The following is a 55132-nucleotide window of genomic DNA, read 5'->3' on the forward strand; positions in this document are numbered from 1 at the left end:
TCGTCGTTGACCCACAGGCCCACCGCCGCGAAGGCGGTTGTTTGACACAGGCCGATCATCAGCAGCCGCGCCAACCAGCGCACCGGCCGTGGCCCCCGTACCGCATTCCACCCCGCCAAGGTCGCGATGACCGCCCCGACCGCCACGGCGATCGCGGTGTAGAACAGGCAGTCGCCGGTCAGGCTCATCACAGCATTGGAGGCTACCGGAAAGATTCTCAAGGCAATAGTTGCATTCTGCACCTCTTCGGCTCGCCGCAGCGCGATTCTCCTTCTACATACGCACTAGACAACTATTGCATTATGCACTTTTCTGGCGCATGCTTGGGCATACGCCCAAGGCGACTGCCCAGGATTGGAGGTGGGGTGTGGCCACCGCGGCCGAGCAAGGTCACGAGACCCGCGCGCGCCTGATGACCGCGGTGGTCGAACTCCTCGCCGAGCACGGCTGGGGCGCGGTGACCACACGATTGGTGGCCGACCGCGCGGGTGTCGCCCCGGGACTGGTGCACTACCACTTCCCCTCGGTGACAGACCTTTTGATCGACGCCTCGGTGCAGGCGGCGCGACGCGAGTACGAATCGGCGATGGCCGGTGTCCTGGCCTCGCCCGGGCCGGACGCGATGCGCGCCATGCTGGCCGCGATCGCCACCTACACCACCGCGGATCCGATGACGGTCGCGATGACCGAGATGATGCTCGCCGCCACCCGCCACGAGCGGCTTCGCGTCGAACTCGGGCGATTGGCCGCCGACGCCCGGGCCGCGATGGCTCGGTGGTTTCGCGGCACCGGCTCGGTGCCGGATCCCGAGGCCACGGCCACGGTGGTGGCGGCATTGCTGGACGGGCTGATTCTGCACCGGCTGATCGACCCGAGCCTGGGGGCGGTGGATGTGACGGGGCCGCTGCTGCGCGTAGCGGGGCTGAACGAAACTCGAACGAGCGAGGGGAAATCCGATGAGCAAGCAGGTACAGGCGGACCCGGCGACTGATACCCGGCGACGGGGCGGGATCACCCTGCACGGGGTGAACAAGACCTACGGCAACGGCGAAGCCGCCGTGCACGCGCTGACCGAGGTCGAGCTCGATATCCAGCCCGGTGAGTTGGTGGCCGTCCTCGGAGCCAGCGGCTCGGGGAAGACCTCACTGCTCAATGTGATCGGCGGCATCGAGGCCGCGGACAGCGGCTCGATCACGGTTGCGGGACAGGATATCTCGGGGCGCGCTCCCGCAACGCTCGGCGAATTCCGGCGGGACCACATCGGTTTCGTCTTCCAGTTCTTCAATCTGATCCCCACCCTGACCGCCCGGGAGAACGTCGAAGTCATCGTCGAACTGACCGGGCGGGGGGACCGCCGCCGGGCGGCGGAGGCACTGTCGTCGGTCGGACTCGCCGACCGTGCCGATCACTTTCCCGCCCAGCTGTCGGGCGGTCAGCAGCAACGGGTTTCGATCGCGCGAGCCCTGGCCACCGATCCGGACCTGCTGCTGGCCGACGAGCCGACCGGTGCGCTCGACGTGGCGACCGGGCGCGGCGTGCTCGAACTGCTGCAGCGGACCAGCCGCGCCGGGCGCGGGGTCGTCATGGTCACCCACAACGAGGTCGCCGCGGGCATCGCCGATCGGGTGGTGCGGATGCGGGACGGCCGGGTGGTCGCCGATGAGGTGAACACGAATCCGGTTGCCGCCTCGACCATTCGGTGGTGAGGGCGATGGCCGCGCATCGGGTGCTCACCCGCAAGATCGTGCGTGATCTGCGGCGGCGATCGGCGCAGGTGGCCGCCATCGCGGTGGCGGTACTGCTCGGGGTGCTGCTGTTCGTCGCCAGCTACGACTCCTTCCGCAATCTCGAAAGCTCCTACCAGCGCACCTATTCGCGACTGCATTTCGCCGATTTCACCGCGTCGGGAGGCGAGGGCACGCGGGTGGCGGCCGCGGTGCGCGATGCGCCCGGGGTGGCGCGGGTCTCCGTGCGCACGCAGGCCGATGTGCCCATGTCGATCGGGGGCACGAAGCTGCTGGGCCGCGTCATCGGGACGCCCGGGCCCGACGGGGTGAACGAGATCAGCGTGGCGGCGGGCCGACTCCCGGACCCTGCCCACCCCGATCAGGTGATGGTCGAACATCACGCCGCTCAGACCTTCGACCTGCGTCCGGGCAGCGAGCTCCGGGTCTTCGACGGCACGACCTGGCACGTGCTCAGCGCCTCAGGTATCGCGTGGTCACCGGAGTACCTGTGGCCCGCCCGTAGCCGTCAGGAGGTGCTGGGCGACCCGCACGGCTTCGCGGTCGTCTTCGCGCCACAGGATCAGCTCGCCCGGCTGACCGGGTCCGCAGGGACCGACCAGACGCTGGTCGAAATGAACTCCACGGCAACGCGATCCGAGCGTGATCAGGTCGAGCGGCTGCTGCGTGAGGCGGGCGCGATCGATGTGGGAACGCGGGCCGAGCAGCCGTCCAATGCGGCGCTGCACGAGGATCTCAGCGGCTTTTCCGAACTCGCTGTCGCGTTTCCGGCCTTGTTCCTGGTCGCGGCGGCCGTCGCGGAATACGTTCTGATCACCAGGCTCGTGCTGGCCGAACGTCCGATCATCGGGACCATGCTGGCGATGGGGGCACGCCGTCGCACGGTGGTCGGGCACTACGTGCGGTATGGGGTGGGAATCGTGGTGGCGGGCACGGTATTCGGGGTGCTCGCGGGCTTCGTCGCCACCTCGGCGGTGACCGCGGCCTACACCAGGGCGGTCGGCATTCCCGATACGGTTGTCGATCATCGATGGTCGACCGCCGTGATCGCCGTGGTCCTCGGGTTGCTCACCGGGGCGGTCGCGGGCCTTGTCCCCGCGCTGGCGGCGGCACGAATCGCGCCTGCGGCGGCCATGCGTGGCGACGGAACCAGACCATCACCGACCGGTCGGTTTGCCCGGGTCACCGCGCGCTGGCATCGGCTGCCGGTCGTCGCGCGAATGACGTTGCGGTCGTTGGCCCGTGGTCGGCGGCGGACCCTCGCCACCATGACCGGAACCCTGCTGGCCTTGGTGCTGATCCTCGCGTCGGTCGGGATGCTCACCAGCATGCGCTCGGCGTTGAACATCCAGTTCGGTCGGGTCGAGCGCGAGGATGCCACCGTCATCACCTCGATGTCGTCGAATGAGATTGCCGCGCAATTGCGTTCGTTCCCGGGGGTTACCGATGTCGAGCCCGTCGCGCTGACGCCGGTGACGCTGGCCGCCGGTGGGCGCTCCTATTCGACCACGCTGACCGGACTGGTACCGGACACCACGATGCACGGATTCCGGAGCCCCGACGGAACCGACACACGGCTGCCCGACACCGGCATCCTGGTCGGCGCGGCGGCGGCGAAGAAACTCCATGTCTCCGTGGGCGACACCCTCACGGTCACACCGGCGCTCGGGGCTGCCAAATCCGAACGACTCCAGGGCCTGCTCGATGAGCCGTTGGGCACCTACGCCTACGCCTCCCAAGCGACCGACCTCGGCGGCACCGGACTACACGGCTGCCTGCTGCGTTTCACCAGCACGGCCGATCGAGACACGGTGCGCGCCAAGGTAACCGACCTGCCCGGCGTGCTCGCCTACAGCGATACCCGCGCCATCCAGCATCAGGTGAACCAATTCCTCGGCCTGTTCTGGGTATTCATCGCCGCCATGCTCATCTTCGGCACCCTGCTCGCCTTCACCGTCATCTACGTGACCATGACGGTCAACCTCGCCGAACGCACCACCGAACTGGCCACCCTCCGCGCCGCGGGCGTCCCCGTCCGCAGACTGACCGCCTCCCTCGCCGCCGAAAACCTCACCGCGACACTGCTGGCCGTCCCATTCGGCCTGACCGCCGGATACCTCGCCGCCTGGACCCTCCTCCGCACCTTCACCAGCGACATGTTCACCTTCGGGTTGTCGCTCGGCATCGCCGCGCCCATCCTCGCGGTGCTGGCGGTATCGGCCGCCGCGGCCGCCTCCCAACTCCCGACGGCCCGCCTGGTGCGACGCATCGATATCGCGCACGTCGTGCGTGAACGCGCCCAATGACATCCACACCGCTCTCGAAGGAGAACACCCCATGGCTGCTACCAGCTTCGCTTCGCGAATCGGCGCTCGAGCACTGCGAACCCGATGGGTCGTCCGAGCCCCAATCACCCTCTACCGCAACGGACTCGGCTTCCTGTTCGGCACGCGACTGCTCATGCTCGAGCACACCGGCCGCCGCACCGGCCAACCCCGCTTTGTCGTCTTGGAGGTAGTCGACCACCCCGCACCCGACCAATACATCGTGGTATCAGGATTCGGCACCGACGCTCAGTGGTACCGAAACATCACCGCCCACCCCGCCGTCCGAATTTCAGTAGGCCTCCACCGCGGCGTACCCGCGACCGCGACACCAATGACCGACAACGAATCCGCCCAAGCCCTCGACCACTACATCAACCACCACCCCAGAGCCTGGAACAACCTCCGCACCACAATCGAAGCCGCCACCAACAACCCCGTCACCACTCTCCCCATGGTCCGCCTCACCCTGAACCAATCGAGTGCCGAATAGTGGAGATGACGGCTGTGTCACTCCGGGCGCAGCCGCTGATGGGCATGCGGTCTCCATGCGCCTCGGATGTCGCACTCGATCCGGTTGACGATGGCCTCGAGCCGATAGCTGGCGTCGATGCGGACCTCTTCGACGAACGATAAAGGCTGCCATCCGTGGTACCACTGCGCCATCTGCTCGGGTGTGAACTCCCGTGATTGAGGTCGGCTGGCATGTCGACGAAGCGTCTCCTCGAAGGACAAATCGAATGCATAGTGCAGCGCTCGTGCCGCAGAGTTGGTGAGCCGCTCGAGCATGTGGCCGTAGCGGTCAGCGTCGAGGATGCCTTCCACGATGACGATCAGTCCGCGATCCAGGCCCCAGACAGCGATGTGCTCGATCAGTTCGACGTTTGCCGCCGCCGGGGTATCGAGCTCGCGCAACATGTGCCGCCTGACGGTATCTTGCGGAACCACAAGGCAATTCGCCCGGGGAAACCGCCGCTGCACGGAGCGAGCGACGGTGGACTTGCCCGAGCCGGAGTTCCCGCGAAGCACCACGAGCACGCTCACCACAGGGTTTGCCGCTTCAGCACGATCTCAAGTTTGCGGATGAATCGTGGAAGGTGGGGGTCGGTGGCGGGGAGCCCATCGGGATCGAGGTCATACCACCGGCCGTCATCGAATTCGCTGGGGTCGAGCCGATATTCGCGGTCGCGGTCGCCGCGGAAGGCTGTGACATCGTCAGGTTCACCAATTTGGACATCGTCAAAGGTGATTCCGACGTCGACGTAGCGCGCGTGCTCGACGTTGTATTCACATCCGCCTTTGGGGTTGTCATCGTCGGCAGGACCGAACGGGTTGTAACCGGCGATGGTGCGGCGAACATACTACCCCAAAATCGCAGTCACCGTATGGCGTGGACGCCGCCCTGTCTTGACGATTTTTTGCCGATTCGTCCACTGGCCCCAAGGACCGCACCTCCAAGGGGTGGTGACGATCCTCCAGTGCGACACTGTCTTTGCCGCCAGGGAACAATGATCACCAGAGGTCGGGCCTCCTGGACGGATCGGGAGAAGGGACGGAGCCGGGTTGGCTTTGCAGACGGGGCCGGTGTTCGCCGGATTCACGATCGAACGACTGCTCGGCGCAGGCGGCATGGGCGTCGTCTACCTTGCCCGACATCCTCGACTGGAACGCCTTGTCGCGCTGAAGGTGCTCGGTGAAGGTGTCGCTGCGGACCCCAAGGCTCGTGCCGCGTTCGATCGCGAGGCCGCATTGGCGGCACGGCTCGAACACCCCAATATCGTTGCCCTCCATGACCGCAGCGGACCCGCCGATCCTATCCCGTGGCTGTGCATGCAGTACGTGGCCGGTGGCGACGCCAGCACGCTGTTGCGGAATACTCGAGACGGGCTACCGGTCGAGCAGGCCTTGCGCCTGATCACCGACGCTGCGCACGGACTGGATTACGCGCACGGGCAAGGCATTCTGCACCGTGATGTCAAACCGGCGAACCTACTCGTCGAAACTGACGTGGCCCGCGGCGAGCGAGCCTTACTCACCGATTTCGGCATCGCCCGCACTCTCGACGACACCCTCACCCTCTCGGCGATCGCGGCAACATTCGCTTACGCCGCGCCCGAACGATTTCAGAACAAGCGTAGCGATCATCGCTCCGACATCTATTCTCTCGGTTGTACCTTCTATCATTTGCTCACTGGCCAAACGCCCTTCCCGCGTAGCGATCAGGCCGCGGTCATCGCCGCACACCTCACTGCTCCTCCACCCTCACCCAGCGTCATGCGGCTCGACTTACCGGCAGCACTGGACGATGTGATCGCTACCGCGTTGGCCAAAAGCCCCGAGGACCGCTACCGCAACTGCGCCGAGTTCGCCGCTGCCGCAGCACGTGTGCTGGCCTCTACCGAAACGACTGTGCTATCGGCCTCTCCTGCGACAGGAGCGACAACCAACCCGGCGCGGGGATTCGGCCGCCGCCGATTGCTGATCGGCGCGACGAGCGTCCCGATGGCCGCTGCCGTAGTGGGTGCGGCCTTCGCCTTCGAATCGCACAGCAACAATCGCGCACCGGACGCGGTGGCCACCACAACTACGAACGCCGCGAGCGAGGCCGGAATTCTCAGCGGGCATTCCCGGGAGGTTACGTCAGTAGCCTTCCACCCCAGCGGCACCCTGCTGGCCAGCGGCGGTCTGGACGGATCGACTCTTTGGTGGGATGTCGGCGCCCGGCAAGCAGTCACGCCGATCCCTGGTCCCTCGACGGATCCGAATAGAATCCGGTCCGTGGCGTTCAGCCGCGACGGCAACCTACTCGCGGTCGGGAGCGAAACCTACTCGATCCAATTATGGAACGCCCACACCCACCAATCCGACGGTGAGCCCCTGGTCGTCGACGCGGGCCCGACCCGATCGACGTTCCAAATCCGATCGGTAGCCTTCAGCCCCGACGGTACTCTGCTGGCCAGCGCGGGACTCGACAAGAACGTTCGGCTGTGGAATGTAGCGGCCCGACAACCCGATGGCCAACCACTGACCGGCCATACCGACATGATCGAGACGCTGGCGTTCAGCCCCGACGGTGCTCTGCTGGCCAGCGCGGGCTACGACAACACCATTCGACTATGGAACCTACGCACCCGGCAAGCGGATGGTCCGCCCCTCACCGACGGCGTCGTCAAAGACCTTCTCCGACGGTCCACTTGGGAACCCTTGAACTCGATAGCCTTCAGCCCCGATGGTTCTCGCCTTGCCGCGACCAATGCGGACAATGGGATCTGGCTGTGGAACCTGCGCACCCGGCAGATCGATGGGGACCCCCTCAAAGGGCATGCCGATGTGATCGAGACAGTGGCGTTCAACCCGGACGGAACACTGCTGGCCAGCGCGGGCCACGACAACACCATTCGCGTATGGAACCTGCGCACCCGGCAGCTCCAAGGCTCACCCCTGCGCGGCCATACAAGTGCCGTGATGTCTGTGGCGTTCAGCCCCGACGGTACCTTGCTGGCATCCGGCAGCTGGGACAAAACGATCCGACTGTGGAAACTGAACCGTCCATAGTGAGCTTTGCTCATCAGGTCACATAGTCGCGCCAAAATGGCACGGTCGCTACGGGTTTCCGCACCTCCGCGGTTCGATCGCCATCCTCGAGGGCGGCGAATTCCCTGCTCACCCAATCGTCGAGATCAGAGCCGTAGTAGATGATGTCCCCCAGATGCCACACCGACATCACCGGATGACCGAAGCTGCCAGGTCCTTCCGGCAGGAACCGGTGCGCGTACACCGGAACGAGCGAGGGCACATTCCGGAGCCAGCGCCGTGCCGCAGCAACGGCGGCCACCGCATCGGTCGGCTTCTCACCCCACCCGGACAGCCACAGCCCGCCAAGCTCAACTCGACGAAGAACATCGTCGATCGGCCAATCGAGATGCCTCCGAAGTTCATCGGGATCTCCGTCACGCCAATCCGGCCAGGGCTTTCCCCATGTCTCGCACTCGACGTGCTCGTCCAGGTCACGTACCGGCAGCCCGGCCGCCAGAAAGGCTCGATGATCATCGGCGAACTCGAACCCATACTGTCGTTCGATCAGTTCGAACTCATCCTCGGACAACCCCGGCTCGATCTCGCAACATCCCAACTGCGCCAAACGATCCGCCGCCGCCCGGCCCAACCGCTCCCCTGGGCTCTCGATCACCACACCACGGTAGCTCTTCGCTCGAGCCACAAGCTATATCACCGGGCGGAATGCGATGATGGCATCGTGAGTGATGTAGCTGCCCGGGATCAGGAAGTCTTGCAGACGCTCCAGAAACGGGATGGTTCGCCATCCACCGTGGTTCTCGACGATGGCTCGAGCCTCACCGTCTACAACATCGCATGGGGTTACGACATTGGTGACGCGTCAGCACATATCACCACCAACATCAGTCCCGAGATCGAAAACTCTTCCATAGACTTCTTCTACACGGCGCAGGTCATTTCGGTTATCGACAGGGAGACCGGCGGCATGCTTTTCGACGTCCCGGCGTAATCGACCTGCGGCAGTTGGCCTCCGGCAGCAGCCACCGAACTGACCATCGCTCACCCCCGATGATCGGGCGAAATCGGACGGCGATCGTGGCCCGGTGCCGGTAATCTGTCGTCCACAACGTCTCGAGGAGGCTGAGGGGCGAGAGTTGCGGGGGTGGTCGAATGGTGCGGGCTGGCGAGATATTCGCTGGTTACCGCGTGCTTCGTGAGCTCGGATCCGGCGGTATGGGATCGGTGTATCTGGCTCAGCATCCGCGGCTGTCCCGTCAGGTCGCGCTGAAGGTACTGCTCGACGGCCACACCGCGGACACTGAGTTTCGCGCTCGCTTTCTCCGCGAAGCCGAATTGGCTTCGCGGATCAGCCATCCCAATGTGGTCGCGGTCTACGACCGCGGCGTCTTCGAGGGCAGCCTGTGGATCGCGATGCAGTACGTCGCCGGTGTCGATGCCGAGGAACTGGCCCGCCGTGGACCGCGAGAGCTGCCGGTCGAGCGGGCCGTGCACATTGTCGAAGAGGCCGCGCGGGGATTGGATGCCGCGCACGCGGCAGGACTCCTCCATCGTGATGTGAAACCGGCCAACATCCTGGTGGCATCGAAACCCGATGCGCCCGAGCGTGTGCTGGTGACCGATTTCGGAATCGCGCACGCCGGTGGCGAATTGGCGAAACTGACCGGCGCGGGCGAGGTGCTCGCCACCTTGGCGTATGCGCCGCCGGAGCAGATCAGTGCCGAAACCCTCGATCGCCGCGCCGACGTCTACGCCCTGGGCGGCACGCTATTTCACCTGCTCACCGGGTCCAAGCCCTTTCCCCGTGCCACACCCGCCGCGATCATGTACGCGCATTTGACCGAGCCGCCGCCCAGGCCGAGCCTCGCCAACCCCGCCGTGCCGCCGCAACTGGACGCCGTCATCGCCCGTGCCATGGCGAAGGATCCCGATGCCAGGTATGCCACCTGTGGCGACCTTGCCGCCGCGGCCGCCGCCGCACTCCGTGGCGAACCCCTGCCGGAACCGGAGCGGGTCGACCCGCATCCGCGCCCACGCCGCTGGGTCCGGCCCGCCATCGCCATGGCCGCAATCGTTTTCGTGCTTGCGGTCGCTCTCGGGATCGGCTCGAGGTCCGTCGGCTCGCGGGTCATCGCGGGGCATGGGGTGCCCATCTCGACGACCGCCCCGCAGCCCTCGACCACCAACGACTCGGGACCATGGGGCAGCTACGGATACATTGTCGCGGCGTTCGTGGATCTGTTGCCGCAGACACCGACCGGCACCGGGTATCGCGGACTCCGATGTACCAAGACCCCAACGAGCACGACAACCACACCTACGCCCGCACGATCGAACCGAGATTTGTTGACCTGCCACGGCGATGGGAACCCGCTGTCGGATCTACTACTGAATTGCGATTCGGCCCATTTTCCGTTTCCCGTTCTCCCGATTCCGATGACCAAAACCGGTGAGCAGACCTGGACCCGAGGCGCGCAGACCGGCCGGGTGAGTTGGGGTGACGGCCCGGACGATCAAGGGCGGACAAACGGTGTGCTGCAGGTCGTCTTCGACGACCCGGCCCGATCGTTCTGCAGCCTCGTAGCCTTCAGTAGCACCGGGTCGGGGCAAACTCTGTACGAAAAGTGGTGGCTGAATGCGCCAATTTAAAGGCATGGCAGCATTTTCGGTGGCGATCGCGCTGATCTGCGGTCTGATTTCGGGCTGCGGAAAAACAGGCACGGCTGTGCCCGAGGTTCCGGACCTCCAACGTCTCGACGTCGGCGACTTCGGTGCCGAACCACTGGCCGAGCCCGCGGACGATGACGAATCTTATAGTCGGATAATCGAATCCGCGCGGATGGGTGAAGGCGTCGTCAACCCGTCCGACCTGGACAAGTCCTTCTCACGTGCCGCATCCGCGGTGCTACCGACGCCGAACGATACGACCGGCATCCTCGCGGACGTGGCTCGTCCGGTGCTGGCGAGCCGCGGCATGATCGCTGGATACAGCATCGGCGGGTACGATCGCCTCGGTTCGGACCATCAACCGATCATCGGCAAGACCAACTCGCTGCGATTGACGGTGCTGCGCTTTCCGGACGACACCTCAGCCCGCGACGCCGCCGCGGAAATCGACACCGCCGACTTCGCGGTCAACCCCGACAATCAACCGGTCGCGATCCCGAATTACGACGGTGCACACAGCCATTGGCGGCCTCAGCTACCGACACTCGGGGTGACCGCGGCCCATGGCTCATTCGTGGTCGCCTTGTTCATCACCCGCCCGACCACCGATCTGACGGTGCTGACCGCGACCGCGACAGCAGCCCTCGACGCCGAATTGCCGTTCCTGGACAAGTTCACGCCCACCCCGGCGGACAAGCTGCGGGCTCTCGCCCTCGATCAAGACGGCATGCTGCGCCGGAGTTTGCCCTCCCAGCGCGGAAAGTGGCCATACCCCGCTGTCACTCCGATGGATTGGGGAACGGTCGCCGGGTACGGCCGCGGTCATCTCGTCACAGGTGTCGTATTCGGCCCGAGCGGCGCGGATCACAAGACGCGAAATACCGCGCTGGACCCCGTCGCGACCGGTCGGCCCGCCGTCGAACGCCTGGCCGTGGTGGACGGCCGATGGCTGTCGCGTTGGCAGGACGCCACCCGCGCACGGCGGTATTTCGATTTGCAGGCCGCGGAGAACGCCAAGGACGAGGAGATCGTCCCCGGCCCGACCGGTGTCCCCGATGCGAAGTGCTTCCGGGATCGGGTCGGCGAGGATGTCTTCTGCCAGGTGATGGATGGGCGGTATGTCGCGGAACTCGGCGGACACGACGCCAAAACCGTTCTGCAGCAGGCAGCCGCACAGTATGCGCTGCTGGTGAAGACCCGATAGGGGTGGTGCGGGTGCGAACCTTGGCCCCGGGGGAAGTTGTCGCAGGATATCGGATCGAACGCGTCCTCGGCGTGGGCCGGATGGGTACCGTGTATCTCGCGCGGCACCCGAGATTGCCACGGCGAGATGCGCTGAAGATTTTGACGCCCGCGTTCGGTGCCGACGAGGCACTCGAGGCGCGGTTCCGCCGCGAGGCCGAATTGGCCGGTCGCCTGGACCATCCCAATATCGTCGCGATCTACGACCATGGTTCCGACGGTGAGAAGCTATGGATCGCCATGCAATTCGTCGACGGCCAGGACGCCGCGGAGCTGCTGGGCACCGGCCACGACAAGTTGACGCCGGAGCGGGCGGTGACCATCGTGGCGGGAGCTGCCCACGGTCTCGATGAGGCACATCGCGTCGGATTGGTGCATCGAGATGTGAAGCCCGCCAACATTCTTATCGAGTACCGTCCCGACGGAACGGATCGCGCTCTGGTCGCCGACTTCGGAATCGCCCGTCCAACAGCCGATTCGGCGGAGATAACTGCCGCCGACTCGGTCCGCGCGACCTTGGCGTATGCCGCACCCGAGCAGATCCGCGGTGACGCACTGGATCACCGTGCCGACGTTTACGCCTTGGGCTGCACGCTCTACCACTTGCTGACCGGCACCGTGCCCTTCCCGCGCGAGTCGCCCGCGGCGGTCATGCACGCACAACTCACAGCGCCGCCACCACGCCCGAGCCGCACCGATCCCGCGATACCGGGTGCGCTGGACGCGGTGGTCGCGCGGGCAATGGCCAAGGATCCGAACCAGCGCTACCAGAGCTGCGGCGAACTGGCGAAGGCCGCGACTGCCGCTCTGCGCACACCCGCATCGGCGGCACGCACATTTCGCGGTCGGCGCGGCCAGATCGTCATCGCGGCGGGTGCATTGCTGTCAGCCGTTGCCGCGGTCGCCGCCCTCATCGGCCAACCCGGGAGCGAGTCCGGACCCACGCATGGGTCGATGACACCGTCGGTGACGCCCACCACGCGATCCGCCTGGGGCAACTACGGTTTCATTGTCGACACGTTCCCCGAACTGTTGCCGAGCACACCGTCGACGGTCGGGTATCAAGGGCTCCGCTGCAAGGCGGCCGATGGGAACGGAAATGTCGTATCCACCGATGCCACGGTTCCCCAGCCCGAGCTGTTTTGCATCGGCGACGGCAACCCGGTCTTGGCGCTTGTCGTGCAGTGCAACGCCGACCGATCGCCGTTCGCTGGCCTGGAACGCAAGGACGGAGACGACGGTGAGGAGGCATGGACTCGTCCGTCCGGGACCGGCCGCTCGACGTGGGGACTCGCACCGGCGGTGGCGGACGGAACACGGCTGGGCACCATGGAAATACGTTTCGACGGCACGCGGAGCTCGTGCACCGTGAAGCTCACCGGTGCATCGTCCGGATCGGAACTGCGTGATCGATGGTGGCCCGCGGCGCCGCTCTGAGCACCCCCGTAGTTCGCACATCGTGGTTTCCGGATTCGGCACCACCGCTCAGTGGTACCGAAACATCACCGCCCACCCCACCGTCCGAATCTCGACAGGCATCCGACGCAGCGTCCCCGCAATCGCAACCCAGATGAACGACAACGAATCCGCCCTGGCCCTCGACCACTACATCCAGCGCCACCCCCGAGCATGGAACAACCTCCGCACCACAATCGAGACCGCCACCAACACCCCCGTCACCATCCTCCCCATGGTCCGCCTCACCCGGAACCGATCGAACGCGGACTAGTCCGCCAGTCGCCGAGTGGCACATCCTTCGTTACCGTGAGTCATCGGATGGACCGGATGACTTGGCTCTTGGTGAATTGCCACCGTTGCACGAGGCGGAAGCCGATTGCGTGGGGTACTCGATAGGCGCCGGTTCGGCCGAACGCGGGACCCGGTGGCAATGCAGCACCGCGGTCATTGGCGGGGAGTGTGAGGTCACGCGCCGTGATGGTCCACAGCACCCGGCACCGTGAGATCTGAACGGTGAGCTGTTCGGGTGGTGCGTCGTCGACGCGGGACAGTTGAGCGGCCGCAGCGGCGGAGGCTTGGAAGGCAACATCGGTCAGGCCGACGAAAGCCGTAGGGTAGGCAGCGGTGATATAGCTGGGTGAACCTGGTTGCAGGTCGGCGGTTTCGTCGAGGAGCAGGCAGTCGCCGGGTGCGGCGTGGGTGCGGATGAGGTCAGCGACCTGCCTGTAGTCCTGCGCCTTGGCGTAACTGCCGCGTTGGTGGATGTAGTTGGGCGTCGCGGCGAGGGCGAACACGGCCACCAGCACCGCGACGGTGGTACGCGAGCTGGTCACGGTCTGGATTGCGATGCCCAAACCCACTGCCGCGGCCGGTGCGGTGAAGCACAGGTAGCGTTCGGTGTAGATCGGTTGTGCGGCAACGGAATAAGTGAGCAGGATCCCGGTCGGTATCGCTATCCAGGCCAGAGACATCACCGCGATGGGAGACAGACCCCTGATCGAGGCGGGAGTGCTGTTCACGCTCTGCTGCGGTCGCCGTCGGCGCCGCAGAATGGCGGCGATGAGAACGATTGCGGCAATTGTCGCAAACCCTAGCGCGTGGTCGAAGTATTGAAGGATGAGAACCTGGACGACGGTGTGCCGACTCAACGGTGCGATCCAATCGACCTGCCGTGCTTGAGAAATGATGAACTGGGTTGACGGTATCAGCCCGACCGCTGCGGTCGCGGTGGACGCCGCCCACGCGGCGAGTACACGCCGAGGTTGCCGCATGGCGCTGAGCACGACCAGGTGCACGGTAACCATCAACACCAGGTAGATGTTGAGGAGCACCGACAAATACAGCAGCACGGCATACAACACCCAAATCGAAGCGAGGCGGTGGCGGGCCGCGACGAGCAACACGACGGTCAACCAGACTGCCGCTGCGGCGGTCAGGGCGTACGAGCGGGCTTCTACGCCAGCCCAGGTCGCCCGCGGCAAGATCGCGAACAGCAACCCGGCGCTCAACGCCGCGGTCCGAGACGATAGCAGCTTGGTCAGGACTACCACCCCTGCGGCAGCGAGACCGATAGCGATGCTGCTGGGCAGCCGCGCCCACGCCTCGGTACGTGGGAACAGCGCGAACCACTCGTGCATCCCCAGGTAGTACAAGCCGTGCACCGCATCGAAATTGACCAGCATCCGCACCAGGTCCGGCAGCGAGCGATCGGTCGCCGAGATCGTCGACGCCTCGTCATACCAGAATGAAGGCACCCCTGCGCCGATCACACTGATCACCATCGCGATCACGGCAACCATCAGCGGATCCAGCCACCGTGATCTGTATGTGTCACAGCCGAATCCGTCCCACAGCATCCTGCCTGCACGACTCGTGGCGGCGACGCATTGCCACGATCGAGACTCCCTCCTGTTGTTGGAAGTAGCCGCTATTTTGACCGGCACCCGCCAGTAAGTGACTGCGCGCCATAGCTTTTCGAGCGGTCCCTGATCGAAATGGTTCAGCCACAAGGAGGATGCAGCGCATTGCACGACGAGGATCAAGACGCACAACAGGATCGTCTGGGCCCATGCGCCAGGACGGGGTAGTCCGGGCGTCGTGCTGAGCGCCTCGGCGATGCGGCGGCTACCGACGAGGATCACGCTGGCAGCGATGTAGTTGGTCAACGCGGTTCGGCCGAGTGGGGCGAAGACCGCCCTCAAGGCACCACGAAGTCGTGTACTCCTGGCGGCAAGGATCAGGCAGGCATAGGTCGCGGCCATCACCAGTCCGACCGCCAGGGCAGCCTGCGGATGGCGATCTTGCACCCAAAGCCCGAGCGCGGTCAACGGGATCAACGCCGGTAAGGACCACAATGCGTACCGGGGCTCGGCGTCGAGTCGCTGCGGCAGGGTGGTCGAACCCACCGCGAACCCGAGCAGAAACAGACCTGGCACCAGCAGCATCTTGTTCTCGACCACCAATGCGCCCAGCAGGGCCGCCACACCGATGACCGCCGTGACCAGCGGTGCCCAGCGCTCGGGCAGTGCGGTGGCGGGCAGCAGGAAGATCAGTCCGAAGACGGCATAGGGCAGCAGCGCTTCGCCGGGCTGCAACAGGTGGTGCAGGATGCCGAAGATCAGCAGCATGAGCAGGCGTTGTGCGAGTGCGCGGCGCGGTGCGGCGGTTCGGGTTCGCACCGACCGCCACAGCAGCGCGAAGCTGATTCCGAACAGGAGGGAGAACAGCGGGAAGAAGCGATCGGTCACGATGTAGTCGAGCGCGGTCGCCACCGGGTCGATGCTGCCGTCGGGCTGTAGGCGTTTTAGGTGCAGCATGCCCGGGGCGTTCGCGAACAGGATGCCGCACAGCGCGAATCCGCGCAGGACGTCGAGGCTCTCGAGTCGTCGCATGCCCTCATCGTCGCGGCGGACAGATCCCATGGGATCGGCCGATCGGCTAGATCCACGAGCCGTTCGGCCAGTGTGATCTGCGCGGATGGGTGAATTGGCCGAAGAGCCGATCGGTCTGGCCGATCGGCCGATGCCCGGCCCCATCGTCCAGCGCGACCCTTTCGGCATGCAACTGTTCGAGCACGTGACCACGCGGCACGAGTTGATGCCGTGCCGCGTGACGGCTGTGGTGGTGGCGCGATGAGCGCCGCGGATCCGGCGGTGCCGCTGCTGATATCGGGTGGTACGGCGGCAGTGTCGGCGATGGCCCGGATCGTGCGGGAACCGCGCCGACCAGCCAAGCCTGTGAGATAAGGAGAAGGCATGTCCGACAACACCTCTGTGCTGCGGGTCGTCACCGCCGAGGAGTTCGCTGCGGCGTTGGCGCGTGACGATCGGCCGGTGCTTGTGGATTTCACCTCGGCCCATTGCGGACCGTGTCGTCGCCTGGATCCGGCGCTGGAACAATTCGCCGCAGCCGAGCGTGATCGGGTACAGGTCGTTCGCGTCGACATCTATGACAGTCGTGACCTGGCCGAACGGTACGGCATCGACACCACGCCGACACTCGTGTTGTTCCAGCGTGGGCAGCCGGTACTGGAATGGGCCGGGCCCCACACGCTCGACCCGCTGCGCGGCGCCCTCGACCGGATCAGCGCGGACTCTGCCGCACCGGCCCGAGCGCAACGCTCGCTCGCCCCGCGCCGCACGATCGAACTGCACGGCCCGATTCCCGGTGGTCATCTGCTCATCGATTGGGACGACGATGCCCCGCCCGCTCGTCTGGGGGCGGACCTGCCCGTCGGGGCACGCGCATCGCTGAGCATTCGATCCGGTGACCTGTCCGGGCTGGCCAGGCTGGCACCGGACGCGCTCGACGAACTGCTGCTGATCAACACACCCGTCGGTCCCGTCGATGTCGAGAACATCCGACGGCTGACCGGACTGACCCGACTGCGACTGCTCGGCACCGGCCTACGCGCCGACGGCATTGCCCGACTCGGCTCACTCACGGGGCTGCGGCAATTGGAAATCCGGGAACCGGGCGATCCCGACGGACTCGACCAAGATCGCGTGGCGGCAATCGAGACATTGCGTGCGGCCCTGCCCGATACCCGGATCAACGGCCTCTGGGGTCGTGCTGATCTTCGCGAACTGGCGATGGAAGGCGGCGAAGAGATACCAGAGCTGAGAGATGACAGCACTCTCGGCTAGTCCATGAGCCCGGCCTGCCACACCCGCGCGGCGATCTCGACCCGGTTGCGGGCGGCCAACCTGCGCTGCACGCTCGCGATGTGCGCTTTGACGGTGCCCAGCGAGACGAAAAGGGCATCCGCGATGGCGGCGTTGCTCTCGCCCGCGGCGACCAGCTTGGCCACTTCGAGTTCGCGGGGGCTCACCGTCGCGAAGGCAGCGGCGAGTTCCGGTGGCACCGGCCGGGTGGACCGGTCGCGGGTGCGCGCCAGCAACCGGGTGGTCAGCTCCGGGCTGATCAATGCGTCCCCGGCGACCGCGGCCCGGATCGCGGCCAGCAGCAGGTCCGGTGAGGAGTCCTTGAGGAGAAAGCCGAGCGCGCCGTTGGCCAGCGCGGTGTCGACATAGTCGTCGTCATCGAAACTGGTGACGATCACGACCCCGGCGTCGGCCGAGACTCGACGGCACACCTCCAGGCCGTCGATGCGCGGCATCCGGATATCGAGCAGCACCACATCCGGACGATGCACTCGCACAGCTTCGATAACCTCCACACCGTCACGGCACTGCGCGACCACCTCAATATCGGGTGCGGCGCTGAGGATCAGATCGAAGCCGTAGCGGACCATCTCCTGATCGTCGGCGAGGATCACGCGAATCGTCATGCGCGGTCGGCCCTTCCATGCGCGGGGAGACGGGCCGCAACCACCCAGTCGCTGCCATGGCGTCCGGCGGTGACGGTGCCGCCCACCGCGGCCGCGCGATCCCGCAACCCCGCCAGGCCGTGACCGCCGCCCCCGCCGAGCCCCGCCACGCCCGAGCCGTTGTCACGTACCTCGATCTCGAGCACCCCATCGACGAGCCGCAGCACCACCCCGACCCTGGTGGCGTCGGCACCGTGTCGGCGAATGTTGTTGAACGCCTCGGCCATTATCCGGTGCGCCACCACCATGACCATGTCCGCGACCCGGGGCGGACCGGCCGCCGGATCCAGCTCGGCGACCACGTTCGCGGTGACGGTGTCGCGAAAGCCGTCGATCAGATCCATCGGGTCGTAGGTGGTGCGCGGGGCCTGCTCCTGGTGCAGGGTCCCGACCATCGTGCGAATATCGGCGAGCGCTCGTCGTCCCGATTTTTCGATGCGGCGCAATACCTTTCGTGCGTGCTCGTCCACACCGGGCTGGGCGGCGGTGGCCACCACAACGATCCCGATCACCTCGTGGGCGATCACGTCGTGGAGTTCGTGCGCCATCGCCGCGCGCACGTCGGCCAGGGCAGTGGCGCGCCGTGCTTCCTGATCGTGACGCTGTGCCCGATGCAGCAGTCCCATCGCGATCGATACCGTCGTAGTCAACATCGTCACGCCGAACCAGAAGCTGTTGTCGCCGTGACCGCTGCGGGAGACGAATCGAAACGCCGCCCCGTAGACCAGCGCTACCAATGCCGCGACCACGACCAGGTCTGCCCGGTTCTCGATCCGCGCGGCAGCGACACCACACGCCACGATCGCGACCCACACCGCCGGTGCCGCGATCGGTTGCTCACTCGGCCAACACATCCCGGTGACAACGACGACCGCCAGCACGCCCAGCCCCGCCAGCACCTTCCGCTGCCCGACAATCGCCACCTCGGAAGACGCCAACCCCCAGCACGCCACCACACCCCCGGCGACGCCCACCGCCTCGACTGCCAAGCGGGCCAAAGGCACACCCACCTGCAGCTCGCCGACAGCTACCAACGCCGCAGGCAGAAACAGCACCACGAACAACAGTCGAGGCATATGAGCGACCCTAGACGCCGACACCCCAACCCCCTCAGATGCGAGACCACCATGTCTCCGCCCGGCGAACCACCCGTCCCGCCTCACCACACCGCTCGTCACTGCGCGCGAGGATATGCCGGACCGCCCGAATCGCATCGGAAGGGGCGTATTCGACTCGGTCGGCGGCGGGCTGCGTCGTAGTGGTCGGTTCGACTGGCGCGGTCGCGGTCCTGTCCGGTCGCTCCCCGTTGGATGAATCGCGCCGCGCGAGGCTGCCCTCCCGGGCGATCGCGTCGAGAGCGCAGCCTTCTGCGCGGCTGGTGTCAGTTGCGGAGTTGTCGGAAGAAGCCGCGGATGTCGTCGACGAACAGGTCGGGGACTTCGAAGGCGGGGAAATGGCCGCCTTCGGTGTGGTCGCGGAAGAAGGCGACGCTGTCGCCAGCGCCGAGGACCTTGCGGACGAAGGGGTCGCTGTAGAACAGGGATTGGCCCTGCGGCACCGGGGAAGGACCGCCCCAGCCGGTGTTCTCGGCGTGGGCGATCTCCCAATAGAAGTCGCCCGCCGCGGGACCGGTGCGGGTGAACCAGTACAGGCTCGCGGTGATCAAAACGTTGTCGCGGCTGATCGGGGTGGCCGGGTTGGCCCACTCCACGAACTTCTCCGCGATCCACGCCAGCTGCAGGATGGGGGAATCGGCCAGACCGGCCGCGAGGGCGTTGGGTTGGGTCGATTGCAGCACCCGGTAGCCCTTCTTCTGCGCCCAACTATGTTGCGCCGCTTCCAGAAGCTTGCGCTCGTCGGCGTCGAGCCCCGCCGGGACGGGCAGGTCTTCGCCGACCATGCCCAGCTGGAGCCGGTCACCATGGATGTGCGCGCCGATCACGCGCTCGGGCAGCAACGCGGCCACCCGGCCGGTGACACCGGCACCGATGTCGCCGCCCTCGACACCGAAGCGGTCGTAGCCCAGCCGGGTCATCAGTTCCCCGAACGCGAGCGCGGTCCGGTCGAGGTTCCAGCCGCGCGCCGAGAGCGGGCTCGAGAACGCGAAGCCGGGCAGCGAGGGGATCACCAGATGGAAGGCATCGGCCGGGTCGCCGCCGTGGGCGCGGGGATCAGTCAGCGGCCCGCTGGCGGCGAGGAATTCCACGAACGAGGTCGGATAGCTGTGGTTGAGCAGCAGCGGGGTCGCGTCGGGCTCGGGTGAGCGCAGGTGCAGGAAATGGATGGTTTGCCCGTCGATCTCGGTCACAAACTGCGGGTAGGCGTTCAGTTCGGTTTCGTGGGCGCGCCAGTCGAACCCGTCGGCCCAATAGTCGGCCAGCTCGTGCAGATAGTCGGGGGCGATGCCGTGGTCCCACTGATCCCCGGTGCCCGGCACCGGATGCGGCGAGCGGGTACGGGCCAAACGGTCACGCAGATCATCGAGCTCAACCTGCGGAATCTGAATCCGGAAGGGAATGATGTCAGCGTTCATGCAGATCACCCTAGGGACCGATTCGGTCAGAATCTGTCCTACTTCACCCGAACGCTTCCTGTGTCCCCCACCACACCTCACCGCCGCGTTTGACCCCGCCAGACAGGCGAACCCCAATCAACCCGCCGCCGAACTGAATCCCAGGCCGTCCACAGGCCGTCTGACGATGGCTGCCAACCACCCACAACAACCTGCACCCGCCTGAAACCCCAGGTCGGCAGCGTGTCACCCACCGGGACACGCCGTCGGACGTACCATCGGACAATGCGGTCCATTTGGAAGGGCTCCATCGCGTTCGGGCTGGTGAATGTTCCCGTGAAGGTGTACACCGCCACGGAGGACCATGACATCAAGTTTCACCAGGTGCATGCCGTGGATGGGGGGCGGATCCGGTATGAGCGGGTGTGCACGGTGGATGGGCAGCCGGTGCAGTATTCCGATATCGATCGGGCCTATGAGTCGCCGGATGGGGATCGGGTGATTTTGACCGACGAGGATTTCGCGAAGCTTCCGGCGGCGGAGAAGCACGAGATTCCGGTGTTGCAATTCGTGCCGTCGGAGCAGATCGATCCGATTCTTTTCGACAAGAGCTACTATCTGGAGCCCGATTCGACGACGCCGAAAGCCTATGTGCTGCTGGCGAAGACGCTCGAACGGGTGGATCGGGTGGCGCTCGTGCATTTCACGTTGCGGCAGAAGACTCGGCTGGGGGCGCTGCGGGTGCGCGACGGGGTGCTGGTGTTGCAGACGCTGCTGTGGCCCGATGAGGTGCGGTCGGTGGCGTTCGACAAACTCGACGATGTCGCCGAGCCCAAGAAGCAGGAATTGCAGATGGCGGAGACGCTGGTCGACACGCTGTCCGACGATTTCGATCCGAGCCTATACGTGGACGAGTATCAGATCGAGTTGAAGAAGCTGCTCGACGAGGCGATCGCCAGCGGCAGCAGCAAGGTCACCCGGGCGCCCGAAGCCGCCGCGCCGGAGATGGATGCCGAGGTCGTGGACCTGGTCGCCGCCTTGCAGCGCAGTCTGGAGGCGTCCGGGCCCAAGGCCAATTCGGCGCCCGCCGCGCCCGCGAAGGCGACCAAGGCCACCAAAGCGACCAAGGCCACCGCCGAGAAGAAGCCCGCCAAGAAGGCGGCCGCGAAGAAGGCTCCGGCCAGGCAGACCCGCAAGGGCGCGTGATACCACGCCACGTGTGTGGCCCACGCACCCGGCGGGTTCCCGGGCCGACAGCACTCACCTGGCAAACTGTGTGTCATGGAATCCGACATATCCATCCAACCCGATGTCGCCATCGTCCCCATGGGCCTCGGTCACCTGCGTCAGGTCATCGACCTCGGCTACCAGGTGTTCGACACCCACGCCAAGCCCTACACCTCCTGGTCGTTGACCTCGGTGGCCGAGCACCTCGACAGTGCCGGTAAGTCCTGCTGGGTGGCGGTGGACTCGGATCGGGTGGTCGGATTCGTGCTGGCCTCCATGGAATTCGAGCTGCGCGAGGACTGGGCGTACCTGGAGTGGATCGCGGTCTCGCCGGACATGCAGGGGCGCGGTGTCGCGGGCAAGCTCATGACCGCCTGCTGCGACCTGCTTTTCAAGCACGGTGCGCGTCGCATCGTCACCGATGTGGAGCTGCACAATTCCGCGTCCGCAGGAATGATGCGCAAGAACGGGTTCACCGAGGGCACCACGGTCACGCTGTTCGTGCGGACCAATCCCGCCGAAGCCACGTCCGGCGAGGAGGACGAACAGGTCACGCTCGGACCGGGTACCAAGCGCGATCTGATTCGACGCGGGCGCATAGCCGGTGACGGGCGGCACGGGAAGCTCGCCCGCTAGTTGTCGGTGCCCCGGTCTACCGTCGATGCCATGACTGCCGTCGACGAGACCATGAGCGCGATCAATGACGCCGTAACCCTTGGCCGCCAAGGGGATACGGCGCAGGCGCGGGAGCGGTTGATCGCGCTGTGGGACACCATCGGCGCGGGCGGCGATCCGCTACACCGGGTTTCGCTGGCGCACTTCCTCGCCGACCTGCACGAGCACGCGGCCGACGCGCTCACCTGGGACATCCGCGCCCTCGACGCCGCCGACTCGTTGACCGACGAACGCGCCCAGGCCCATCACGCGGGATTGAGCGTGCGCGACTTCTACCCGTCGCTGCACCTCAACCTCGCCGACAACTACCGCCGCCTGGGCGCTTTCGATACCGCCCGCCGCCACCTGGAGGCCGCGCGCGCCCGCCTCGACGCCCTCGATGAGGACGGTTATGGATTGGGCGTGCGCGCCGGTATCGCCAATGTCGAAGCGGCACTGGCGAACAACTCCACCGAGCGGCTATCCAGCCACCCGTGAGGCCGTAATCGCCGACGGCTCAGTCCTTCTCGGCGGGGTCGAGGCGGCGGCGAGCGAGCTGAGTGACGCCGTTGTAGCCGTAGCTCTCGCCATCGAGTTCGTAGAGGGCGACATACGCGGCCGCGGGGAGGGGCCCGAGGCGGTCGGCCAGCACGGCATACGCGTGCTCGATGAAGGCGGCCTTCTCCGCGGCGGTATTGGTACCGGCGGTAATGCTGACCTCGAGGTGGACGCCCGTCACGTCGACCGGGCGGGCGGCGGCCACGAACCAGCGGTCGGCCGGGGCCAGATTGACCTGGACGACGGTGACTTCGGGCTCCTTGAGCAGGTCCTTCTCCAGCAGGGCGGTGATCTCGGCCGCCAGATCGGACTGGGTGTCGGCGGGCAGGTCGGGGTTGGCGATGGTCAAGCGAGCGAAAGGCATTGTCGGAACTCCGAATCCGTGAAGTAATGGTTCAAATCATTACTACGCCGGTATCCTGTAACGTGTCAACCCATTACATGGAGGTGGCAGGGTGGCGAATACCGAGCACATCAGCCTCGATCTGGTCGCGACGGTCGGCGGGCGATTCACCGAGGCACCGATCGAACGACTACCCGACGCCCAGGCACTCCGCGCCTGGCTCGACATCCACGCATTGGCGATCGAAGCGTGCGGCGACGCCGATCTCGAGGCCGCGCGGACGCTGCGCGAAGCCTTGTACGACCTGGTCGAGGCCGCGGCCACGAATCGAGCACCGGACCCCGCCGCGCTCACCACGGTCAACGCCCATGCCGCGCACCCGAGCGTTCAGCCAACAATGGTCTGGGACAAACGCAACGGCTTCTCCCTCGATCGCGCACCGCTCTCCGCCGACCAGGCACTGAACCTGATCGCCCGCGACGCGATCGACCTACTCACCGGCCCCGAGCGAGATCGCCTGCACCAGTGCGAGGCCGACACCTGCGGCACGGTCTTCGTCGTGTCCGGCGGCGGCAAGCCCCGCCGCTGGTGCTCGTCGTCCTCGTGCGGCAATCGCGAACGCGTTCGGGCCCATCGCGCGACCAAGCGATGAGAGGCACCGTTCGTGCGACGCAGTGCCGGGCCGAAGCGGGATTGCCGGGCTAGACCGGGCGGTTTACGCTACCGGTTGATCATCGCCCACCGAAGGGAACGCCTCGATGCCGGATTCGCGACCGGAAGCAGTTGTGCCGCAATCGGGTTCCCGGGGGCGAAGCGATTTCCGAGGGCGAATCGTCGGTGCGGGTATCGCCGCGCTGGTGGCCGTCGCTAGCGGCTTGGCAGGTCCGGCTGCCGCGGATGCTACCGCCGAGCCGGTGGCGGCCCCCTGCTCTGCCGACCGACCCGTGCGCACGGTGCTGCCGTCACGAGCGCCGCTGGTCGACTGGTCGGAGAATCTCGGCATCGACGGGGCGGGGAATCTCTGGGTCTCACGTGTCTACCGGAACGCGGTGGAGAAGTACGACAGCGACGGCCAGTTGGTGGCCAGCGTTTCGGTGACGAGCCCGGGCGCGATCCGGCTCGGGCCCGACGGCCTGTTGTACGTGACCTTCGGCAATTCGCCGTTCACCGGCATGGCCCACCAGGGCGGCGTCGTGCGGTTCGATCCCTCGGCCCCCGCTCCGCAGCCGGAGGTGTTCGTCTCCGGGCTCGGCCAGGCGAACGGCGCGGCCTTCGACGGCGACGGCAATCTCTATGTGGCCGACACGTCCTCGAACTCCGTCGAGCGAATCCGCCCCGACGGCAGCCTCGACGCGGCGTGGACCGACAGCGCGCGAACGGCGTTGTCGGCCAATGGATCCGGTGCGGACGGCGTGGTCGTCGCGGGTCGGACCCTGTACGTGACGCTCTTGGAGAGCCCGACCGCACGCGTCGTCGCCCTCCCCATCGACGATCCCGCGCGGGCCAGCGTCGCGGTCGACCTCTCCCCCGCGACGCTCGCCCCACCGCTGCTACCCGACGATCTGGCCGTCGGCGCGGACGGCCTGCTCTATATCGCCACCGGCACAGGACAACTCGTCCGCGCAGATCCCGCCGCCCACACCAGCTGCATCCTGCTCTCCGGCGAGCCATTGACCTCGGTGACCGTGAGCCCGACCGTCAGCAGCGTACTCATCCTCGGCACCGAGTTCGGTGACGTGCTGAAGACACACGTGAACTACTAGTCTTGCGCCGCACGGGCTTTCCCTTCCCGAAAGAACTCCAGCAGGCTTTCGACCGTGGCCACCTCGGCCCGTGGTCGCATGGCACCGAACGGCGCGTTCCAGAACTCGCCACGCCGTCGCGTCCACGGTCCGACATAGGCGTACGGCTGTGGATTGTCCCAATCACCCGGCGAGACACCGTAGTTGACCTCGTCGACGGCGACCGATAAGTCGAAATGCTCCGGCCACAGCACCGGCTGTTCGGCCGCGAAGCGCCGTAATGCGGTGTCCCCCACCGCGAACCAGTCGTGCACCTTGGTGGCGGCATCGGCGTCGACGGTGAAGGGTTCGTCCGGGTCCATGCGGGTGCCGTCGGAGTAGAGGCCCTCGGGCGGGCCGTCGGCCTCGAATCCGGCGGTCAGGGCGAGGTCACTGTAGGTGCCGTGCAGGCGAATGCGCCCCTGCGGCCACACCAGATCGGTGCCCGTCACCGACACCGGCCATTTCACGCCGGTGAAGCCGCCCAGCACGATGCGCATGCGAATGCTGCCGAAGCGGCGGTACTGCGGACCGGCGATCAAAAGTTCGGCCGCCGCGTGCAGGGCGAACCGGGTGTCCTCGTAGGTGATGTCGTCCACCGGGAAATCATCCCCGGGCGGGCGGGCGTGTTGCTGGAAAACGGACTCCAGCAGACAAAACAGCGCCACACCGGAGAAATCCGGTGTGGCGCCGAGGCATTTCGCCGATCTTGCTCAGCTGGCGTTGTCGGTGCAGGCCGACAGGATGACCTTGGCCTGGCGCGGCGAGGAGGAGCCCGTGTCCGGGAAGGACGGGGCGCTCTTGCCGAGCACATTGATGGCCGAGGACTCCGCCTCCGCCTTCGACGGGGCCCACGCCCAGCCGAAGCGGGTGTCGGCGCCCTGCGCCACCGCACCGCAGGCATTGGCGAAGTGCACGACGACGGCACAGTCGCCACCGCCGCACTTCTCGACGGCGGCGCCGTCGGCACCGTCCCAGCTGCTGTAATTCACGGCATACGCGACATTTCCGGTGGACTTGGACAGCGCGAGCGCGCCGTACAGGTCACCGGAGGTAGCGACGAAGACCGGATCCGCGTCCGCCGCAGAGGCTTCTCCGGCGGCCACGGTGCCCATCGCGGCCATCGACGTAACGGCGAGGCCGATACCGGCCTTGCGCAGCAACGACATTCGATACTCCCCGGGGATGGAAGGTGATAACGGGCGTCATCATGCCAGACCGTCACACACGGCGCATGACCGAGACGACCTTACCCAGTACCTGGGCATTGTCGCCATCGATGATCGGATACGCCGGATTGCGCGGTTCCAGGTACACGTGGCCGTTGCTGCGCTTGTACACCTTCACCGTCGCCTCGCCGTCGATCATGGCGGCCACGATCTCCCCGGTGTGGGCCTCGTGCTGTTTGCGCACCACCACGATATCGCCGTCGCAGATGGCCGCATCGACCATGGAATCACCGCGAACCCGCAGGCCGAACACGGTTCCACGACCGACCAGTTCGCGCGGCAGCGAGAGCACATCATCCGTGTGCTCCTCGGCCAGAATCGGCGTTCCCGCCGCGATGTCGCCGACAACAGGCACCGGCACCGAGTTCTCATCCCGCACCCGCTCGGGCCCGCCGGCCTTCAAAAAAAGCCGCACATCCATCGGCCGCGTAACCGATTCACTCCGCTTGAGAAACCCCCGCTCCTCCAATTCGCGCAAATGCCGCGAAACAGACGAAGCAGACTTCAACCCCACCGACTCCCCGATCTCCCGAGTACTCGGCGAATACCCATGCCGCTGCACCCAATCCCGAATGCTGCACAGAATCCGCTGCTGCCGCTCCGGCAACATGGAGGTATCGAGATGCTCGAATCCATCGAAGTCGTCATAGGTCACCGGGGAATCCTACGGTGACATGCGCCTGATCCCCCGGTACGACCGGCCGTTCACTCCGAGCCGCGACCGGCGGCCCGAGCCAGCGCCGCCTCCGCCTCGGCCGCCAGCCGCTCGACCAAATCGGCGGCCGGTTCCAGGCTGGCGATGAGATCGACTGCCTCGCTTGCCCATACCGGGGTCGGCGGCAGGTCGCCGCGTTCGACGCCGCGGTGATATGCCTGTTTGGCTTCTTCATCGACCGCGAGTTCGGCTCCCCGACCACGCCATTCGTCCAGGATCGGATGCGGGAGGGTTCGCGCGGTGTACTCCGAGGGCCAGCCCGCGTCGCGGACGATGTCGAGGAGGTCGCTGCGCTCGGTGTCCTCGCCGACGGCCTCGACGATGGCCTTGCCGATGTATGGGTCACCCAGTGCTTCCAGGCTCGCCTGGAAGCGGGTGCCCATGAGCGCACCGGCCGCGCCGAGGGCCAGTATGGCCGCGAGTCCCCGGCCGTCGGCGATTCCGCCTGCGGCCAGCACTGGGATCGAGCCTGCGCGGTCGAGCACGGCCGGTACGAACGTGAGTGTGGATCGGCCGTTGCGAGCGCCGTGGCCGCCGCTCTCGGTGCCCTGCGCCACGATCACATCCGCGCCGAGCGCGATCGCCTGCTCGGCTTCGGCCATATCGGTGACCTGAATGATCAAGGTTGTGCCGGAGGATTTGACCGGCTCGATAAACGGCCGCAGATCGCCGAATCCCAGCACTACGGCGTGGGGGCGGAAGGATAGTGCCAACTCCAGCACTGGAACGGTCGCGCCCCATGCGAGGAAGCCTATGCCCCAGGGATTTTCGGTGCGCTCGGTGACGAGCGTGAGCTCTCGCTCGACCCAGTCGGCGTCCGCGCGGCCGCCGCCGACCAATCCGAGTCCGCCGCCTTCGGAGACCGCGGCGGCCAATGCGCCACCGGCTGTACCACCCATCGGCGCCGAGGCGATCGGATGCCGCACGCCCATCAGATCCGTGAACGCAGTCCGCAAGACCATGACCCCACGATAGTGAAACGGTGCCTGCAGGCACATGATCTTTCTCCGCATAGGGTGGTGCCGTGGAGGATCACGAGAGGCTGTTCGATCGGGTGCGGGGGGCGATGTTGGGTGGGGCGGTCGGTGATGCGCTGGGGTGGCCGATCGAGTTCTTGACCTTGGGCCAGATACGGCAGCGGCATGGGGAATCCGGTGTTAGCGGGTACTTGCCCGGGGTGATTGCCGGTGCGCCGCAGCAGATTACCGATGATACGCAGATGACGCTGTTCACGGCGGAGGGGTTGTTGCGGTGTCCGGTGGGTGCGGATCCGGCTCCGGTGTTGCGGCGGGCCTATTTGCGGTGGCGCGATACCCAGCAGCAGGACCGGCCGGGGCCCGAGGTGGACGGCTGGCTCGCCGGACATCGGTTTCTGTATGCCACGCGGGCACCGGGGAACGCTTGCCTCACCGGATTGCGGCGGCAGGCAGATGAATTCATCGCGCCGCTGGAGTTCGGCGAGCCCGGACCGGTGAATCCGAAGTCGAAGGGGTGCGGAACCGTCATGCGGTCCGCCCCGTTCGGCCTCGCGGGATTCGGGCCGGATCACGCCTTCTACACCGCCATGCGCTGCGCCCAACTCACGCATGGCCATCCCACCGCGTACCTGTCGGCGGGTGCTTTCGCGATCCTGGTCGACCGCGTCGTGTCCGGCGTCGAACTCCCACTCGCCGTCCGTGACACCATCACCCGCCTCGCCCCCATGCCCGCCAGCGCCGAGACGGTCACGGCCCTGTCCTCGGCCCTGGCCATCGCGCAGCTGGGTGAGCCCACTCCCGAGCATGTGGAACTGATCGGAAGGGGTTGGACCGCAGAGGAATGCCTGGCCATCGCTCTCTACTGCGCGCTGTACACCTATCGCACCGGCGATGTTCGCGGCGGATTGTTGTTGGCGGTCAACCACTCTGGCGACTCCGACTCCACCGGCGCGGTTGCGGGCAATCTAATTGGTGCGGTCCATGGCCTTTCGGCACTGCCCATGGAATGGATCGAGCCATTGGAGGGTCGCGACGAGTTGTTTCGGGTAGCGGACGATCTTGTCCTCAATTTCCACTACCGCGACCGCACGACCCTCGCTGACCGCTATCCCCTCGATACCGCGCTCATCGACTGAACACCGCCTGTCACGGGTGTACGCGCCGCAGGTAGTCCCGGTACTCCCTGACGAAGCCATCCCGGTCGAACTCGATGTCCGCCTGGTAATCCCCAGAAGCGAACTCGACCACCCCATCACCTCGCGGCAGATACCGTTGGGCGGTCAACACATCCGTCAGATCGGGAACGCTCACATACCGCATCGTGTAGTCGCGCGGCACGGTACTCGTCAGCAGTCCGTCCCGCAGCACCGGCAGCGAATTGAAGAAGGCCGAATGCTGCAGGTCGAAGAAGTCAGCTCCCGCCAACGCGATTCGCCTCGCGCCCTCCCCCACATCGACGCTCAATTCCGCGCCGATGAGCTCCCAGCGCAGTTCGTATGCCACCCCCACCATTGTCCCGTGGGCCCGCGCCAGGCTCTCCACCCGGACTATCTCCATCCGCGGCTCGTCGATCCCCTGCCACACGAATGTCCGCATGCCCCAACTCTATTGCGCACCACAACCCACGTGGGCCGGACGGAGGGGTTCGCGCAAACGACTACGGGCCGATCCCGAAGGACCGGCCCGCATGTCGTCGAATGGATTTCAGCTACACCGTGAAGCCGAGCGCGCGCAGCTGCTCACGCCCGTCGTCAGTGATCTTGTCCGGGCCCCACGGCGGCATCCAGACCCAGTTGATCTGCAGGTCTTCGGCCAGGCCGGACCGCACGAGGGCGTTGCGGGACTGGTCTTCGATGACGTCGGTCAGCGGGCAGGCCGGGGAGGTCAGGGTCATGTCGAGTTTGGCGATGCCGTCCTCGAACTTCATGCCGTAGACCAGACCGAGGTCGACCACGTTGATGCCGAGTTCGGGGTCGACGACGTCGCGCATCGCCTCTTCCATATCGTCGAGGTGCTGCAGCTCCTCGGGAGTCAGCTCGACGGGGGCCGCCTCGGCGGCCTGCTGCTCGGTGTCGCTCATCGCTATGCCCCGTTTCCCATGGTCTTCTTGGCTTCCTCCGCCGAGGCTATCCGCACGACGGCGTCCTTGAACGCCATCCAGCCCAGCAGCGCGCACTTCACGCGGGCGGGGTACTTCGACACACCGGCGAAGGCGATGCCGTCGCCGATCACGTCCTCGTCGCCCTCGAGGGTGCCGCGCGAGGTGATCATCTCGTCGAACGCCTCGACCACCTTCAGCGCCTGCTGCACCGGCAGGCCGATGACCTGGTCGGTGAGCACCGACGTCGAGGCCTGGCTGATCGAGCAGCCCTGCCCGTCGTAGGACACGTCGGTGACATCGCCGTTGTCGTCGATGTTCACGCGCAAGGTCACCTCGTCACCGCAGGTCGGGTTGACGTGGTGCACTTCCGCGCCGAAGGGCTCGCGCAGCCCTCGGTGGTGCGGGTGCTTGTAGTGGTCCAGGATGACTTCCTGGTACATCTGCTCCATGCGCATGATCTATGCAACTCCGAAGAAGCTCTGGGCCTTCCGCACCGCGGCGACCAGCTGATCGACCTCGTCCACGGTGTTGTACAGCGCGAAGGAGGCGCGAGCGGTCGCGGCGACACCGAAGTACCGGTGCAGCGGCCACGCGCAGTGGTGGCCGACGCGGATGGCGACGCCCTGATCGTCGAGGATCTGGCCGACGTCGTGGGCGTGAATGCCGTCCACCACGAACGACACCGCGCCACCGCGATTCACGTTCTCGGTCGGGCCGATGATGCGCACGCCCTCGATCGCGCCGAGGCCCTCCAGGGCCGCGGACACGAGCGTGTGCTCGTGCGCCGCAACGGCTTCCATACCGATGTTACTCAGATACGCGACGGCAGCACCCAGGCCGATGGCCTGCGAGATCATCATCGAACCCGCCTCGAACCGCTGCGGCGGCGCGGCGAAGGTCGAGTGATCCATGTACACGGTCTCGATCATGGAGCCGCCGGTGATGAACGGCGGGGTCTCCTCGAGCAGCGCGCGACGGCCGTACAGGACGCCGATCCCCGAGGGGCCCAGCATCTTGTGCCCGGAGAAAGCGGCGAAGTCGACGCCCAGCTCCTTGAAGTTCACCGGCGCGTGCGGCACCGACTGGCAGGCGTCGAGCACCACGAGCGCGCCGACAGCCTTTGCGCGGCGCACCAATTCGGCGACATCCGCGACCGCGCCGGTCACATTGGACTGGTGGGTGAACGCGACAACCTTGGTGGCCGAGGACAATTCGAGCGAATCGAGGTCGATGCGCCCGTCGTCGGTGATCCCGTACCACTTCAGGGTCGCGCCGGTCCGCCGCGCGAGTTCCTGCCACGGCACGAGATTCGCGTGATGTTCGAGCTCGGTGATGACGATCTCGTCGCCGGGCCCGACGCGATGCGGGAACCGGTCGTCGGAGAAGGCATATGCCACCAGGTTCAGCGACTCGGTCGCGTTCTTGGTGTACACGATCTCGTCCGCGCCGACGCCGACGAACGCCGCGATCGCCGCGCGCGCCGCCTCGTAAGCCTCATTGGCTTCCTCGGCGAGCTGGTGCGCGCTGCGATGCACGGCCGCGTTGTGTTCGAGCAGGAAGGCCCGCTCGGCGTCGAGCACCTGGAGAGGACGTTGCGACGTCGCGCCGGAATCCAGATACGCCAACGGTTTTCCGTCGCGCACGGTCCGGCTCAGGATCGGGAAGTCGGCCCGGATCCGAGCGACGTCGAGAGTCCCCACGGTGCTGGTCATTTAGGCTCCTACGGCAGCAGAGGTGAAGCGCACGTAGCCGTTCGCGTCGAGTTCCTCGGCCAGCTCGGGGCCGCCCTCGGCCACGATCTTGCCGTTCACGAACACGTGAACGAAGTCCGGCTGGATGTAGCGCAGAATGCGGGTGTAGTGGGTGATCAGCAGGATGCCGCCGGTCTCCCGCTCCTTGTAACGATTCACACCCTCGGAAACAATCCGCAGTGCGTCCACGTCGAGGCCGGAGTCGGTCTCGTCGAGGATGGCGATCTTCGGCTTGAGCAGGCTCAGCTGCAGGATCTCCTGGCGCTTCTTCTCACCGCCGGAGAAGCCCTCGTTGACCGAGCGCTCGCCGAAGGCCGGATCGATCTCGAGCTCCGACATCGACTCCTTGACTTCCTTGACCCAAGTGCGCAGCTTGGGAGCCTCGCCGCGGATGGCGGTGGCGGCGGTGCGCAGGAAGTTGGAAACCGAGACGCCGGGAACCTCGACCGGGTACTGCATGGCCAGGAACAGGCCCGCACGCGCGCGCTCGTCGACCGACATCTCCAGCACGTCCTCACCGTCGAGGGTGATCGAACCCTGGGTGACGGTGTACTTGGGGTGCCCGGCGATGGCGTAGGACAGGGTCGACTTGCCGGAGCCGTTGGGGCCCATGATCGCGTGGGTCTCACCCGACTTGATGGTCAGGTTCACGCCCTTGAGGATCTTGATGGGCTCGCCGGTCTCGTCCGGGTTGGCGACCTCGACGTGCAGGTCCTTGATTTCCAGGGTGGTCATCGGATTTCGGATTCCTTTGCGGGATGGGAAAGTTCGGGTGTCAGACTCCGACAGCGGCGAGCTCGGCCTCGATGGCCGCCTCGAGCCGCTCCCGGACCTCGGGGACGGTGATCTTCTGCAGGATCTCGAAGAAGAAGCCGCGCACGACGAGACGGCGGGCGACCTCCTCCGGGATACCGCGCGACCGCAGGTAGAACAGCTGCTCGTCGTCGAAACGGCCGGTGGCCGCGGCGTGCCCGGCCCCGACGATCTCGCCGGTCTCGATCTCGAGGTTCGGCACCGAGTCGGCGCGCGCGCCGTCGGTGAGCACCAGGTTGCGGTTCACCTCGTAGGTCTCGGTGCCCTCGGCCGCGGCGCGGATGAGGACGTCGCCGACCCACACGGTGTGCGCGTCCGGCTTGCTCGAGGTCGGATCACCCTGCAGCGCACCCTTGTACTGCACATTGGACTTGCAGTTGGGCTGCGAGTGATCGACCAGCAGGCGCTGCTCGAAGAACTGGCCGTCGTCGGCGAAGTACACACCCAGCAGCTCGGCGTCGCCGCCGGGACCCGCGTAGCGGACATTGCCGGTCAGGCGCACCACATCGCCACCGAGGGTGACATTGGTGTGGCGCAGGGTGGCGTCGCGGCCCAGCAGGGCGTGATGCGCGGTGACGTGCACGGCGTCATCGGCCCAGTCCTGCACCACGATCACGTTCAGCGCGGCGGAGTCACCGAGGATGAATTCCACGTTCTCGGCGTAGGTTCCGCTGCCCTTCTGGTCGATGACCAGGGTGGCGCGGGCGAAGTTGCCCAGGCGGACCTGCAGGTGGCCGTAGGCGGTCTTGCCCGCGCCGGGACCGGTGATGGTGACCGTGGTCGGTTCTGCCACTTCGGTTTCCGCGCCGACCGTGATCACGGTGGCCTGCTCGAAACCGGAGTACGCCTGCGCGGCAACACGATCGGTGGGGGTGCCGCCCTGGCCCAGGCGGGCGTCGGTGCGGTCCACGGTCTCGGCGGTGACGCCCGCGGGGGCGCTCACCTCGACGGTGGCCTGCCCGTCCCGCACGGCGGTGCCGTCGTGCAGGCCGTTCAGGCGACGCATCGGGGTGAAGCGCCACGCCTCGTCACGACCCGAGGGAACTTCGAAGGCATTGACATCGAACGAAGCGAAAACCTCGCCCTTGTTCAACGCCGGGGTACGAGCCTCAGCGGCCTCGGCAACGTTCTCGACGGCCATCAGCCGACGGCTCCTTCCATCTGCAGTTCGATCAGGCGGTTCAGCTCCAGGGCGTACTCCATCGGGAGCTCCTTGGCGATGGGCTCCACGAAGCCGCGCACCACCATCGCCATCGCCTCGTCCTCGGTGAGACCGCGCGACATCAGGTAGAACAGCTGGTCCTCGGACACCTTCGAGACGGTCGCCTCGTGGCCCATGGTCACGTCGTCCTCGCGGATGTCGACGTAGGGGTAGGTGTCGGAGCGGCTGATCGTATCCACCAGCAGCGCATCACATTTCACGGTCGACTTGGAGCCGTAGGCGCCCTTGTTGACCTGCACCAGACCACGGTAGGAGGCACGGCCACCGCCGCGCGCCACCGACTTGGAGATGATGTTCGACGACGTGTGCGGCGCCAGGTGCAGCATCTTCGCGCCGGTGTCCTGGTGCTGGCCCTCACCGGCGAACGCGATGGAGAGCACCTCGCCCTTGGCGTGCTCACCGGTCATCCACACGGCCGGGTACTTCATGGTCACCTTGGAGCCGATATTGCCGTCGACCCACTCCATGGTCGCGCCCGCCTCGGCCTTGGCGCGCTTGGTCACCAGGTTGTAGACGTTGTTCGACCAGTTCTGGATGGTGGTGTAGCGGCAGCGGCCGCCCTTCTTCACGATGATCTCGACCACCGCGGAGTGCAGCGAATCCGAGGAGTAGATCGGCGCGGTGCAACCCTCGACGTAGTGGACGTAAGCGTCCTCGTCGACGATGATCAGCGTCCGCTCGAACTGACCCATGTTCTCGGTGTTGATGCGGAAGTACGCCTGCAGCGGGATGTCGACGTGCACGCCCGGCGGCACGTAGATGAACGAACCACCCGACCACACCGCCGAATTCAGCGCGGAGAACTTGTTGTCACCCGACGGAATGACCGAGCCGAAGTACTGCTGGAACAGCTCCGGGTGCTCCTTGAGACCGGTGTCGGTGTCGAGGAAGATGACGCCCTGCTTCTCCAGGTCCTCACGGATGGAGTGGTAGACGACCTCGGACTCGTACTGCGCCGCGACACCGGCGACGAGACGCTGCTTCTCCGCCTCCGGGATGCCCAGCTTGTCGTAGGTGTTCTTGATGTCCTCGGGCAGATCCTCCCAGGAAGCGGCCTGCTTCTCCGAGGAGCGCACGAAGTACTTGATGTTGTCGAAGTCGATGCCCTCGAGGTTGGAGCCCCAGTTCGGCATGGGCTTCTTGTCGAAGATGCGCAGCGCCTTGAGGCGGAAGTCGAGCATCCATTCCGGCTCGCTCTTCTTGGCCGAGATGTCGCGCACGACCTCCTCGGACAGACCGCGCTTGGCACTGGCACCGGCGACATCGGAGTCGGCCCAGCCGTACCCGTACCTACCCAGGGACGCGATGGTCTCTTCCTGGGTCAGCGGCTGCACCTGGTCGGTGGTCGTCGTCATTCGGCACTCCTTCCGGAGTCGTGTGTAGAAGTCGTTGCGGGCTGTGCAACGGCGGTTTTCGGGGCCACGAGGGGGACGTGGGTCGTACAGGCGCAGTCGCCATTGGCGATGGTCGCCAGGCGTTGCACGTGGGTTCCGAGAATCTCTCGGAAGGCTTCGAGCTCGGCCGCGCACAGCTCCGGGAATTCCTCGGCGACGTGCGAAACCGGGCAGTGATGCTGGCAGATCTGTACGCCCGCACCGACTTTCCGGGTCGAGGCCGCGAATCCGGCGTCGGTGAACGCTTCCGCGATCTCCTCGGCCTTGGCCTCGGTCTCGGCCGGGGTGTGCCCGGCCAGCTCACCGACCCCGGCCACAATGGCCGCGACCCGCTTGCGCGCGAAATCGGTGATGGCCGCGTCGCCGCCAAGCTCGCGGATCTGCCGCATGGCGGCTCCGGCGAGGTCATCGTAGGCGTGGCCCAATCGGCCGCGTCCGGTGGCCGTCAGCTGGAACTGCTTGGCGGGACGCCCGCGGCCCTTCTGCTGCCAGGGCGCGGACCGGGTGGCCCGGGCCTCACCGGATTCGATGAGCGCATCGAGGTGGCGTCGCACGCCCGCCGGGCTCAGGCCGAGCCGCTCGCCAATGGCGGTCGCGGTGATCGGGCCCTCCTCCAACAGCAGCTTGATGACGGCTTCCCGGGTGTGCCCCTCGCCCGCCGGTCCGGACACGACAACAGACCGGGCACCCTCTTGCTGGTGCCCGGACTGTTCCGCGTTCCGCAAACCCACGGTTTTCACAACACAAGTGTGACGGAATTCCATTCCGCGATCCAGTAAGGGTCCCCTGACCTGATCTTCGCGACCTGGGACGATGGGTCGGGGTGTGAGCTGGACCACCATATATCTGGGATTTTCCGGAAATTCCGCCCGCTCGGGGCGAGTTTCGGAAGTCGTGAACAGTGTGCTCGTGGTGGGTGCGACGGGGAACGTCGGACGACAGGTAGTTGACGGGTTGGTCGCCGAGGGGGTGTCGACGAGAGCGCTGGCCCGCGATCCGGGGGCCGCGGTGTTTCCCGAGGGGGTCGAGGTGGTGGCCGGGGATCTGGCGGTGCCGGAGTCCTTGGCGGCCGCGGCCGACGGGGTGGAATCCGTCTTCCTGGTGTGGCCGTTCCACGACACACAGGGCGCGGCCGAGGTGCTGAAGGTGCTCGGTGAGCACGCGCAGCGGGTGGTGTATCTGTCCTCCACGACCGTGAATGACGAAGGGCCGCAATCGGATTTGATTCCGCAGCGGCACGCGGAGATCGAGGCGCTGCTAGCGGAGTCCGGGATGCCGTGGACGGTGTTGCGCGCGGACACCATCGCCTCGAACATGCTCGGGTGGGCCGGGCAGATTCGCGCCGGGGACGTGGTGCGCGGGACCGAGGTCGCGCCGACCGCCGTCGTGCACGAGGGCGATATCGCGGCCGTAGCGGTGCGGCTGCTGACCGATCACTCGCACACCTGGCGCAAATATCTCGTGACCGGGCCGCGGGTGGTGAGCCGCGACGATCAGGTGCAGGCCATCGCCGAGGTGCTGGGCCGTCCGCTGCGGTTCGAGGCGCTGCCGCTCGACGTGGCGCGGGAGTCGATGACCGCGGCCGGGCTGCCCGCGGCGCTGATCGAATCGCTGCTGTCGATGGCCGCGTTCCGGCCGCGCTCGGACCTGATCACCACGACCGTCGCCGATCTCACCGGGCGCGCGGCCCGCGATATTCGGGAGTGGGCCGCCGATCACGCGGCCGTTTTCCGGTAGCGGGCATAAGTTCGACGTTCGGCGAATTATCAAGAGGAGGCGGGCGCACGACGCCCGCGCCCCAGACCACGAACGCCGATCCATGGAAAGCCGGTGCCAGCATGCCCGTCGCACTGTCCCTTCTCGATCTCGCGGCCATCGCGCCCGGCCAGACCGCGCGCGACAGCTTCCACAACAGCGTCGAGCTGGCCCGGGCGGCGGAACGCAGTGGATACGAGCGGGTTTGGTACGCCGAGCACCACAATATGAGCCGGATCGCGTCGAGCGCGACCAGCGTGCTCATCGGGTACGTGGCCGGGCAGACCGACACGATCCGACTCGGGGCGGGCGGGATCATGCTGCCCAATCACTCGCCGTTGGTGATCGCCGAGCAGTTCGGGACCTTGGAGTCGCTGTATCCCGGGCGCATCGATCTCGGGTTGGGGCGCGCGCCGGGCAGTGATCAGGCGACCATGCGGGCGTTGCGGCGCAATCCGTCCTCGGCCGATACGTTCCCGCAGGATGTGCTGGAGCTGCAGGGGTATCTGACCGGGAATTCGCGGATTCCGGGGATCAAGGCGGTGCCGCGCGCCGAAGGTGTTGTGCCGCTCTACATTCTGGGGTCGTCGCTGTTCGGGGCGCAGTTGGCGGCGCATCTCGGGCTGCCGTACGCGTTCGCCTCGCACTTCGCGCCCGAGGCGTTGCGGCAGGCCGTGCGCGAGTACCGGGATCGGTTCCAGCCCTCGGAGCAGCTGGCCCAGCCGTATGTGATGGCGGGTGTGAATGTGTTCGCCGCCGAGGATCGCGACGCGGCCGAGGAGCAGAAGACGATCGCCTATCGGGCGCGCACGCGGGCGTTCATCAAGCGCGGCGCGGCCGGTGTCGACTACTCCGACGAGGAGATCGACGCGTTTCTGGCCTCCCCCAATGGCGCTCACCTGGCCAAGATGACCACCTATACGGCGGTGGGGACGCCCGCCGAGGTCGCCGACTATCTGGAGGATTTCGCGGCCGAGATCCAGGCCGACGAGCTGATCACCGTGCACCACGCGCAGGAGATCGCGGATCGGGTGCGGTCGGTGGAGTTGACCGGCGCGGCGCTGGGCGCACGCGAATCCCTCACGCGCTGAGCGCTTTCGGGTGGTAACGGCGCAGGGCGAGGGCGGTGGCCGCGTACAGGGCCACCGCCAGCCAGATGTAGGCGTTGTGGCCGAACAGGGCTAAGAAACCGTGTTTCGGGTAGTACAGGACGCTTTCGTAGTCGATGTCGAACAGTTTGAAGACACCGCCCGAACACACCACGAAAACGGCGAGAAGCACTGTGGCGGTGAGCAAGCCGCGGCGGTGATTGGCCAGGTGGGTCAGGTAGATCAGCAGGGGCGCGAGCCACACCCAGTGGTGGATCCAGCTGTAGGGCGAGACGACGGTGCCGGTGATGCCGCACAGGATGACGGCGGGCAGTTCGCGTCCGGTGTCCGACAGCCGCCGGGCCAGGATCAAGCCGATCGCCGTGAGGGTGAGAGCGGCTGCGAACCACAGCAATTCGACTAGCCCGCTCGAACCCAGGGCACGGGCGAGCATGCCGCGCAGGGACTCGTTGTCGGGGTTCTCGGGCACGCCGACGCGGGAGGGATCGGCGAATCCACCGGCCCAATAGGTGAGCGAATCCTTCGGCAGCATGGCCAAGCCGATGACCATGGTGGCGGCCAGCGCGCCGGTCGCGGTGGCGGCCGCGCGGTATCGGCGGGTCACCAGCAAGTAGAGGATGAAGAACGCCGGGGTCAGCTTGATGCCGGTCGCGATGCCGGTCAGCACGCCTTTGGCGCGTGCGGAATCCGGTAATGCCATATCGGCCAGGACGAGCAGCAGCAACAGCAGGTTGACCTGACCGAATGCCACGGTCTGGCGGATCGGTTCGCAGAACAGCAGCAGCGCGGCGGCGGTCGGGACCACGATCAACATGCGCCGATCACGTCGATAGCCGAGGATCGCCAGGGTGGCCCATACCGATCCGCACAGGATCAGGAAGTTCGCGATCCCGCCGACCAGCGTGAACACCGACCCGTGCAAGGCCGCCAGCGGCGCGAAAAGCACGGCGGCGAACGGCGTGTAGACGAATTCCCAGGCCCCGCGCGTATGCCCGAGCAGCGGGGTGTCATAGACCGAAACCCCGTGCACCACACGGTTCGCCGCGATTCGATACGCGTCCAGATCGACCAGATGCAGCATCGCCTTCGGATCCATCACCGCGTGATCGATCCACTGTGCCCCGGCCAAGATCCCGGCCACCGCGACCACCCACACCGCGGCCAACGGAATCGAGCGCCGTTGTGACGCCTGCCGATTCGCGGCCGCTGCCCCATCGATCATCGGCAACGGCATACCGCTCCCCCCACTGGCTCCGGGTTCCGATTGCCCGCCAACCGTATGAACGCATTCCCCCGCTGGCCAGCCCGTGGTATTGGGGGCAGGTCCAGTCGCTTTCGCCGACAACCCTAGTCGTGGAAGGGGTCCGCGTCCTGCCCGGGGAGCCAGGACCGCCCCGGTTCGGTCCACCCATTGGCCTTGATCATCTTCTTCGCCGCCCGCTGATTGCGGCCGATGAGCCGGTCCAGATAGAGGTGCCCGCGCAGGTGATCGGTCTCGTGTTGCAGACAACGCGCCAGGTAGCCGGTCCCTTCCACCGAAACGGGCTGATTGTGGATGTCCACGCCCATGACCCGCGCCCAGTCCGCGCGGCCGGTGGGAAACCACTCCCCCGGCACCGACAGACAGCCCTCGGTGTCGTTGTCGGGATCCGGCATGGTCTCGGGAATCTCGGAGGTCTCGATGCTCGGATTGATCACGTAACCGCGCTGCCGCCCCTCGGCATTCACCAGGTCGTAGATGAAAACCGCACGCGGATCACCGATCTGGTTGGCCGCCAGCCCGGCACCGCGCGCGGCGGTGTTGGTCTCGAACAGGTCCTCGACGAAAGCGGCCAGCTCCGCATCGAATTCGGTGACGGGCACGGCCGGTTTCGTGAGTCGGGGATCACCGGCAATCAAGATCGGTCGAACAGCCATGCACTATTTGTCCCAGAAGGGTGCCGGGCGGTGGCCGCCGGGGTCGGATCAGTGGGTGCGGCGATCCTCGGGACGCAGGGCCCAGGAGGCGGCGGTCACCAGGGCCATGACGGTGAGGATCGGGACCTCCGCCAGCTTGTAGCCGGTGGTGAGGTGGGAGGCGATGGCGCCGGTGTAGACGAAGAAGGCTCCGGCGTAGGCCCATTCCTTGACCAGCGGGAATTTCGGGACCACCAGGGCGAGCGCGCCGAGCATCTTCCAGACACCCAGGATGACCAGGAAATAGGTCGGATAGCCCAGGGTGACGACGACATCGCGGGCCAGCGGGATCCGGGCGACGTCCCACCAGCCGCCGACCGCCAGTTCGGCCACCACCATCAGCGTGGTCGCCCAGTACAGGTACACGACCGCGCGGTCGGGAACGATTCGTGTGACGATGGTCTGAGTAGTCATGACCCTGTGACGTTCGGCAGGCGCGATGTATGTCCGACACTGACTCGGGTTCCCCGGCGGAACGGTTCGAGCGGCGGCGCGCACGGCTGACCGCGCTGGCCTTTCGCATGCTGGGGGCGTCGGGTGAGGCCGAGGACGCGGTGCAGGAGACGTGGATGCGGTTGAGCCGCACCGATATCGACGATATTCGCAACCTGGACGGGTGGCTCACCACGGTGCTGTCGCGGATTTGCCTGGACGTGCTGCGCGCTCGGGAGGTCCGGCAGGAGTATCCGTTGGGAAGCGTTGTGCCCGAAACGATTCCCTCGGCAGCGACGCTCGGGCCGGAGGATCGGGCCGTCCTCACCGAGGAGATGGAGCGGGCCGTGCTGGTGCTGCTGCATCGGCTGCATCCCGCCGAACGGGTCGCGTTCGTGCTGCACGACATGTTCGAGGTGCCGTTCTACGAGATCGCCGAGATTCTGAATCGCTCACCGAACGCGGCGCGGCTGCTCGCCAGCAAGGCCCGGCATCGAGTGGTCGGGGAATCGGACGGATTGCGGCCAGACACCTTGCGCGAGCACCGGATCGTGCGGGCGTTCCTGGCGGCGGTGCGGGCCGGGGATATCACCGCGGTGCTCAACCTGCTCGCGCCCGACATCACGGTCTCCGCCGATAAGGTCGCCGCACCGGGGCGGGTGCCGGTCACCGCGTCCGGGGCGCGCACGGTGGCGCGGCTGGCCGCCGGGTTCGCCACGCGCGCCGAATTCGCGGCGGTGGTGCTCGTCGACGGCCGCGCCGGGGCGCTGGTGGCCGCGCGGGACGAGGCACCGGCGGTCATGGCCTTCACCATCGAGGGCGAGAGGATCGTGCGAATCGAGGTGATCGCCGAGCCGGACGCGCTGGCGGCGCTCTCGCTCACCGTTCCCGATCTCGGCCGCTAGCACCGACTTCAACGGGTGGCGACGAGCTTCACCGGTCCTTCGAGCAGGGCGTCGATCGAGTCGGCCCAGGCCACGGTCTGTGTGGTGACCACGCTCGGGTCGAAGCGGCCAGTGGCGACCAGGTCCAAGACCTGAGGGATGGTGGGGCGCACGTGGGCACGGCCGGTGTGGAAAGTGCAGCAGCGGGAATACATTTCGAGCATCGGCAGGGCGACGTCCTGGGTCTGGACGCTCACGCTGGTGCAGACGCCGTCATTGGCGGTGGCGCGGATCGCCGCGACCAGGGCCTTCGAACCGCCCGCGGCCTCGACCGTGACGGGGAAGCGGCCTACGCGTTCGGTGGGCTTGCCCTCGATGGGCTCGGCTCCCAGTTTGGCGGCGATGGCGAGTCTTTCGGGGTCGGTGTCGAGGTAGACCGCACGTGCCGAACCCAGCGCTACCGCCAGGCCCGCGGCGTACAAGCCGATCGACGCGGCGGCCGGGCCTCCCAGCACCAGGACTTCCGCGCCCGGATCGGTGGCCAGGTACGGGGCGACGGTGCGGTGCGCGTCGGAAATATTGTCGCTGGCGCTGGCCACCGTCGCCGGGTCGACGCCCGCGGGCAGCGGGACGAGCATGGCGTCGGCGTGCGGGATGCCCACCAGGTCCGAGAAGAAGCCGCCCCAGGCCAGCCCGCCCATCGGGCCCAGGCCGAAGCTGGACATGAAGGGGTGGGTGGTGCAGTTGCCGGTGCGGCCGCGCCGACAGGAATCGCAGGTGCCGCAGGAGATTTGGAATGGGACGACGACCTTGTCGCCCGGGCGGACGGTGGTGACCTGATCGCCGACGGCGATCACCTCCGCGACGCCCTCGTGGCCGAACGCGTACGGTCCGGCCAGGGGGAATCGGCCCTGGATGATGGCGGGGTCGATATCGCAGGTGGCCACCGCGATCGGGCGGACCAGGGCCTGCTCCGGGGCGTCGAGAGTGGGCTCGGCGGCCTCTTCCCACCGCAGGGTGTGCGGGCCGTCGAATACGAGTCGCTGCATCACTCGATCGTCGCTAGAACATTCTTTCCAGTCAACCCTCCCCTAGGGTGAATTCGCCTCGGCGGCAGAGACTTCCGCGAGACTCAGGCGAATCAGCCGGGCCATGGCCCTCGCCACCGTGTGCAGCGGCTCATCGGTGCGGCGCACGCGCGCCAGAATGGTCGCGCCCTCGTAGGCGGCCACCACCGTGGTCGCCAAATCGCGCGCCTTGCCAGGGTCCATGCCGAGCTCGGTCAACATGTCGGCGAAACCGTGGGCCATGGCGTCGAAGGCCGAAACACAGGCGGCCCGAACGGATTCGACATCGCTGCCGCCATCCGAGGCGGGCGTGCCCACCGGACAGCCGTCGGTGAAGTCGGTTTCGGACAGCTTTGTCGCCATGAAATCGAACAGCGTTGCGGCCGTGCCGAACACATCCCCCGGCGCCTGCCGGATCATCCGCCCCACCAGCACCCCGGTGCCATTGATCGCCGAAACCGCGATCTCCTCCTTGCCGCCCGGAAAGTGGTGGTAGATCGACCCGTACGGCAACCCCGCCGCCTCACTCAACTTCTTCAGCCCGAATCCGTGATAGCCGTGCCGAGCCAATAACCCCGCCGCGGCCACCTCGATTCGCCGTTTCGAATCGGAGACCATTCATCCAGGGTATGAGCGAGGTCCGACACCGGCAGCGCGAATCGCGTTCCCGCACTGGATCAACCGAGGCCCGCGAGGGCCGCGTAGACCTTCGCCGCGGCGGTGTCGGCGACCGCATTCAACCCGAGATCCCCCGCGACCTGCACCATCAGCTCCAACCGGGTCGCACGCCTGCACTCCCGAGACTTTCTCCCTGACCGCCACGCCTTCACAACCACCCAGGACCAAGCCCCGAGTCTCCCAACACCCGTCCCGATTGGCCCCCATCGCGGTATACGGCCCCAGTCGTTGCAATCGTCGGAAACCGCCTCGATCCGGAGGCCCGACGACTTCACAGGCAGGGCCGACGCGTCTCAGCAAGCGGTCAGCACACGCTCGGACGCGCGTTGCGGCGATGCGATCGGGGTCGCCGGTGCGGCGCCGGACTAGGCTTCGCAGATGTGGCGGTAGTGGAAGGCGCGCGGCGCAGAGTCATCGATGTTGGACGCCGGGCCTTGGGCCTGGACGTCCCCGCCGCCGATCACACCGTCGCCGTCCTGCACAGCGTGGATCACGATGTGCCGGGGTTGGACCGGCGAGAAACCCTGCAGCTGATGCGAATCCGGCTGTTGGGGGCGACCGGGGCGGTCATCATGGCCATTTCGGCGCTGGGTGTGGGCGCGCAGCCGGTGCATCAGAATCCGACCTCCGGGCTGCGGGTGCTGGGCTTTTTCGCGCGGGCGGGCACCTCCACGCTGGCCATGTGCATGATCGGGACCGTGTTGGTGGTGATGGCGTGGCTGCTGCTGGGTCGCTTCGCCGTCGGCGGGTTCGGCGGCAATCCCAGGCATCGGCTCAGCCGGTCGCAGATGGATCGGACGCTGCTGCTGTGGATCATTCCGCTCAGCGTCGCACCGCCCATGTTCAGCAATGACGTGTATTCGTATCTGGCGCAGAGCGAGATCTCCGCGCGCGGGCTGGACCCCTACAAGGTGGGGCCGGTCGCCGGGCTCGGGCTCGACAATGTGCTGACCAACAATGTGCCCAATATCTGGCGGCAGACGCCCGCGCCGTACGGGCCGCTGTTTTTGTGGATGGGTCGCGGGATCTCCCACATCGTCGGCGACAACATCATCGCGGGAGTGTGGCTGCACCGGCTGCTGGTGCTGGCGGCCGTGGCCCTGATCGTGTGGGCGCTGCCGCGGCTGTCGCGGCGCTGCGGGGTCGCGCCGGTGAGCGCGCTGTGGCTGGGGGCGGCCAATCCGCTGGTGCTGTTCCACCTGGTCGGCGGTGTCCACAATGACGCGATCATGCTCGGGCTCATGCTGGCGGGCATCGAATTCTGTCTGCGCGCCATCGACGACACCCACCCCTTCGACCGGAGAGCCTGGGCGCTGCTGGTTTTCGGGGCGGTGGTCATCACGCTGTCCTCGACGATCAAGATCACCTCGATCATCGCGCTCGGCTTCGTCGGCATGGCGCTGGCGCGGCGCTGGGGTCACGGGCTGCGCGGAATCCTGTGCGCGGCAGGGATCCTGGGCCTGATCGCGGGCAGTGTCACGCTGTTCATCAGCACCGCCAGCGGCCTGGGGTTCGGGTGGGTGAACACCATCAATACCGCGACCGCGGTGCGCAGCTACCTGTCGCTGCCGACCGCGATCGGCATCATCACCGGATTCGGCGGCGTGCTGCTGGGACTCGGCGATCACACCACCGCGCTCATCGACATCACCCGACCCATCGCCGAGGGGATCGCCGCGCTGATCGTGCTGCGCATGCTCGTCGCCACCTGGACCGGACGACTGCTGCCCGTCGGCGCGCTCGGCGTCGCCCTGGGCGCGCTGGTGCTGCTGTTCCCGGTCGTGCAGCCCTGGTATCTGCTGTGGGCGATCGTGCCGTTGGCGGCGTGGGCCAACCGGCCCGCATTCCGGGTACCGGCCGTGGTGATCTCGGTGATCGTGAGCGTGCTGGTGATGCCGCGCGGCGCGGACTTCTACGTTTTCCAGATCGTCGAATCCGCCATCGCCACCGTGCTCGTGGGCCTGACGCTCATCTTCCTCACCCGAAATGTGCTGCCGTGGCGCAATCAACCGGGGGTGTCGCCCCGGTCACAGCAGCCCACGCCTTACGGTGTCTCCTCGTGACCGCAGCTTCCGGACCCGCCGTACGTGTCGACGGCGTCGTGAAACGCTACGGCGAGACCACCGCGGTCGACGGCATCAGCTTCGATATCGAACGCGCGCAGGTGCTGGCGCTGCTCGGACCCAATGGGGCGGGCAAGACCACCACCACCGAAATGTGCGAGGGCTTCGTGGCTCCCGACGCCGGGACCGTGCGGGTACTGGGCCTGGACCCGATCGCCGACTCCGATCAGCTTCGACCGCGCATCGGGGTGATGCTGCAGGGCGGCGGGGCGTATCCGGGGTCCAAGGCCGGGGAGATGCTGGATCTGGTCGCGTCGTACTCGGCCGATCCGCTCGATCCCGCCTGGCTGTTGGACACCTTGGGCCTGAAAGACGCTCGGCGGACGCCGTATCGGCGCTTGTCGGGCGGGCAGCAGCAGCGGCTCGCGCTGGCGTGCGCGCTGGTCGGTCGCCCCGAGATCGTGTTCCTGGACGAGCCGACCGCCGGATTGGACGCGCAGGCACGGCATCTGGTGTGGGAGCTCATCGACGCGCTGCGCCGCGACGGGGTCAGCGTGCTGCTCACCACGCACATGATGGACGAGGCCGAACAGCTCGCCGACCAACTGGTCATCATCGACCACGGCCGCGTCGTCGCGCAGGGCACGCCCGCCGAGGTCACCTCGCACGGGGCCGAAGGGCGACTGGCGTTCACCGCGCCACCCAAACTGGACCTCTCGCTGCTGGAAGCCGCACTGCCGGAAGGGTTCACGCCGCGCGAGACCGCGCCCGGCTCCTACCTGCTGCAGGGCGACATCACCCCGCAGGTGCTGGCCACCATGACCGCGTGGTGCGCGCGCATCGACGTGCTGCCCACCGACATTCGCATCGACCAGCGTCGACTGGAAGACGTGTTCCTCGAACTGACCGGGCGGGAGCTGCGGGGATGACCGAGACGGTGAATCGATTCGCGCCGGGCACCTTCTCCCCCGCGCCGTGCCCGACCACGCGCGCGAAGATGCTCGCGGCGCAGACGCGCATGGAGCTGATCCTGTTGCTGCGCAACGGGGAACAGCTGCTGTTGACCATGTTCATTCCGATCACGCTGCTGATCGGGTTGACGCTGCTGCCGGTGAGCGGGCTCGGTGAGCATCGGGTGGATCGGGTCGTGCCCGCGGTGATGATGGTGGCGATCATGTCGACCGCGTTCACCGGGCAGGCCATCGCGGTCGGATTCGATCGGCGTTACGGGGCGTTGAAGCGGCTCGGGGCGACGCCCTTGCCGCGCTGGGGCATTGTGGCGGGCAAGTGCTCGGCGGTGCTGATCGTGGTGGTGTTGCAGTCGATTCTGTTGGGGGCCATCGGATTCGCGCTCGGTTGGCGGCCGTCGCTGCTCGGGCTGCTGCTCGGCGCGGTGGTGATCGCGCTGGGGACCGCGACCTTCGCGGCGCTGGGGCTGCTGTTGGGCGGGACGCTCAAGGCCGAGGTCGTGCTGGCGCTGGCCAATATCCTGTGGTTCGTCATGCTCGGGACCGCGAGCCTGGTGTTCATGTCCGATGACCTGCCGCACGCGGTGAGCCTGATCGCGCGGATCATTCCGTCCGGGGCGCTGTCGGAATGCCTCGAGCAGGCCATGCGCACCAGCGTCGACTGGTATGGGATCGCGGTGCTGGCGGGCTGGGGTGGGCTCGCGGGGTGGCTCGCGACCCGGTTCTTCAAGTTCGACTGACCTCGAAAGTTGGCCCGCGCCCGAGTGTTTAACGACACTCTGTAGTAGGGCGGGTGACGGGGCGAAATGCCGCCCCGCTACCATCGGACCGTGCTGAATCGCGCCTTCCAGCGACTTGCCGACCTGTTCCCGATGCCTTCGATGCGGGTGCAGCGACTCCTCGCCTTCCTGGTCGTCCTCACCCAGGCCGGAATCTCGGTGACCGGGGCGGTCGTCCGCGTCACCGCCTCGGGGCTGGGCTGCCCCACCTGGCCGCAGTGCTTCCCGGGCAGCTTCGTTCCGACTGCGGTGGCCGAGGTGCCGGTGCTGCATCAGGTGGTCGAATTCAGCAATCGCATGCTGACTTTCGTGGTGTCGCTGGCGGCGGCGGCCATCGTGCTCGCGGTCACGCGGGCGCGGCGGCGGCGCGAGGTGCTGGTCTACGCGTGGCTCATGCCCGGCGGCACCGTGCTACAGGCCGTGATCGGCGGCATCACCGTGCGCACCGGACTGCTGTGGTGGACGGTCGCGGTGCACCTGCTGGCCTCCATGCTGATGGTGTGGCTGGCCACGCTGCTGTGGGCGAAGGTCGGCCAGCCCGACGACGGCATCGACACAGTGCAGGTGCCCGCGCCGCTGCGGCTGCTGACGGTGCTCAGTGGATTGACGCTCACGGCGACGCTCATCGCGGGCACGCTGGTCACCGGCGCGGGTCCGCACGCGGGAGACAAGAGCGCGGCCAAGCCGGTCGAGCGGCTGCAGGTGGAGATCGTCACGCTGGTTCACCTGCACGCCGAATTGCTGGTCGCCTATCTCGCGCTGCTGGTCGGTCTGGCTTGCGGGCTGGCCGCGGTGGGCATGAACAAGACCCTGCGGACTCGACTGATCGTCGTCCTCGCCCTGGTCGTGGCCCAGGCGTGCATCGGCATCGTCCAGTACTTCACCCACGTTCCCGCTGCCCTCGTCGCGTTCCACGTCGGCGGCGCGGCGGCCTGCACCGCCGCCACCGCCGCACTGTGGGCCGCCATGCGCACCCGCGAACCGCTGCCCGCCTCGGCTCCGGAACCGGTCGGCACGGTCAGCGCGTAATCGACTGTCGCGGCTATGTTCCCGGGCCGACCGGTGCGACCCGCGGATGGGCGACCGGCGGCCGAGCCAGCGGCGGAATGGTCGGCGTCCGGGTCTGACCGGCGGCCGCCTGGGCCGGTGCTCGATGCACCATCTGGGTCTCGGTGACCTCGGCACACCCGTGCGGAGTCGCTCGACCCTGCTCGTCGAGGTTGACGAACACGATCTTCTCGATGGTGAGCACCGGCTGCCCGGTGGCCTTGTTGCGGACCTCGCAACCCAAAGTAATGGAGGTGCGCCCGAATTCGCGCACCGCCACCCCCAGCTCGACGACATCGCCGAGCCGCACCGGATTGATGAAATCGATCTCCGAAATGAACTTCGTGACCAGCCGCGAATTGTTCAACTGCCCGGCCGCGTAGATCGCGGCCTCCTCGTCGAGCCAGGCCAGCAGCGTCCCGCCGAACAAGGAACCATTCGGGTTGAGATCCTGCGGCTTGATCCAGCGTCGCGTGTGGAAAATCATCGCACGTACCGTCCTTGTCGTCCCGTGGATGGAAATCGAGCGGTACAGCCAGTGCGCAGCTTACCCCCGGCGTTCACCGAGGTCCGGCAGGATGGTCGGGTGACCGAGTTACTCGACGACACCCGGCTGGAACAGACTGCGGTAGTAGCGAACTCCGCCATGAACCGCGATCGACGACTGGCCGCCTACCGCCGCGAACTCGGGTTCGATCCCGTCGCATGGCTGCTGGCCCGACCCGGGCCGCAGCGCTGGCTCGATGTCGGATGCGGTAGCGCGCACGCCCTTTTCGAAGCGAGCGAATCGCTGTCCGGACGGGTGCGGATCGTCGGCCTGGACCTGGTCGACTACTTCGGCGGGCCGTCGCGACCCGGTATCGACCTGGTCACCGCGTCCGTTCTCGACTGGAATCCGGACGAGCCGTTCGATCTGATCACCAGCGTCCACGCATTGCACTATGTCGGCGACAAACTCGCGGCCTTGAGCAGAATGTCGTCCTGGCTCACCGCCGACGGGCATCTGGCCGCCAACTTCGACACCTCCGCGCTGCGCAACCGGAACGGGGCGGCGCTCGGGCGGCAGCTCTCCACCGCATTGCGCCGCAATGGTTTCGACTACAACTCTCGGACCCACCGGATCACCCGCACCGGCGTTGCGCGACCGGTGTGGGAGTTCCGTTACCTCGGTGCCGATGCGCACGCGGGGCCGAACTACACCGGGCAGGAAGCGGTCGGATCACATTACGAATGACCGGTGTCACCAGTCGATTCCTGCCAGACTGAGTTTCGATCGGCGGTCGATGTCGAAAACGGCGGGTGCCGTTCGAGGAGTAGTCGAAACCTTCGAAAGGATGAAGACATGACTAGCTCCGTTACCAGCGTTCGCTCCGCCGACGGCAGTGAGATCACGGTCGAGGTGATCGGGTCGGGTGCGCCCGTTGTGCTGATCGGGGGCGCGTTCAATGACCGGTCGACCGTGACCGGGCTCGCGGCGACGCTCGCGCCGCATTTCACCGCGATCGGGTATGACCGGCGCGGGCGTGGGGGCAGCACCGACGCGACCGGGAAATTCGCGGTGCAATCCGAGGTCGAGGATCTCGCGGCGGTCATCGAGTACGCGGGCGGTGCCGCGGCGGTGTTCGGGCATTCGTCTGGTGCGGCACTGGCTTTGGAGGGAGTGCTCGCCGGGCTGGCCATCGATAAGGTCGCGCTCTACGAGTTGCCCGCGGTGGTCGACGGCAATCGGCCGGAGCCGCCCGCCGACGTGTTCGATCGGCTCGTCGCGCTCATCGCGGCCGGGGATCGGGACGGCGCGGCCGAATTGTTCTTGACCGAGCAGGTGCAGGTGCCCGCGCCCGTGGTCGAGGGTATGCACAATTCCCCGGTGTGGGAGTTCCTGCGGGCCCAGGCTTCTAGCCTGCCCTACGACGTCGCGGTGTGCGGCCCCGGCCTGCGCTTGCAAACCGACCGCTACGCCACCATCACCACGCCGACCCTGGTCATCAACGGCGACCAAACCTCACCCTGGATGCAGACCGCAAGCCAGGCCCTGGCCGCCGCCATCCCGGGTTCGCGCCACGTGGTCCTGCCCGGCGAGGACCACAACATCCTCAACCAGCCCGCTCCCCTGGACCCGCTGCTCCGCGACTTCCTCGGCCGCGGCTAACGAGACAGGAACTGCCACAAGGCATCCCGGACCGGGCGCTGCCGACTGCCCGCCCGCAGTTCCAGCAGCGCCGCCTCGGCGACCAGGGCCACCCACAGTCGGGCACCATCGGTGGGTTCGCGCCAGCCGAGCGCCTCGAAATCGGGCTCGATGAGCGCGGCATTGTGGGCGTTGCGGTGGGTGACCTCGTCGGCGATCAGCGGTTCGGCGCGGGCGTCGAGGAGCAGGGCCTTGACGCCGCGGTCACGCAGGCAGGCATCCAGGTACGCGGTCGAACCGGCGACGAGGCGGGCGTGACCCGGGGCCAGATCGGCTATGGCGGTTTCGATTTCGGTCTGCAGGCGGTCGTGGAATTCGCGGTGGAGGGCCAGGAGGTAGTTGGCGCGGGAGCCGAAGTGGTGGAAGAAGGTGCCTTTCGAGACGCCCAGCTCGGCTACCAGGACGTTGACGCTGACCGCGGACAGGCCCAGGCGTTCGGCCAGGCGCAGACCGCTGTCCACCAGGGCGGCACGAGTGCGCGCGGCGGAATCCTCCCGCAGATTCATCAGATTCAACCCTCACCGGGACGTGCTGCGTGTATCGCGCTGCGCGGCAGTCGATGTGGCAGCTCATCCCCTTGCATGCTCTTCGAACCGATCGTAGGGTCACACTATATGACCGACCGACTGGTCAGTGAATGACCAGTCGGTCAACACATTCGACCGAAGGGACGTGCGCGGATGCACACCATGCGCACAACAACCGGAGAAGTGGCCTACGAAGACCTCGGTAGCGGACCGGCCGTCGTGCTCCTCCACGCCAACCTGCACGATCACCACGACTTCGACCCGATCATCCCGGCGCTGGCCGCCAACTATCGCGTCCTCGCCGTCGACTGGCCCGGCCACGGTGCCTCCGCACCGAACCCGACCATCACCGCCGCGGCCTGCGCCACCGCCCTGGTCGAGCTCGTCACCACCCTGAACCTGAATCCCGCTGTCTTCCTGGGCAATTCACTCGGCGGCTACGCCGCCGCCAGCCTCGCCCTCACCCACCCCGACCGAGTAGCGGGCCTGATCCTGGTCAACACCGGCGGCTTCATCCCCCAAACCCCCCTCACCCGCGCCTACTGCACCCTCTACGGCTCCACCCTCGCCGCCCGCTACTGGCTCCCCCACAGCATCCGCAACTACACCAAACCCATGAGCCCCCACGACACCGCCATCATCGCCCGCACCACCCGCACAGCCCGCACCGCCATCGGCCGCACCACCTACTCCTCCCTCTGGCACAGCTTCAACTCCCCCACCTACGACCTCACCCCCCGCGCTTCCCAACTAACCACCCCCACCCTCATCATCTGGGGCACCCGAGACCCCGTCCTCCCCCTCCGCTACGCCCACCTCACCCACCGCCTCCTCCCCCACTCCACCCTCCACCTCCTCCCCACCGGCCACCTCCCCTTCTCCTCCACCCCCGAAAAATTCCTCGAGATCGCCGAGCCATTCATCGAATCGACCCTTGCCGCCGCAGGCAAGGAGAGGTGAAACAGCGGGCCGATCAGCGGAGTTGAGACCGCAAGGATTTCATAAGGAAGTTGCTGGGATCGGTGAATAACTTCCTCCCTGTCGAAAAGAGATCCGGGCAACCGGAGTTCGTATGGAGGTTGTCATGGCTAGAGTTTCTGGTGGGCGTAAGGTTGGTGCGGTTGTCGCGGTGGCGGCGGCTGGGTTGGGGGTTGCGGTTGGGGCGGTGACGGCGGGGACCGCGCAGGCGCAGGCCAATCATCCGGGGGCTTGTGTGGTGGTGCAGAACCATGCGGGGCGGACTACTACGGTTAGCATGAATTATCCGGCGGGGTACAACGGGGATTGGACTATTTATCCGAATGATCTGGTGGTGTTGTTGTACAACGGGGAGGCGGTGAAGTCGCCTACCGGGGAATTCAATTTGCAGAAGGATTCGGATTTGCAAGCGGTGTGGAATTACGATCCGGGCCGGGATCATGACAAGGGGTGCAATGGGTCCTGGGTCGTTACGCTGAACGGCTGAGGGCCTGAGGGAGTTGCTGAGGCCCCGAAGGATTTTCAGTGGCGGTCGGCGATTGCGAGTCGGCCGGTGCTGAGGAATGAACCTCGTTTGCCTTCTACTCCGGCCTCCTGGGCGATGGTGAGCATGTCGCGGTCGGTGGTGACGGTGAGGCCGCGGTCGGACAGGACGGCGGCCATTGCCTCGGGGGTCCAGCTGGAGCGTTGTGGTTCGCGGGCCATGGGATTGGTGCGGCCGGTCAATGACAGCAGCAGCTCCATGGCTCGACGACCGTAGCGGTACAGGCGATTCGGGGTGGGATAGGTGACGATCATGCGGCTGCCCACGGCGCTGCGCTTGGCCACCTCCGTGACCGTCTCCCCCACCTCGGCCGGGGTCAGGTAGGGCACGACGCCTTCCCAGATCCAGGTGGTGGGGCGTGTTTCGTCGTGGCCCGCCTCGGTCAGCGCGGTACCCAGAGAGTCCTTGCCGAAGTCGACGGGGACGAAAAGTACCGAGGCCAGGGGCTCACGATCGCCGAGTCGTTCCCGCTTCTCGGCTTGGGAGGCAGGGTGATCTACCTCGAACACCTCGACGCCGGTCAACTCGGGCATGCGCCAGGCGCGCGCGTCGAGTCCGGCCCCGAGGATCACCAGTTGCGGGTTGGCTTGCTCGCGGACCGCGTCGTCGATGGCGATGGTGCGCGCGGCGAGCACTTCGGATGTGGCCGAGACCAATTCGTATTCCATGCGGGCGCCGAACGCCTTCGGTACCTCCCCGGCCCGGACCCGGGCGACAATGTCACGTTCTTCGGGGAGCAGCAGATCGATGGCGAGGGGATCGGAGAACCGCCCGGCACCCAGTCGCCCATCCGCCACCGCTCGGCCCTGACAGACCAGGATCGCCGTCCGACTCGCCGCACGCTCGGTCACCGGCCCATTATCAACGCCGAGACGCGGTTTCGCGCGCCACCGAGCCGATGACCGTCATAGCGCTGCCTCCTCAATCGCCGTTGCGGGCGGCGGTGACGACCATGGTGGCGTAGTCGATGGTGAGGGTGCCGCCCATGGTGTCGATGGCCGTGCCGATGCCGTCGAGGATGGCGGCGAGGGTGTCGGGTGGGGTTTGAGTGAGAGCGCCGTGGGTGGGGATCTGGTCGAGCCACTCGTCGCGGGTGTAGATACGCTGCCAGTCGAAGCGCCACTGCTCGGGTTCGGCGAAGCTGCCGGTTTCGCGAATTCCGTTGAGCGCCTTGGTGAGTATCGTCTGGTAGAGCTCCAGCGCGGGGCGGTCGGCGACGAGGGAGAGCGGCGAGTCGGGCAGGAACTCGCGGTAGACCGCGGCGAAGGCGGTGCTGGCCTCGGGTGGCATTTGTGGGACCGGCCAGAAGGCGGCGAGGCGGCCGCTCTCGCGCAGAACCCGCGCGGCCTGCGCCGCGCCCGCCACGGGATCGACCCAGTGCCAGGCGGTTCCGGCGACAACGGCGTCGAAGCTGCGGCCAGCCGGATCCCACTGTTCGAAGGTGCCGATCTCGACGTCGATACCGGTCTTCCGCGCGAATTCGGCCATGCGGGAATCGGGTTCGACGCCGAGCACCCTGCATCCCGCGTCGCGGAGCTGCCGGGCCACGATGCCGGTCCCACAGCCCACGTCGAGCACGTCCTTACCCGGCGACGCCGCGAGAATGCGGTCGATCAGCGCGGTGGGATAGGTGGGCCGGGTGCGGTCGTAGCGGGCGGCGTCCACACCGAAGGATTCGGCCACCTCCCGGGCACGATGCGGGCTGCTGTCTGCGGATTCGGGCTCTGGAGACGGTAGAGTGACCATGCGCCCACTCTAAGTGGGCACTTGCCCACTAGGCAATGGCCGTGGGTTTCGCTCAGAGAGAAGGAGTACCGGGTTGCCCACCGGGGTCGCCATACGCGATGCGCGAGAGCAATTGTTCGACGCGGCGGAGCGAATCCTGTTGCGCGACGGGCCCAGTGCCCTGACGAGTCGATCGGTCACCGCCGAGGCGGGATGCGCGAAAGGCGTGCTGCACCGGCACTTCCGCGACTTCGACGGCTTCCTCGCCGAATTGGTGGAGGATCGCGTTGTCCGCGTCGAGCGCCTCGGTGCCGAATTGCGCGAGAACGCCGGAAACGGCACGGTCGCCGACAATCTCGCCGAAGCGCTGACGGCAATATTCGAGACCGTGGCCGTGGCCATCGTCAGCCTGGTCACCTTCCGCGACGAGCTACGCGCCCGGATCCGCCAACAGCGCCCCTCGGGCCTGCCGATCCTCACCGAGGCAGGCAACCTGATCGCCGACTACCTGGCCGCCGAGGCCGACATCGGCCGCGTCGCGGCCACCGCCGACACCGGCCTGCTGGCCCGCACCCTGATCGGCTCGGGCCACCTCCTCTTCGCCGACCGCACCGCGCCGCGCCCGCGGCTCGAGGCCGTGCGCGGCCTGGTCACCGCGGTCCTGGGCAGCGCGCTCACCTCCTGAAACAGGTGGCCTGGCTCAGAAGCTCTGCCAGGTGGGCTTGTTCGCCACCGCGAAGCGGTAGTAGTCGACGGCCTTCAGGTTCGCGGCGGCGGCCGGGTCGACGATGACCGTCACGTGGGGGTGCATTTGGAGGATCGAGGCGGGGCAGAAGGCGGAGACCGGGCCTTCGACGGCGGCGGCAACGGCCTCAGCTTTGCCTGCGCCGGTGGCGATCATGAGCAGGTGGTCGGCGTCGCTGATGGTGCCGAGGCCCTGGGTGAGGACGTGGGTGGGGACCTGGGTGAGGTCGTCTTCGAAGAAGCGGGCGTTGTCCTCGCGGGTCTTCGGGGTCAGGGTCTTGACGCGGGTGCGCGAGCGCAGCGAGGAGCCGGGCTCGTTGAAGCCGATGTGCCCGTTGGCCCCGATGCCCAGGATCTGCACCGAGATCGGTCCGTTCTCGGCGATCTCGCGTTCGTAGTCGGCGGCGGCGGCCGGGATGTCGGCGGCATTGCCGTCGGGGCTGTGCACGTCGGAGTCGGCGAAGTCCACGTGCGAGGTGAACTCGTCGCGAATGAACTGCCGGTAGGACTGCGGGTGCCCGACCGGCAGGCCGATGTACTCGTCCAGCAGAAACGCCTGCACCCCCGCGAAACTCAGCCCCTCCTCCTTGTGCTGGCGAATCAGCTCCTGATA

General features: G+C 66.8%; 60 protein-coding genes (2 of these 60 only partly in view). 30 read left to right on the forward strand and 30 right to left on the reverse strand.

Going from position 1 to position 55132, the window contains the following annotated elements:
• On the reverse strand, positions 1–188 hold the 5' end (the start) of the coding sequence (locus VMT40_RS25450) for an alpha/beta hydrolase (RefSeq protein WP_326361300.1). It extends 952 nt beyond the left edge of the window; the window shows 188 of its 1140 coding nt (coding positions 1–188); it begins with the start codon at positions 186–188; its stop codon lies off the left edge, out of view.
• Between the two features lie 179 nt (positions 189–367).
• On the opposite strand from VMT40_RS25450, the gene VMT40_RS25455 reads away from it, so the two are divergent.
• The 4 genes from VMT40_RS25455 to VMT40_RS25470 are packed head-to-tail and all read left to right on the forward strand — an operon-like array spanning position 368 to position 4562.
• Complete coding sequence (locus VMT40_RS25455; RefSeq protein WP_326361301.1) at positions 368–991, forward strand: TetR/AcrR family transcriptional regulator; 624 nt, start codon at positions 368–370, stop codon at positions 989–991.
• Entirely contained in the window at positions 957–1706 is a 750-nt protein-coding gene (locus VMT40_RS25460) for an ABC transporter ATP-binding protein (protein WP_326361302.1), read from the forward strand. The genes VMT40_RS25455 and VMT40_RS25460 overlap by 35 nt, the downstream gene beginning before the upstream one ends.
• 5 nt (positions 1707–1711) lie before the next feature.
• Positions 1712–4051 (forward strand): FtsX-like permease family protein, encoded by a 2340-nt coding sequence (locus tag VMT40_RS25465; RefSeq protein ID WP_326361303.1) that lies wholly within the window; start codon positions 1712–1714, stop codon positions 4049–4051.
• A gap of 31 nt (positions 4052–4082) precedes the next feature.
• Positions 4083–4562 (forward strand): nitroreductase family deazaflavin-dependent oxidoreductase, encoded by a 480-nt coding sequence (locus tag VMT40_RS25470; RefSeq protein WP_326361305.1) that lies wholly within the window; start codon positions 4083–4085, stop codon positions 4560–4562.
• A gap of 17 nt (positions 4563–4579) precedes the next feature.
• On the opposite strand, the gene VMT40_RS25475 is transcribed toward VMT40_RS25470, so the two are convergent.
• A complete protein-coding gene (locus tag VMT40_RS25475) occupies positions 4580–5116 on the reverse strand; it encodes an AAA family ATPase (protein WP_326361306.1) in 537 nt (178 codons plus the stop codon).
• 516 nt (positions 5117–5632) lie between these two features.
• Here VMT40_RS25475 and VMT40_RS25480 point away from each other — a divergent pair.
• Positions 5633–7624: a WD40 repeat domain-containing serine/threonine protein kinase gene (locus tag VMT40_RS25480; protein ID WP_326361307.1), complete on the forward strand. Its 1992-nt coding sequence runs from the start codon at positions 5633–5635 to the stop codon at positions 7622–7624.
• A gap of 13 nt (positions 7625–7637) precedes the next feature.
• Here VMT40_RS25480 and VMT40_RS25485 read toward each other — a convergent pair whose 3' ends face one another.
• Positions 7638–8261, reverse strand: a complete 624-nt coding sequence (locus VMT40_RS25485) for a hypothetical protein (RefSeq protein WP_326361308.1) — start codon at positions 8259–8261, stop codon at positions 7638–7640.
• Positions 8262–8324: 63 nt separating this feature from the next.
• On the opposite strand from VMT40_RS25485, the gene VMT40_RS25490 reads away from it, so the two are divergent.
• The 5 genes from VMT40_RS25490 (at position 8325) to VMT40_RS25510 (ending at position 13241) form a co-directional block, all read left to right on the forward strand.
• Positions 8325–8594 carry a hypothetical protein gene (locus VMT40_RS25490; protein ID WP_326361309.1) on the forward strand — a complete coding sequence of 90 codons (270 nt, stop codon included), beginning with the start codon at positions 8325–8327 and terminating at the stop codon, positions 8592–8594.
• Positions 8595–8725: 131 nt separating this feature from the next.
• Positions 8726–10252: a serine/threonine-protein kinase gene (locus VMT40_RS25495; protein ID WP_442790060.1), complete on the forward strand. Its 1527-nt coding sequence runs from the start codon at positions 8726–8728 to the stop codon at positions 10250–10252.
• Between the two features lie 4 nt (positions 10253–10256).
• The gene (locus tag VMT40_RS25500; RefSeq protein WP_326361311.1) at positions 10257–11474 is read left to right on the forward strand and encodes a DUF7373 family lipoprotein; all 1218 of its coding nucleotides are present in this window, start codon (positions 10257–10259) and stop codon (positions 11472–11474) included.
• Between the two features lie 11 nt (positions 11475–11485).
• On the forward strand, positions 11486–12949 hold the full coding sequence (locus tag VMT40_RS25505) for a serine/threonine-protein kinase (RefSeq protein ID WP_326361312.1): 1464 nt from the start codon (positions 11486–11488) through the stop codon (positions 12947–12949).
• Positions 12918–13241 carry a nitroreductase family deazaflavin-dependent oxidoreductase gene (locus VMT40_RS25510; protein ID WP_326361314.1) on the forward strand — a complete coding sequence of 108 codons (324 nt, stop codon included), beginning with the start codon at positions 12918–12920 and terminating at the stop codon, positions 13239–13241. The genes VMT40_RS25505 and VMT40_RS25510 overlap by 32 nt, the downstream gene beginning before the upstream one ends.
• Before the next feature lie 40 nt (positions 13242–13281).
• Here VMT40_RS25510 and VMT40_RS25515 read toward each other — a convergent pair whose 3' ends face one another.
• Positions 13282–15861: a DUF418 domain-containing protein gene (locus VMT40_RS25515; RefSeq protein WP_326361315.1), complete on the reverse strand. Its 2580-nt coding sequence runs from the start codon at positions 15859–15861 to the stop codon at positions 13282–13284.
• An 85-nt stretch (positions 15862–15946) separates the two neighbouring features.
• Here VMT40_RS25515 and VMT40_RS25520 point away from each other — a divergent pair, with 85 nt between their 5' ends.
• The gene (locus tag VMT40_RS25520; RefSeq protein WP_326361317.1) at positions 15947–16105 is read left to right on the forward strand and encodes a hypothetical protein; all 159 of its coding nucleotides are present in this window, start codon (positions 15947–15949) and stop codon (positions 16103–16105) included.
• A 119-nt stretch (positions 16106–16224) separates the two neighbouring features.
• Complete coding sequence (locus VMT40_RS25525; RefSeq protein WP_326361318.1) at positions 16225–17115, forward strand: thioredoxin family protein; 891 nt, start codon at positions 16225–16227, stop codon at positions 17113–17115.
• On the opposite strand, the gene VMT40_RS25530 is transcribed toward VMT40_RS25525, so the two are convergent.
• From VMT40_RS25530 to VMT40_RS25540, 3 genes are all read right to left on the reverse strand, one after another.
• The gene (locus VMT40_RS25530) at positions 17112–17759 is read right to left on the reverse strand and encodes a response regulator transcription factor (protein WP_326361320.1); all 648 of its coding nucleotides are present in this window, start codon (positions 17757–17759) and stop codon (positions 17112–17114) included. The genes VMT40_RS25525 and VMT40_RS25530 overlap by 4 nt on opposite strands.
• On the reverse strand, positions 17756–18874 hold the full coding sequence (locus tag VMT40_RS25535; protein ID WP_326361321.1) for a sensor histidine kinase: 1119 nt from the start codon (positions 18872–18874) through the stop codon (positions 17756–17758). The genes VMT40_RS25530 and VMT40_RS25535 overlap by 4 nt, the downstream gene beginning before the upstream one ends.
• Before the next feature lie 305 nt (positions 18875–19179).
• Entirely contained in the window at positions 19180–20331 is a 1152-nt protein-coding gene (locus VMT40_RS25540; RefSeq protein ID WP_326361322.1) for an epoxide hydrolase family protein, read from the reverse strand.
• 264 nt (positions 20332–20595) lie between these two features.
• Here VMT40_RS25540 and ku point away from each other — a divergent pair, with 264 nt between their 5' ends.
• The 3 genes from ku (at position 20596) to VMT40_RS25555 (ending at position 22689) form a co-directional block, all read left to right on the forward strand.
• Positions 20596–21516: a non-homologous end joining protein Ku gene (gene ku, locus VMT40_RS25545; RefSeq protein ID WP_326361323.1), complete on the forward strand. Its 921-nt coding sequence runs from the start codon at positions 20596–20598 to the stop codon at positions 21514–21516.
• A gap of 75 nt (positions 21517–21591) precedes the next feature.
• Positions 21592–22173, forward strand: coding sequence for a GNAT family N-acetyltransferase (locus VMT40_RS25550; RefSeq protein ID WP_326361325.1), 582 nt, complete (start codon positions 21592–21594; stop codon positions 22171–22173).
• Between the two features lie 30 nt (positions 22174–22203).
• Positions 22204–22689 carry a hypothetical protein gene (locus VMT40_RS25555; protein WP_326361327.1) on the forward strand — a complete coding sequence of 162 codons (486 nt, stop codon included), beginning with the start codon at positions 22204–22206 and terminating at the stop codon, positions 22687–22689.
• Positions 22690–22708: 19 nt separating this feature from the next.
• Here the strand turns inward: VMT40_RS25555 and VMT40_RS25560 are convergent, their stop codons facing one another.
• On the reverse strand, positions 22709–23113 hold the full coding sequence (locus VMT40_RS25560; protein ID WP_326361329.1) for a tautomerase family protein: 405 nt from the start codon (positions 23111–23113) through the stop codon (positions 22709–22711).
• Positions 23114–23204: 91 nt separating this feature from the next.
• Between VMT40_RS25560 and VMT40_RS25565 the strand changes: the two genes are divergently transcribed.
• On the forward strand, positions 23205–23744 hold the full coding sequence (locus VMT40_RS25565; protein ID WP_326361330.1) for a CGNR zinc finger domain-containing protein: 540 nt from the start codon (positions 23205–23207) through the stop codon (positions 23742–23744).
• Positions 23745–24036: 292 nt separating this feature from the next.
• Positions 24037–24855 (forward strand): SMP-30/gluconolactonase/LRE family protein, encoded by an 819-nt coding sequence (locus VMT40_RS25570; RefSeq protein ID WP_326361331.1) that lies wholly within the window; start codon positions 24037–24039, stop codon positions 24853–24855.
• Here the strand turns inward: VMT40_RS25570 and VMT40_RS25575 are convergent.
• The 4 genes from VMT40_RS25575 to VMT40_RS25590 all read right to left on the reverse strand — a co-directional run bounded on the left by VMT40_RS25575 (position 24852) and on the right by VMT40_RS25590 (position 27779).
• Positions 24852–25472: a hypothetical protein gene (locus VMT40_RS25575; protein WP_326361333.1), complete on the reverse strand. Its 621-nt coding sequence runs from the start codon at positions 25470–25472 to the stop codon at positions 24852–24854. The two genes, VMT40_RS25570 and VMT40_RS25575, sit on opposite strands and share 4 nt — an antisense overlap.
• 114 nt (positions 25473–25586) lie before the next feature.
• Positions 25587–26042 carry a DUF4189 domain-containing protein gene (locus VMT40_RS25580; protein WP_326361334.1) on the reverse strand — a complete coding sequence of 152 codons (456 nt, stop codon included), beginning with the start codon at positions 26040–26042 and terminating at the stop codon, positions 25587–25589.
• A gap of 52 nt (positions 26043–26094) precedes the next feature.
• Positions 26095–26712, reverse strand: coding sequence for a transcriptional repressor LexA (lexA, locus tag VMT40_RS25585; RefSeq protein ID WP_326361750.1), 618 nt, complete (start codon positions 26710–26712; stop codon positions 26095–26097).
• Positions 26713–26807: 95 nt separating this feature from the next.
• Positions 26808–27779, reverse strand: a complete 972-nt coding sequence (locus tag VMT40_RS25590) for an NAD(P)H-dependent flavin oxidoreductase (protein ID WP_326361335.1) — start codon at positions 27777–27779, stop codon at positions 26808–26810.
• Positions 27780–27883: 104 nt separating this feature from the next.
• Between VMT40_RS25590 and VMT40_RS25595 the strand changes: the two genes are divergently transcribed.
• Entirely contained in the window at positions 27884–28930 is a 1047-nt protein-coding gene (locus VMT40_RS25595; protein WP_326361751.1) for an ADP-ribosylglycohydrolase family protein, read from the forward strand.
• Positions 28931–28940: 10 nt separating this feature from the next.
• Here VMT40_RS25595 and VMT40_RS25600 read toward each other — a convergent pair whose 3' ends face one another.
• From VMT40_RS25600 to VMT40_RS25635, 8 genes are all read right to left on the reverse strand, one after another.
• Positions 28941–29390, reverse strand: coding sequence for a putative glycolipid-binding domain-containing protein (locus tag VMT40_RS25600; protein ID WP_326361336.1), 450 nt, complete (start codon positions 29388–29390; stop codon positions 28941–28943).
• 112 nt (positions 29391–29502) lie between these two features.
• Positions 29503–29874: a metal-sulfur cluster assembly factor gene (locus tag VMT40_RS25605; RefSeq protein ID WP_326361337.1), complete on the reverse strand. Its 372-nt coding sequence runs from the start codon at positions 29872–29874 to the stop codon at positions 29503–29505.
• A 2-nt stretch (positions 29875–29876) separates the two neighbouring features.
• Positions 29877–30350: a Fe-S cluster assembly sulfur transfer protein SufU gene (gene sufU / locus VMT40_RS25610; RefSeq protein ID WP_326361338.1), complete on the reverse strand. Its 474-nt coding sequence runs from the start codon at positions 30348–30350 to the stop codon at positions 29877–29879.
• 3 nt (positions 30351–30353) lie between these two features.
• On the reverse strand, positions 30354–31607 hold the full coding sequence (locus VMT40_RS25615) for a SufS family cysteine desulfurase (RefSeq protein ID WP_326361339.1): 1254 nt from the start codon (positions 31605–31607) through the stop codon (positions 30354–30356).
• Positions 31608–32381: a Fe-S cluster assembly ATPase SufC gene (gene sufC / locus VMT40_RS25620; protein WP_326307725.1), complete on the reverse strand. Its 774-nt coding sequence runs from the start codon at positions 32379–32381 to the stop codon at positions 31608–31610.
• A gap of 40 nt (positions 32382–32421) precedes the next feature.
• Positions 32422–33600 (reverse strand): Fe-S cluster assembly protein SufD, encoded by a 1179-nt coding sequence (gene sufD, locus VMT40_RS25625; protein WP_326361340.1) that lies wholly within the window; start codon positions 33598–33600, stop codon positions 32422–32424.
• Positions 33600–35036 carry a Fe-S cluster assembly protein SufB gene (gene sufB / locus VMT40_RS25630; RefSeq protein WP_326361341.1) on the reverse strand — a complete coding sequence of 479 codons (1437 nt, stop codon included), beginning with the start codon at positions 35034–35036 and terminating at the stop codon, positions 33600–33602. Before sufB ends, sufD begins: the two co-directional genes overlap by 1 nt.
• Positions 35033–35839: a helix-turn-helix transcriptional regulator gene (locus tag VMT40_RS25635; protein ID WP_442790043.1), complete on the reverse strand. Its 807-nt coding sequence runs from the start codon at positions 35837–35839 to the stop codon at positions 35033–35035. Before VMT40_RS25635 ends, sufB begins: the two co-directional genes overlap by 4 nt.
• Before the next feature lie 130 nt (positions 35840–35969).
• On the opposite strand from VMT40_RS25635, the gene VMT40_RS25640 reads away from it, so the two are divergent.
• Positions 35970–36812 (forward strand): NmrA family NAD(P)-binding protein, encoded by an 843-nt coding sequence (locus VMT40_RS25640; RefSeq protein WP_326361342.1) that lies wholly within the window; start codon positions 35970–35972, stop codon positions 36810–36812.
• Positions 36813–36913: 101 nt separating this feature from the next.
• Positions 36914–37921 (forward strand): LLM class flavin-dependent oxidoreductase, encoded by a 1008-nt coding sequence (locus VMT40_RS25645; RefSeq protein WP_326361343.1) that lies wholly within the window; start codon positions 36914–36916, stop codon positions 37919–37921.
• On the opposite strand, the gene VMT40_RS25650 is transcribed toward VMT40_RS25645, so the two are convergent.
• From VMT40_RS25650 to VMT40_RS25660, 3 genes are all read right to left on the reverse strand, one after another.
• A complete protein-coding gene (locus VMT40_RS25650; protein WP_326361344.1) occupies positions 37911–39161 on the reverse strand; it encodes a glycosyltransferase 87 family protein in 1251 nt (416 codons plus the stop codon). The genes VMT40_RS25645 and VMT40_RS25650 overlap by 11 nt on opposite strands.
• Positions 39162–39286: 125 nt before the next feature.
• On the reverse strand, positions 39287–39856 hold the full coding sequence (locus VMT40_RS25655) for a peptide deformylase (RefSeq protein ID WP_326361345.1): 570 nt from the start codon (positions 39854–39856) through the stop codon (positions 39287–39289).
• A 48-nt stretch (positions 39857–39904) separates the two neighbouring features.
• On the reverse strand, positions 39905–40309 hold the full coding sequence (locus VMT40_RS25660) for a DoxX family protein (protein ID WP_326361346.1): 405 nt from the start codon (positions 40307–40309) through the stop codon (positions 39905–39907).
• 29 nt (positions 40310–40338) lie between these two features.
• Between VMT40_RS25660 and VMT40_RS25665 the strand changes: the two genes are divergently transcribed.
• Positions 40339–41232, forward strand: a complete 894-nt coding sequence (locus VMT40_RS25665) for a sigma-70 family RNA polymerase sigma factor (protein ID WP_326361347.1) — start codon at positions 40339–40341, stop codon at positions 41230–41232.
• Between the two features lie 8 nt (positions 41233–41240).
• Here the strand turns inward: VMT40_RS25665 and VMT40_RS25670 are convergent, their stop codons facing one another.
• Together VMT40_RS25670 and VMT40_RS25675 are read right to left on the reverse strand one after the other, a co-directional pair.
• Complete coding sequence (locus VMT40_RS25670) at positions 41241–42260, reverse strand: zinc-dependent alcohol dehydrogenase (protein WP_326361348.1); 1020 nt, start codon at positions 42258–42260, stop codon at positions 41241–41243.
• 42 nt (positions 42261–42302) lie between these two features.
• Positions 42303–42896: a TetR/AcrR family transcriptional regulator gene (locus tag VMT40_RS25675; RefSeq protein WP_326361349.1), complete on the reverse strand. Its 594-nt coding sequence runs from the start codon at positions 42894–42896 to the stop codon at positions 42303–42305.
• A 440-nt stretch (positions 42897–43336) separates the two neighbouring features.
• Here VMT40_RS25675 and mptB point away from each other — a divergent pair, with 440 nt between their 5' ends.
• The 4 genes from mptB to VMT40_RS25695 all read left to right on the forward strand — a co-directional run bounded on the left by mptB (position 43337) and on the right by VMT40_RS25695 (position 47795).
• Entirely contained in the window at positions 43337–45019 is a 1683-nt protein-coding gene (mptB, locus tag VMT40_RS25680; RefSeq protein ID WP_326361350.1) for a polyprenol phosphomannose-dependent alpha 1,6 mannosyltransferase MptB, read from the forward strand.
• A complete protein-coding gene (locus VMT40_RS25685) occupies positions 45016–45948 on the forward strand; it encodes an ABC transporter ATP-binding protein (RefSeq protein ID WP_326307739.1) in 933 nt (310 codons plus the stop codon). The genes mptB and VMT40_RS25685 overlap by 4 nt, the downstream gene beginning before the upstream one ends.
• The gene (locus VMT40_RS25690; RefSeq protein ID WP_326361351.1) at positions 45945–46727 is read left to right on the forward strand and encodes an ABC transporter permease; all 783 of its coding nucleotides are present in this window, start codon (positions 45945–45947) and stop codon (positions 46725–46727) included. Before VMT40_RS25685 ends, VMT40_RS25690 begins: the two co-directional genes overlap by 4 nt.
• A 90-nt stretch (positions 46728–46817) precedes the next feature.
• Positions 46818–47795, forward strand: coding sequence for a COX15/CtaA family protein (locus VMT40_RS25695; RefSeq protein WP_326361352.1), 978 nt, complete (start codon positions 46818–46820; stop codon positions 47793–47795).
• A 13-nt stretch (positions 47796–47808) separates the two neighbouring features.
• On the opposite strand, the gene VMT40_RS25700 is transcribed toward VMT40_RS25695, so the two are convergent.
• Entirely contained in the window at positions 47809–48300 is a 492-nt protein-coding gene (locus tag VMT40_RS25700; protein ID WP_326361353.1) for an acyl-CoA thioesterase, read from the reverse strand.
• 99 nt (positions 48301–48399) lie between these two features.
• Between VMT40_RS25700 and VMT40_RS25705 the strand changes: the two genes are divergently transcribed.
• Together VMT40_RS25705 and VMT40_RS25710 are read left to right on the forward strand one after the other, a co-directional pair.
• Complete coding sequence (locus VMT40_RS25705; protein WP_326361354.1) at positions 48400–49047, forward strand: class I SAM-dependent methyltransferase; 648 nt, start codon at positions 48400–48402, stop codon at positions 49045–49047.
• 108 nt (positions 49048–49155) lie between these two features.
• Positions 49156–49962: an alpha/beta fold hydrolase gene (locus VMT40_RS25710; RefSeq protein WP_326361355.1), complete on the forward strand. Its 807-nt coding sequence runs from the start codon at positions 49156–49158 to the stop codon at positions 49960–49962.
• Here VMT40_RS25710 and VMT40_RS25715 read toward each other — a convergent pair.
• Positions 49959–50507 (reverse strand): TetR/AcrR family transcriptional regulator, encoded by a 549-nt coding sequence (locus VMT40_RS25715; protein WP_326361356.1) that lies wholly within the window; start codon positions 50505–50507, stop codon positions 49959–49961. The genes VMT40_RS25710 and VMT40_RS25715 overlap by 4 nt on opposite strands.
• 183 nt (positions 50508–50690) lie before the next feature.
• Here VMT40_RS25715 and VMT40_RS25720 point away from each other — a divergent pair, with 183 nt between their 5' ends.
• Positions 50691–51488, forward strand: a complete 798-nt coding sequence (locus VMT40_RS25720; RefSeq protein ID WP_326361357.1) for an alpha/beta fold hydrolase — start codon at positions 50691–50693, stop codon at positions 51486–51488.
• 112 nt (positions 51489–51600) lie between these two features.
• Positions 51601–51993, forward strand: a complete 393-nt coding sequence (locus VMT40_RS25725; RefSeq protein WP_326361358.1) for a hypothetical protein — start codon at positions 51601–51603, stop codon at positions 51991–51993.
• Between the two features lie 35 nt (positions 51994–52028).
• Here VMT40_RS25725 and VMT40_RS25730 read toward each other — a convergent pair whose 3' ends face one another.
• Complete coding sequence (locus VMT40_RS25730; protein ID WP_326361359.1) at positions 52029–52901, reverse strand: class I SAM-dependent methyltransferase; 873 nt, start codon at positions 52899–52901, stop codon at positions 52029–52031.
• A 70-nt stretch (positions 52902–52971) separates the two neighbouring features.
• Positions 52972–53796, reverse strand: coding sequence for a class I SAM-dependent methyltransferase (locus VMT40_RS25735; protein ID WP_326361360.1), 825 nt, complete (start codon positions 53794–53796; stop codon positions 52972–52974).
• Positions 53797–53869: 73 nt separating this feature from the next.
• On the opposite strand from VMT40_RS25735, the gene VMT40_RS25740 reads away from it, so the two are divergent.
• On the forward strand, positions 53870–54460 hold the full coding sequence (locus VMT40_RS25740; protein WP_326361361.1) for a TetR/AcrR family transcriptional regulator: 591 nt from the start codon (positions 53870–53872) through the stop codon (positions 54458–54460).
• Positions 54461–54475: 15 nt separating this feature from the next.
• Here VMT40_RS25740 and nagB read toward each other — a convergent pair whose 3' ends face one another.
• Positions 54476–55132, reverse strand: the 3' portion of a protein-coding gene (gene nagB / locus VMT40_RS25745; RefSeq protein WP_326361362.1) for a glucosamine-6-phosphate deaminase. 126 nt of this gene lie beyond the right edge of the window; 657 of the gene's 783 nt are visible here — the last part of the coding sequence; its start codon lies beyond the right edge, outside the window; the stop codon is at positions 54476–54478.

The sequence above is a fragment of the Nocardia sp. CDC160 genome, assembly GCF_035818795.1.
Taxonomy (GTDB): domain Bacteria; phylum Actinomycetota; class Actinomycetes; order Mycobacteriales; family Mycobacteriaceae; genus Nocardia.

Excerpts from the sequence above, each read along its gene's own strand:
- VMT40_RS25605 (WP_326361337.1), bottom strand. The coding sequence starts at position 29,874 with ATGAGCGACACCGAGCAGCAGGCCGCCGAGGCGGCCCCCGTCGAGCTG.
- VMT40_RS25635 (WP_442790043.1), bottom strand. The coding sequence starts at position 35,839 with ATGGAATTCCGTCACACTTGTGTTGTGAAAACCGTGGGTTTGCGGAAC.
- VMT40_RS25725 (WP_326361358.1), top strand. The coding sequence starts at position 51,601 with ATGGAGGTTGTCATGGCTAGAGTTTCTGGTGGGCGTAAGGTTGGTGCG.
- VMT40_RS25515 (WP_326361315.1), bottom strand. The coding sequence starts at position 15,861 with ATGCGACGACTCGAGAGCCTCGACGTCCTGCGCGGATTCGCGCTGTGC.
- VMT40_RS25665 (WP_326361347.1), top strand. The coding sequence starts at position 40,339 with ATGTCCGACACTGACTCGGGTTCCCCGGCGGAACGGTTCGAGCGGCGG.
- VMT40_RS25735 (WP_326361360.1), bottom strand. The coding sequence starts at position 53,796 with ATGGTCACTCTACCGTCTCCAGAGCCCGAATCCGCAGACAGCAGCCCG.
- sufC (WP_326307725.1), bottom strand. The coding sequence starts at position 32,381 with ATGACCACCCTGGAAATCAAGGACCTGCACGTCGAGGTCGCCAACCCG.
- VMT40_RS25690 (WP_326361351.1), top strand. The coding sequence starts at position 45,945 with ATGACCGAGACGGTGAATCGATTCGCGCCGGGCACCTTCTCCCCCGCG.
- ku (WP_326361323.1), top strand. The coding sequence starts at position 20,596 with ATGCGGTCCATTTGGAAGGGCTCCATCGCGTTCGGGCTGGTGAATGTT.
- VMT40_RS25675 (WP_326361349.1), bottom strand. The coding sequence starts at position 42,896 with ATGGTCTCCGATTCGAAACGGCGAATCGAGGTGGCCGCGGCGGGGTTA.
- VMT40_RS25500 (WP_326361311.1), top strand. The coding sequence starts at position 10,257 with ATGGCAGCATTTTCGGTGGCGATCGCGCTGATCTGCGGTCTGATTTCG.
- VMT40_RS25555 (WP_326361327.1), top strand. The coding sequence starts at position 22,204 with ATGACTGCCGTCGACGAGACCATGAGCGCGATCAATGACGCCGTAACC.
- VMT40_RS25655 (WP_326361345.1), bottom strand. The coding sequence starts at position 39,856 with ATGGCTGTTCGACCGATCTTGATTGCCGGTGATCCCCGACTCACGAAA.
- VMT40_RS25560 (WP_326361329.1), bottom strand. The coding sequence starts at position 23,113 with ATGCCTTTCGCTCGCTTGACCATCGCCAACCCCGACCTGCCCGCCGAC.
- VMT40_RS25535 (WP_326361321.1), bottom strand. The coding sequence starts at position 18,874 with ATGCCTCGACTGTTGTTCGTGGTGCTGTTTCTGCCTGCGGCGTTGGTA.
- sufU (WP_326361338.1), bottom strand. The coding sequence starts at position 30,350 with ATGCGCATGGAGCAGATGTACCAGGAAGTCATCCTGGACCACTACAAG.
- VMT40_RS25540 (WP_326361322.1), bottom strand. The coding sequence starts at position 20,331 with ATGAACGCTGACATCATTCCCTTCCGGATTCAGATTCCGCAGGTTGAG.
- VMT40_RS25670 (WP_326361348.1), bottom strand. The coding sequence starts at position 42,260 with ATGCAGCGACTCGTATTCGACGGCCCGCACACCCTGCGGTGGGAAGAG.
- VMT40_RS25470 (WP_326361305.1), top strand. The coding sequence starts at position 4,083 with ATGGCTGCTACCAGCTTCGCTTCGCGAATCGGCGCTCGAGCACTGCGA.
- VMT40_RS25580 (WP_326361334.1), bottom strand. The coding sequence starts at position 26,042 with ATGTCGTTGCTGCGCAAGGCCGGTATCGGCCTCGCCGTTACGTCGATG.
- VMT40_RS25460 (WP_326361302.1), top strand. The coding sequence starts at position 957 with ATGAGCAAGCAGGTACAGGCGGACCCGGCGACTGATACCCGGCGACGG.
- VMT40_RS25615 (WP_326361339.1), bottom strand. The coding sequence starts at position 31,607 with ATGACCAGCACCGTGGGGACTCTCGACGTCGCTCGGATCCGGGCCGAC.
- VMT40_RS25660 (WP_326361346.1), bottom strand. The coding sequence starts at position 40,309 with ATGACTACTCAGACCATCGTCACACGAATCGTTCCCGACCGCGCGGTC.
- VMT40_RS25590 (WP_326361335.1), bottom strand. The coding sequence starts at position 27,779 with ATGGTCTTGCGGACTGCGTTCACGGATCTGATGGGCGTGCGGCATCCG.
- VMT40_RS25465 (WP_326361303.1), top strand. The coding sequence starts at position 1,712 with ATGGCCGCGCATCGGGTGCTCACCCGCAAGATCGTGCGTGATCTGCGG.
- VMT40_RS25520 (WP_326361317.1), top strand. The coding sequence starts at position 15,947 with ATGGGTGAATTGGCCGAAGAGCCGATCGGTCTGGCCGATCGGCCGATG.
- VMT40_RS25645 (WP_326361343.1), top strand. The coding sequence starts at position 36,914 with ATGCCCGTCGCACTGTCCCTTCTCGATCTCGCGGCCATCGCGCCCGGC.
- VMT40_RS25715 (WP_326361356.1), bottom strand. The coding sequence starts at position 50,507 with ATGAATCTGCGGGAGGATTCCGCCGCGCGCACTCGTGCCGCCCTGGTG.
- VMT40_RS25710 (WP_326361355.1), top strand. The coding sequence starts at position 49,156 with ATGACTAGCTCCGTTACCAGCGTTCGCTCCGCCGACGGCAGTGAGATC.
- sufB (WP_326361341.1), bottom strand. The coding sequence starts at position 35,036 with ATGACGACGACCACCGACCAGGTGCAGCCGCTGACCCAGGAAGAGACC.
- VMT40_RS25530 (WP_326361320.1), bottom strand. The coding sequence starts at position 17,759 with ATGACGATTCGCGTGATCCTCGCCGACGATCAGGAGATGGTCCGCTAC.
- sufD (WP_326361340.1), bottom strand. The coding sequence starts at position 33,600 with ATGGCCGTCGAGAACGTTGCCGAGGCCGCTGAGGCTCGTACCCCGGCG.
- VMT40_RS25595 (WP_326361751.1), top strand. The coding sequence starts at position 27,884 with ATGTTGGGTGGGGCGGTCGGTGATGCGCTGGGGTGGCCGATCGAGTTC.
- VMT40_RS25720 (WP_326361357.1), top strand. The coding sequence starts at position 50,691 with ATGCGCACAACAACCGGAGAAGTGGCCTACGAAGACCTCGGTAGCGGA.
- lexA (WP_326361750.1), bottom strand. The coding sequence starts at position 26,712 with ATGTTGCCGGAGCGGCAGCAGCGGATTCTGTGCAGCATTCGGGATTGG.
- VMT40_RS25650 (WP_326361344.1), bottom strand. The coding sequence starts at position 39,161 with ATGATCGATGGGGCAGCGGCCGCGAATCGGCAGGCGTCACAACGGCGC.
- VMT40_RS25700 (WP_326361353.1), bottom strand. The coding sequence starts at position 48,300 with ATGATTTTCCACACGCGACGCTGGATCAAGCCGCAGGATCTCAACCCG.
- VMT40_RS25525 (WP_326361318.1), top strand. The coding sequence starts at position 16,225 with ATGTCCGACAACACCTCTGTGCTGCGGGTCGTCACCGCCGAGGAGTTC.
- VMT40_RS25600 (WP_326361336.1), bottom strand. The coding sequence starts at position 29,390 with ATGCGGACATTCGTGTGGCAGGGGATCGACGAGCCGCGGATGGAGATA.
- VMT40_RS25550 (WP_326361325.1), top strand. The coding sequence starts at position 21,592 with ATGGAATCCGACATATCCATCCAACCCGATGTCGCCATCGTCCCCATG.